This is a genomic window from Prosthecobacter sp. (genome assembly GCF_044222565.1).
Classification (GTDB): Bacteria; Verrucomicrobiota; Verrucomicrobiia; order Verrucomicrobiales; family Verrucomicrobiaceae; genus Prosthecobacter.
In genome coordinates, this window is sequence record NZ_JBGANA010000016.1 from 57672 (window position 1) to 115342 (window position 57671).

30 protein-coding genes (2 of these 30 cut by a window edge) are annotated in these 57671 nt (G+C 61.3%); 20 read left to right on the forward strand and 10 right to left on the reverse strand.

The window, feature by feature from the left end:
- A protein-coding gene (locus tag ACILSR_RS21745; protein ID WP_395751902.1) for a hypothetical protein crosses the window boundary here: on the forward strand, positions 1 to 487 show its 3' end. The gene continues 506 nt to the left of window position 1, outside the view; the window shows 487 of its 993 coding nt (coding positions 507-993); the start codon falls outside the window, past its left edge; its stop codon occupies positions 485 to 487.
- A 9-nt stretch (positions 488 to 496) separates the two neighbouring features.
- Here the strand turns inward: ACILSR_RS21745 and ACILSR_RS21750 are convergent, their stop codons facing one another.
- On the reverse strand, positions 497 to 1561 hold the full coding sequence (locus tag ACILSR_RS21750) for a substrate-binding domain-containing protein (protein WP_395751903.1): 1065 nt from the start codon (positions 1559 to 1561) through the stop codon (positions 497 to 499).
- Between the two features lie 93 nt (positions 1562 to 1654).
- Between ACILSR_RS21750 and ACILSR_RS21755 the strand changes: the two genes are divergently transcribed.
- From ACILSR_RS21755 to ACILSR_RS21820, 14 genes are all read left to right on the forward strand, one after another.
- Positions 1655 to 2398 carry an RraA family protein gene (locus ACILSR_RS21755; RefSeq protein ID WP_395751904.1) on the forward strand — a complete coding sequence of 248 codons (744 nt, stop codon included), beginning with the start codon at positions 1655 to 1657 and terminating at the stop codon, positions 2396 to 2398.
- 2 nt (positions 2399 to 2400) lie between these two features.
- On the forward strand, positions 2401 to 3582 hold the full coding sequence (locus ACILSR_RS21760) for an exo-alpha-sialidase (protein WP_395751905.1): 1182 nt from the start codon (positions 2401 to 2403) through the stop codon (positions 3580 to 3582).
- Entirely contained in the window at positions 3579 to 4721 is a 1143-nt protein-coding gene (locus ACILSR_RS21765; RefSeq protein WP_395751906.1) for a sialidase family protein, read from the forward strand. The genes ACILSR_RS21760 and ACILSR_RS21765 overlap by 4 nt, the downstream gene beginning before the upstream one ends.
- Positions 4718 to 5530 carry an HpcH/HpaI aldolase/citrate lyase family protein gene (locus ACILSR_RS21770; protein WP_395751907.1) on the forward strand — a complete coding sequence of 271 codons (813 nt, stop codon included), beginning with the start codon at positions 4718 to 4720 and terminating at the stop codon, positions 5528 to 5530. Before ACILSR_RS21765 ends, ACILSR_RS21770 begins: the two co-directional genes overlap by 4 nt.
- A gap of 5 nt (positions 5531 to 5535) precedes the next feature.
- Positions 5536 to 6984, forward strand: coding sequence for a right-handed parallel beta-helix repeat-containing protein (locus ACILSR_RS21775; protein ID WP_395751908.1), 1449 nt, complete (start codon positions 5536 to 5538; stop codon positions 6982 to 6984).
- 25 nt (positions 6985 to 7009) lie between these two features.
- On the forward strand, positions 7010 to 8212 hold the full coding sequence (locus ACILSR_RS21780) for an exo-alpha-sialidase (RefSeq protein ID WP_395751909.1): 1203 nt from the start codon (positions 7010 to 7012) through the stop codon (positions 8210 to 8212).
- A gap of 45 nt (positions 8213 to 8257) precedes the next feature.
- A complete protein-coding gene (locus tag ACILSR_RS21785) occupies positions 8258 to 10078 on the forward strand; it encodes a hypothetical protein (RefSeq protein WP_395751910.1) in 1821 nt (606 codons plus the stop codon).
- A 13-nt stretch (positions 10079 to 10091) separates the two neighbouring features.
- Complete coding sequence (locus tag ACILSR_RS21790) at positions 10092 to 12146, forward strand: serine hydrolase (protein ID WP_395751911.1); 2055 nt, start codon at positions 10092 to 10094, stop codon at positions 12144 to 12146.
- Between the two features lie 38 nt (positions 12147 to 12184).
- A complete protein-coding gene (locus tag ACILSR_RS21795) occupies positions 12185 to 13381 on the forward strand; it encodes an exo-alpha-sialidase (RefSeq protein WP_395751912.1) in 1197 nt (398 codons plus the stop codon).
- The gene (locus tag ACILSR_RS21800) at positions 13378 to 15627 is read left to right on the forward strand and encodes an FAD-dependent oxidoreductase (protein ID WP_395751913.1); all 2250 of its coding nucleotides are present in this window, start codon (positions 13378 to 13380) and stop codon (positions 15625 to 15627) included. Before ACILSR_RS21795 ends, ACILSR_RS21800 begins: the two co-directional genes overlap by 4 nt.
- Positions 15624 to 16568 carry a glycerophosphodiester phosphodiesterase family protein gene (locus tag ACILSR_RS21805; protein ID WP_395751914.1) on the forward strand — a complete coding sequence of 315 codons (945 nt, stop codon included), beginning with the start codon at positions 15624 to 15626 and terminating at the stop codon, positions 16566 to 16568. Before ACILSR_RS21800 ends, ACILSR_RS21805 begins: the two co-directional genes overlap by 4 nt.
- Before the next feature lie 27 nt (positions 16569 to 16595).
- Positions 16596 to 17417 carry a glycerophosphodiester phosphodiesterase gene (locus tag ACILSR_RS21810; protein ID WP_395751915.1) on the forward strand — a complete coding sequence of 274 codons (822 nt, stop codon included), beginning with the start codon at positions 16596 to 16598 and terminating at the stop codon, positions 17415 to 17417.
- The gene (locus ACILSR_RS21815) at positions 17414 to 19456 is read left to right on the forward strand and encodes an FAD-dependent oxidoreductase (protein ID WP_395751916.1); all 2043 of its coding nucleotides are present in this window, start codon (positions 17414 to 17416) and stop codon (positions 19454 to 19456) included. The genes ACILSR_RS21810 and ACILSR_RS21815 overlap by 4 nt, the downstream gene beginning before the upstream one ends.
- 64 nt (positions 19457 to 19520) lie before the next feature.
- Entirely contained in the window at positions 19521 to 21623 is a 2103-nt protein-coding gene (locus ACILSR_RS21820; protein WP_395751917.1) for an exo-alpha-sialidase, read from the forward strand.
- A 1-nt stretch (position 21624) separates the two neighbouring features.
- Here ACILSR_RS21820 and ACILSR_RS21825 read toward each other — a convergent pair whose 3' ends face one another.
- A complete protein-coding gene (locus ACILSR_RS21825; RefSeq protein WP_395751918.1) occupies positions 21625 to 24432 on the reverse strand; it encodes a PSD1 and planctomycete cytochrome C domain-containing protein in 2808 nt (935 codons plus the stop codon).
- A 68-nt stretch (positions 24433 to 24500) separates the two neighbouring features.
- Here ACILSR_RS21825 and ACILSR_RS21830 point away from each other — a divergent pair, with 68 nt between their 5' ends.
- A complete protein-coding gene (locus ACILSR_RS21830; RefSeq protein ID WP_395751919.1) occupies positions 24501 to 25637 on the forward strand; it encodes a M20 family metallopeptidase in 1137 nt (378 codons plus the stop codon).
- Between the two features lie 39 nt (positions 25638 to 25676).
- Here the strand turns inward: ACILSR_RS21830 and ACILSR_RS21835 are convergent, their stop codons facing one another.
- The 4 genes from ACILSR_RS21835 to ACILSR_RS21850 form a co-directional block, all read right to left on the reverse strand.
- Positions 25677 to 27170 (reverse strand): sulfatase, encoded by a 1494-nt coding sequence (locus tag ACILSR_RS21835; RefSeq protein WP_395751920.1) that lies wholly within the window; start codon positions 27168 to 27170, stop codon positions 25677 to 25679.
- Between the two features lie 237 nt (positions 27171 to 27407).
- Positions 27408 to 28826: an RNA polymerase factor sigma-54 gene (rpoN, locus tag ACILSR_RS21840; protein WP_395751921.1), complete on the reverse strand. Its 1419-nt coding sequence runs from the start codon at positions 28824 to 28826 to the stop codon at positions 27408 to 27410.
- A gap of 167 nt (positions 28827 to 28993) precedes the next feature.
- Positions 28994 to 30004: a hypothetical protein gene (locus tag ACILSR_RS21845; protein ID WP_395751922.1), complete on the reverse strand. Its 1011-nt coding sequence runs from the start codon at positions 30002 to 30004 to the stop codon at positions 28994 to 28996.
- Between the two features lie 154 nt (positions 30005 to 30158).
- A complete protein-coding gene (locus ACILSR_RS21850) occupies positions 30159 to 32126 on the reverse strand; it encodes a phospho-sugar mutase (RefSeq protein WP_395751923.1) in 1968 nt (655 codons plus the stop codon).
- A 385-nt stretch (positions 32127 to 32511) separates the two neighbouring features.
- Between ACILSR_RS21850 and ACILSR_RS21855 the strand changes: the two genes are divergently transcribed.
- The 3 genes from ACILSR_RS21855 (at position 32512) to ACILSR_RS21865 (ending at position 35568) form a co-directional block, all read left to right on the forward strand.
- Entirely contained in the window at positions 32512 to 33582 is a 1071-nt protein-coding gene (locus ACILSR_RS21855; RefSeq protein ID WP_395751924.1) for an SPFH domain-containing protein, read from the forward strand.
- Between the two features lie 47 nt (positions 33583 to 33629).
- Positions 33630 to 34058 carry a hypothetical protein gene (locus ACILSR_RS21860; protein WP_395751925.1) on the forward strand — a complete coding sequence of 143 codons (429 nt, stop codon included), beginning with the start codon at positions 33630 to 33632 and terminating at the stop codon, positions 34056 to 34058.
- A gap of 469 nt (positions 34059 to 34527) precedes the next feature.
- Entirely contained in the window at positions 34528 to 35568 is a 1041-nt protein-coding gene (locus ACILSR_RS21865; protein ID WP_395751926.1) for a hypothetical protein, read from the forward strand.
- A 47-nt stretch (positions 35569 to 35615) separates the two neighbouring features.
- Here ACILSR_RS21865 and ACILSR_RS21870 read toward each other — a convergent pair whose 3' ends face one another.
- The 3 genes from ACILSR_RS21870 to ACILSR_RS21880 form a co-directional block, all read right to left on the reverse strand.
- Complete coding sequence (locus tag ACILSR_RS21870; protein ID WP_395751927.1) at positions 35616 to 36134, reverse strand: hypothetical protein; 519 nt, start codon at positions 36132 to 36134, stop codon at positions 35616 to 35618.
- Positions 36135 to 36723: 589 nt separating this feature from the next.
- The gene (locus tag ACILSR_RS21875; protein ID WP_395751928.1) at positions 36724 to 55233 is read right to left on the reverse strand and encodes a putative Ig domain-containing protein; all 18510 of its coding nucleotides are present in this window, start codon (positions 55231 to 55233) and stop codon (positions 36724 to 36726) included.
- 78 nt (positions 55234 to 55311) lie between these two features.
- Positions 55312 to 56022, reverse strand: a complete 711-nt coding sequence (locus tag ACILSR_RS21880; protein ID WP_395751929.1) for a PEP-CTERM sorting domain-containing protein — start codon at positions 56020 to 56022, stop codon at positions 55312 to 55314.
- A gap of 349 nt (positions 56023 to 56371) precedes the next feature.
- On the opposite strand from ACILSR_RS21880, the gene ACILSR_RS21885 reads away from it, so the two are divergent.
- The gene (locus ACILSR_RS21885; RefSeq protein ID WP_395751930.1) at positions 56372 to 57031 is read left to right on the forward strand and encodes a hypothetical protein; all 660 of its coding nucleotides are present in this window, start codon (positions 56372 to 56374) and stop codon (positions 57029 to 57031) included.
- Between the two features lie 15 nt (positions 57032 to 57046).
- Here the strand turns inward: ACILSR_RS21885 and ACILSR_RS21890 are convergent, their stop codons facing one another.
- Positions 57047 to 57671, reverse strand: the 3' portion of a protein-coding gene (locus tag ACILSR_RS21890) for an SAM-dependent methyltransferase (protein ID WP_395751931.1). It continues 458 nt past the right edge of the window; the window shows 625 of its 1083 coding nt (coding positions 459-1083); the start codon falls outside the window, past its right edge; its stop codon occupies positions 57047 to 57049.

Sequence of the window (57671 nt, forward strand, 5' to 3'; positions counted from 1 at the left end):
TGAGGGCAAGCTGCTCTATGTGCTCAAGCAGATGGCCAAAAAAGACAGCGGCAGCATCTCCACGGCGCTCTCATTGAAAAAAGACTTCGAAGAAATCCTCGAAGCCATGCATGAGGCCATCAAAAAAGAGCAGGAGGCCGACTTCGAACGCGAGCAGGACCATTACGCGAAGACCACGGACGGTGCCTGGCTCAAGCAGCGCGAAGAGCAGGTGGAGGCCCAGATCGAGGCCGACTACCTTCAGCAGCGCACCTCGCTCATGGAGCTTCTCCTCTCCTGGATGGGAGATGTCGCCCGCCAGCAGGCCGGTGCCCAGCATCTCGATCTGCCCAAGTTTCAAGAAGCCACCGCGGCACTGGCTGCGAGGTGGGAGTCTGGAGACGTCGCCAAACGCATTCGCGTCCTGCGCCAGCTCGAAAGTCATCTGCACACCAACGTCAACGAAGGCCTCGCACTCGAGGTGTGCTTCATTGAGGCATTCGCGTAACAAATCCGGTCACACTGTTTCTCCGCGGTGCAGGTCTGGCATCAGGCGCACCGGCTTCGTGCTGGTGTGGCCGGTTTGCGCCAGCTCCAGCACCAGACGCGCGAGGCGTTTGGCAAACTTCGCCGCATCCGCGGAGTAGCGGGTAACCTTCGGGACCACATGGTCAAGAAACGCATCGTCATCGCGTGACACGACGGCGAAATCGCGCGGCAGCTTGTGGCCCAGCCGCAGAAGATGAGTCACCACGGTCAGCGTATGAATCGAGCGTGCGACCACAAACGCGGTCGGGGCAGGCTTGCGCTTCAGCGCTTCATTCAGGCTCTCGATCACCTGCTCGGCCGTTTCATGGTGCGGCAGCACGCATGGCTGCGCATCGCTGGTGGCAAAGGCTTCGCGAAAGCCCATGGCGCTGACGGCATCGCCGCCGTGCGCCAAATCAGGCAGCAGCAGGGCGATTCTCCGGTGGCCCTTCTGCATCAGCATGGTGGCGGCATGGCGGCAGGTGGCGCGGTAGTCCAAATCCACGGAGGGAAGCTCCACGTCCTCCGCACATGATCCGGCCACGATTGCGGGCAGCTTTTGTTCGCTGAACCAGCGCTGCATCACCGGCGTGGAGCGAAACATCACCCAAGCGGCGGCGGGCACACGCTGCGTGAGCTTTTTCAATCCGCCCGCGGGTTTGGTGCTGAAGCAATGCGGGCTCACATGCACTTCCATGGGATACCCGGCCTCTGCCAGCAGCTCGCGCAGCGCATCCATCCAGAACAGCACAAACGGCGGCATGGCCTGCTGCGGCACGGGCGTGAGGAGTGCGATCATGCGTGAGGTGGCCGGCCTGCCGCCTGCCTGAGACACTGCCAGGATTTGCCGGCGTTTGTTTACCACCGCGCCGATCACTCCTTCGCTCTCCAGCTGCGTCAGCACCGCCCGCAGCGTGGGCCTGCTGATGCGCATGCGCGTGCACAGCGTGCGCTCTGAAGGCAGAGCCCCCTCCCATTCTCCGCTTCGCAGGGCCTCGCGTAAAAAGTCGGCGCTGTGCGTGATGAGCGAAGGGCGTGGGGGAACGGCGTGCATGGTCGGAAGACCGGCAACATGCCGTGGTAAGCAGAAATGACCACAGAGAAATCAAGTGTCCTGCCGTTCTTGATGCCCCATCCTTCGCATCTCATGCTTCCTCATTCCGACCTTCTTCAACTCAAACGCTGGAACACCCCCACCATCTACAATGGCTGGGAGCAGATCACCAAACGCGATCCCGCCGCCGACGGCTTCAACCTCGAAGAGGTGCGCGACTTCATGCCGCAGATGGGGCCCATGGTCGGGTATGCCATCACCGTGGTGGTGGAGCCGAGCAACAAGGCGCATCGTGAATCCAACCCGGATGCTTGGAATGAATACCGCCAGTATGTCGCCAGCATCCCCGGACCTAAAATCGTCTGCGTACAAGATCTCGACAAACCGCGCACGATCGGGGCATTCTGGGGGGAGGTGAACAGCAACATGCATCGCGCCCTGGGCTGCGTGGGCACCATCATCGATGGCGCGATTCGTGATGTCGATGAGATGACCAATGCTGGCTTTAAAGCCCTCGCCCGTCGCTTCTGCGTGGGCCATGCGCACGTGCATCCGGTGCGCTGGAACTGCGAGGTGGAAGTCTTTGGCAGCAAGATCTCCCCCGGCGATCTCATTCACGCCGACAAACACGGATTCCTCGTCATCGAGCCCGAAGCACAGCCGCAGATTCTCGAAGCCTCCCGCTTCATGGACTCCAATGAGTGCCAGACCGTCATCCCTGCCGCGCGTGGCAGTGCGGGGCTGAGCAGTGCTGAGGTGCTGGCCAATCTAGCCGCCGCAGGTGCGCAGTTTGGCAGGAATGCCAAGGCGAAATTCCAACGCGGAGGGGAGTGGTGATCGTGAAGGCTTTGTTTCTGCTTCTTGCGACCGCTGGCCTCTGCTGCGGTGCCGACTTCCGCATCGAAAACAGCACCGTGCTCACCAGCACAGGCGCATATCATTGGTCCCAGTCCCGTGCGGCGCTCATTCCAGGAAATCCCGCGCGGGTGATGGTGACCACACAGGAGTTTGAGAAGCAGGGTTCTCACGGCTACCGCGACATCTTTTCCCTCGAAACCACGGATGGTGCCAAGACCTGGACCACGCCGAAGCGCATCGACAGCCTGACCCGCAAAATGAGTCCGCTCGGCGTTGAGATGGTCATGGGAGATCTGTGCCCGCAATGGCATGCCGCCACGCGCAAGGTGCTCGTCACGGGGAAAACCTTTGGCTTTCGCAAAGACGCCAAGCCCAGCGAGGCCAAGGACGACCGCGCTTATGAGCGCGTGGCCTACGCCATCTATTCGCCTGAAAAGAACGAATGGAGCGACCTCAAGATCATGGCCATGCCGGAGAAGGATCACGCCGGTCATCCGATCATCGAGCCGAACGCAGGGTGCAATCAGCGCTTCGATCTTCCCAGTGGCGAGGTGCTGCTGCCCGTGCGCTACCGTACCGATCCCAAGCTGCGTACCTACACCACCATCGTCGCACGTTGCACCTTTGACGGTGAAACGCTCACCTACCACGAACACGGTTCCGAACTCACCACCGCCGTGCCGCGTGGCCTTTACGAGCCGTCCGTCATCGGATTCAAAGGCCGCTACTTCCTCACCATGCGCGCGGAGAAAACTGGCTATGTGGCCCGCGGCACCGATGGAATCAATTACGAGCCTGTGGTGGAGTGGAAGTTCGATGACGGCAAGCCGGTCGGCACCTACTGCACCCAGCAGCACTGGATTGCGCACAGAGATGGCCTTTATCTCATCTACACCCGCAAGGGCGCGAACAACGACCACGTGTTCCGCCATCGTGCGCCCATTTTCATCGCCCGGGTCGATCCGGACAAACTGCACGTCATCCGCGCCACGGAACAGATCCTCATGCCGGAGACCGGTGTCGATCTAGGCGGCGGTTACGCACCCGTGAATGTGAGCGAAAAGGAAACCTGGGTCATCAGCACCGAGATGGCCTTTCCCAAGAATCGTCAGGGAGAGAACAACCGCATCCTGCTCGCCAAGATCCTCTGGAACCAACCATGAAAACGAACCTGCTTACCCTCGCCGCCATCTTTGCGGCCAGTCTCGCCATTGCCCAGGATTACCGAGGCGATGTCAAAGACGTTCGCGTCATCCGCCATATGGACCAGCACCTGGGCGCGGCTTTGGTTTGGGAACCCTACATCGCCCTGTGGAAGCCCAAGCACCTCGTAACTGCCTATGGCGTGGGCATTCCCGGTAAAACAGATATGGGCAGCATCTACGCCAGCGTCTCCACCAATGATGGCGACACCTGGAGCGAGGCTGTTCCCGTCTTTGATCACAATCACTGGCAGGGTTCCATCCACTATGCCTACGCCAATGCGATTTTGTTCAAGCCCTCCAAGCAGGATGTGATGTGGTGCTTCGCCATGCGCTGCCCCATGAATTTCAAACATAGCGAAGACTCTCAACTCGTGGCCGCCTACAGCGCCGACGGCGGCCGCTCATGGACGCCTGTGGAGCTGGCCATGCAGTACACCGGACCGCTCATCGTCGTTGCCGGCATCTTGGAAACGGAGGTGAAAGGGCAGAAGCGCTATCTGCTTCCCGCGCACCGCAATACTCTACGTAATGATCCGCTCGGCTCGCGCGATCAGTTCATGCTCAGCAGCACCAGCCTGCTGGAGTGGAAGTTTGAGGGCTACATTCCCCAGCCGGAGACCGGCAAGGTCTTCCTGCATGAGGGCGGCATCGCCGTGGGCGATGCGCCGGATGAACTTAAGCTCGTCATGCGCACCGCGAACTGGGAGGAAAAGGGCGCTCTCGATCCTCCCCGCGCCTTTTCCAGCTTCAGCAAAGACGGCGGCAGCACCTGGTCGCCTGCCAGGCAGGAGCCGGACCTCTGGAATGCGCGCTCCAAAGGCTTCTTCAGCCGCAATGCCGATGGCAGTCATCTCTACGTCTATAACGATGGTCCTGCCATGCCAGCCAAAGCCGCGCGTTCCTCGCTGCGCTACAAAGTGCAGCCGGCGGGCGGCCAGTGGAGCGAGGAGAAGACCTTCTATGAGGCTGGCATCAAGAACTCCTATCCCACGCTGATCGAGGTGGCCCCCGGAGACTTCCGCGCCGTGTGGGACAGCGGCACCGCCGACAAGACACGCACGCAGATCAAATTCGGTAAAATTAAAATCAAGCCATGACCGCTGCTGAACTCGCCCAGGCGCTGCGCCAGGGCAGACCCGTCTTCGGGACGCTCATTGTTTCGCCCTCGCCACGCTGGCCGGAGGTCGTGCGTGGCAGTGGCCTCGATTTTGTGTTCATCGACACCGAGCACATTGCCCTGGACCGCGCCGAGCTGAGCTGGATGTGCCAGACCTACGCGGCACTTGGCCTGCCCGCGCTGGTGCGCATCCCTTCTCCAGATCCGTATGCTGCCACGATGGTGCTGGATGGCGGCGCGGCCGGCGTCATCGCCCCCTATGTGGAATCCGTGGAGCAGGTCCGGGCCCTGCGCGGTGCCGTAAAGCTGCGCCCCATCAAAGGCCAGCGGCTGCAGCGCATGCTGAACGGGGCCGCGCCTGAGCCGGAGCTCGCTGCTTATATGGAAAAGGGCGCGGCAAACCGCCTCCTCATCGTCAACATCGAAAGCGTGCCCGCCATTGAGGCGCTGGATGAGATTCTCACGGTGCCAGGCCTCGATGCTGTGCTCATCGGTCCGCACGATCTGTCCTGCAGCCTTGGGATTCCTGAACAGTGGGATCATCCTCAATTCCTCGCCGCATGCGAAACGATCTTCCGCAAGGCACGCGCGGCGGGCATTGGCGCGGGGATTCATTTCTGGGGAGACGTGGCGCAGCAGGTGCGCTTCCTGAACCTCGGAGCCAACATGCTCATTCACAGCGCGGACATCTCGCTGTTTCAAAAACACCTCCGCCTTGAGCTTGAGTCGATCCGCCAGACGGCAGGCATCGCGGCGGACGCCTCTGCTGCCAGCACCGCACTCATTTGATCCCTATGAAACGTCTTTTGATTTCAGCACTCCTTTGCCTGCTCGCAACGCAAGTCGGAGCAATGGCGCAGGGCTTGGAAACCCAGGTTCCTGCGCCTGGTGCGGATGTTCATGCCGACGATGTATTGCAGCAGGCCATCGACAAGGTGTCAGCTGCCGGTGGTGGCACTGTGGTCCTTGGCGTTGGTGATTTCAAACTCTCCCGTAAAGAGGGCGATGAAACCGTGATCATCAAAAGCAATGTGACCCTCCGCGGCCAGGGCCATGCCACGCACATCTATCTGGATCCCAAGACGCCGCCGAATCCCCTGCGATATTTCCCAATGCGTATCGGCTCCGCCAAAGTGCCAGCGAACAATGTGGTGATCGAAAACCTGCGCTACACAGGCAACGACAAACTCATCGGAGGTGGTTCCATCATGGGCTTCAATGCACGCCTCGACGAGCCCGAATCCATGCTGCTCTCCTGCGACAACATCACCGTGCGCAACTGCTGGATCTACGACGCCAAGCAGGCCGCAGGCTGCACCAAGCCCGCCTCCAATCTTTATAATGCCAAGTATGTCATTCCCGCCGCCGAAGCCGCTGCAGCCAGCAAAGAGGGTGCAGGCGCGAAATTCTACGGCCAGCCGGAGCGTCAAGCCTCGCAGTTTAAGAACTGGCAGGTCCACCACAACTTCATCGACACCTGCGGTAACAAGGCGGTCGAACTCGCGGAATGCAACGGCGGCCTCATTGCGGACAATTACATCATCAACTGCGAAGACGGCCCGCAGGTGATCTTTGGCTCTCGCAACGTGCGCATCTGCGACAACCAGGTCTTTTTCATCCGCACCGGCATCAACATCACGGAAGGCTCGCACCACATCACCGTCAGTGGCAACATCGTCGAACCCGCCTCCGGGGCGAAGCTGAAAAACTGGGGCGCCTGCCTTGTGTTTCGCACTGAGCCGCTGCCTCTGGCCACCACCGTCTCTCATGTGGCAGTGACGGGGAATGTCTTCCGCAACCAGACCACAGACGCGAAGGTCACGCTCCGCTTTGAGACGCGCAAGGAATCGCTGGGCTGCTGCTATCAGGCCATCACGCTCACGGGCAATGTCTTCGATGGAGACCTCCAGTTTTATGACCGCGTCAATCCCGCGATGACGACGATGCAGGAAATCGTGTTTGCTGACAACATCTGTGAAGGCAGCTTCGTGAATGCACCGGTGGCTGAAGTGGCATCTTCCCGCATCACCGTTCGCGGCAACACCTTCCGCCTCCCCGGCAATCAGGTGCTGAAAGCGAGCCGATGGATCTGGTCGGACAACACTCACACCGCCGGCACGCTGGAGCTCGACGCCGCCGCCAAAAGCAACATCGTGCGCAACAACGTGACGACCTCGGCCATCCGTGATCAAGGCGTCAAAACCAGCCTCAATGGCAACGAAGTGCTCACGAACGATCCGTAATCTGCAATCCCCGACCAAGCCAACCATGAAAATCCTCGCATCCTTCCTGCTGCTCTGCGGAACCCTCTCCGCCGCCGAACCCTTCATTGAGAAACAAGACCTCTTTATCGTGGGCGATGATCCCGCGTATCAGCTTTACCACATCCCCGGCATCGTGGTGACGGCGAAGGGCAGCGTGCTGGCCTGGTGTGAGGCGCGCAAACGTGCCGCTGGTGTCAGCGACTGGGATGACATCCGCATTCTTCTCCGCCGCAGCACGGATGAGGGCAAGACCTGGAGCGCCCCGCAGAGCATCGCCGATGTGGAGGGACCCAAGACGAAAAACCCCTTCGCCATGCGAATGAAGAACGTCGATCCCAACGACGTCACTTACAACAACCCCGTGCTCATCGCGGACAAAGACGGCACCGTGCACATGCTCTTCTGCCTGGAGTATGAGCGCTGCTTCTACCAGCGCAGCACGGACGATGGAGTGACCTGGAGCAAGCCGGCCGAGATCACCGCCACGTTTGGTGCCTTCAAAAAGGACTACGACTGGAAGGTGCTGGCCACTGGACCGGACCATAGCATCCAGCTCAAGAACGGCCGCCTCGTCGTTCCCGTCTGGCTCTCCACCGGCACCGGTGGCAATGCCCACCGCCCCAGCGTAACCGCCACCATCTACAGCGATGACCAGGGCAAAACGTGGAAGGCTGGCGACATCGCTGTGCCATGCACCGAGGAATGGATCAACCCCAACGAGACCGTGGCCATCGAGCTCAATGACGGCAGCGTCATGCTCAATGTGCGCAGTGAATCGAAGGCCCACCGCCGCCTCGTCACCGTGAGCAAAGACGGCGCCACCGGCTGGAGCACGCCGCGGTTTGACGAAGCCCTGCTCGAACCGATCTGCATGGGCGGCATCGTGCGCTACAGTCACAACGGCCAGAACCTCATCCTGTTCTCGAATCCGCACAATCTGGAAAAGGAGAAGGGCAAAGCCGAGCCGGGCAAAAACCGCGACCGCAAAAACGTCAGCGTGAAGCTCAGCCGCGATGAAGGCAAAACATGGCCGGTGAGCAAACCCATCGAGCCCGGACCGAGCATGTACTCGGACATCGCCGTGACAAAAAGCGGCACCATCCTCTGCTTCTACGGGCGCAGCGGCGATGGCTCCGCGCTGGCCCATTTTGCCGGTGGTCGCCTCACGCTGGCGCGTTTCAATCTGGAGTGGCTCACGACTCCCTGAGCAAGTTCGCGCCAGAACCAGATGGCGGAGGGCGTTCAGGTGGCGATGAAGAACGTCACCACCGCCATGCTCGCTTTGAGCTATTGTCTGGCCCAGGCTGCCGAGCCACGCACGCTTGCATTCCCCGGTGCCGATGGCGCGGGAATGCATGCCAGTGGCGGGCGCGGTGGTTCCGTGGTCGTTGTGACCAATCTCAACGCGGATGGTCCCGGCTCGCTTGCGGACGCGGTAAGCCAGCCGAACCGCACTGTGGTCTTCGCCGTCTCGGGCATCATCGATCTCTCCAAGGTGGGCAAGCCCGGCAAAGAAAAGCCGGGCAAGATCTCCATCTCCCAGCCCAACATCACCATCGCAGGCCAAACCGCCCCCGGCGAAGGCATCTGCATCAAAGGCGGTCCGCTGCAAATTCACGCCAGCAACGTGATCGTGCGTTATCTCCGCTCCCGTCGCGGATGGAACTTCGAAGGTGACACCGGCGACTCCATCGAGTTCAAAGCACCCAGCACCGGTGAGGCCCAGGCTGCGCCAGGGCAGAGCGATGAGGCCTTCAAGAAGCGGAAGGAGAAGAAGGAGGAGCGCGGCAAGATCGTGCATGATTTTGCCGGCATGACCGATGTCATCGTGGACCACTGCTCCGCCTCCTGGGCCACGGATGAAAACCTGACCTGCACGCATGTGGACCGCGCCACGCTTTCCTGGAACATTGCATCCGAAGGACTGGATTACACGAACCCAAAACAGACGCCGCCCAACCACTCCGAAGGCGGTCTCTGGGGCAGCGGCGCACCCGATGGCCGCGCCACCATGCACCACATGCTCTACGCGCACAATCGCCTGCGCAACCCGCGTCTCACCGGCGGCGATGACGTGCCCGCCGTGCTCACGATGTACAACTCCATCGTTTACGACTGGCTGGAGTACGCCACCCACACCGGCAGCGAGCGCGTGCATTTCAACTGGGTGAACAACTACTACAAGCCAGGGCCATCGACACCGGCGGAGATCGCCACGCATGCCTTCGAGTTTCACGGCGATCCCGAGGCACGCGTTTACGCCCACGGAAATCACATCGCTGCCTCCGCGGAAGCCACGGCCAACAACAAGCTGGCGGTGTTTCACAATCAAAAGTTCAAAAAGGTGTCTGCTGCGGAAAAAGAGGCCATGAAGGTGGATGCTCCCTTCGGCGGAGCCCTTCCCGCGATGCAGCCAGCGCAGGCCGCCTATGAATCCTTGCTGGCCGATGCCGGCGCCACACTGCCAGCGCGAGATGCAGTGGACCTGCGCATCGTCGAAGCGGTGCGCGAGGGCAGGGGAGGTGTGATTCAGAAGGAAACAGATCTGCCGGAGCATCAGCGCTGGCCGGATTATCGTTCGCTGCCTGCACCCACTGACACAGACAAAGACGGTCTCCCAGATATGTGGGAAGTCCATGCTGGGTTGAATCCGCAAGATGCCAGCGACAGCGCCCGCATCGCCGCCGGGGGCTATGCCAATATCGAGCATTACTTCAACAACACCGATCCGCGTGGCGGCACGATGTCCTATGTCCGAATCTCCTCTTCCGTCTCACGTGCGCTGACCGGTCAGCCGGGCGAATGGATTGTGACGAGAAGCGGCCCCCTGCAAGCACCTCTGACCGTTCGCTATGCTGTGAGTGGTACTGCGAAAAGTGGTGCCGACTTCATCCCCCTGAGTGGCAGCGTGATCATTCCTGCCGGTGAGACTTCCGCGAAAATTGAAACTAAGTCCCTGGCAGGTGCTGCGGATGACAAGACAATTGTCCTGACGATCGAGGGATGCGCCCCAGACTATCTTGTCGGCTGCCCATCCTCTTCGCTGGTCGTCATTCGCAACGCGGGAAAGTGAAGGCATCTGCACCATGAAGCATTGGGTCCATTACATCGTCCTTTTTTCCTGCTGCCCCATGGTGGTCGCTGCAGACATCTTTCCCGGCGCTGAATGGGAGCGAGCGACACCTGCAGAGGCACATTTGGACGAAGCCAAACTCTCGGCCGCGCGTGACTACGCCCTGACGGGTGGCGGCTCCGGTTGCATCATCCAGGGTGGCAGGCTTGTGATGTCCTGGGGTGATTTCAAACAGCGCTACGATTTGAAATCGACCGCAAAGTCCTTCGGCGCTGCTGCGCTCGGGCTCGCCATTGCCGACGGCAAGATGAAGCTTCATGACAAGGCTCGTCTGCACCATCCCACCTTCGGCGTGCCTCCGGAGAGCAATGCGCAGACAGGCTGGATCGATGAGATCACCCTCTGGCACCTCGCCACTCAGACGGCGGGTTTTGACAAGGCGGGCGGATATGTCCCGCTGCTCTTCAAGCCGGGCACTCAATGGAGCTACAGCGACTCAGGACCGAACTGGCTGGCGGAGTGTGTGACGCTCGCGTACCGGCGGGACCTGGATGAGCTCATGTTTGAGCGCCTCTTCACTCCCCTGGGCATCCAGCGCGCCGACCTCGTCTGGCGGAAGAATGCGTATCGCCCTGATTTGATCGACGGCATCAAACGCCGTGAATTCGGCTCCGGCATCAGCGCCAATGTGGATGCCATGGCGCGCTTTGGCCTGCTGTGGCTGCGCGAGGGACAGTGGAAAGGGCATCCCATTCTGCCGCGCGATTTTGTGAAGCAGGTCCGCTCAGCCCAGCCGGGTGTTCCGGGCCTGAAAGTGCGCAATCCGGAGCACTACGGCCATGCCTCCCATCATTACGGCCTCCTCTGGTGGAACAATGCGGATGAGACCATCGAAGGACTCCCGCTGGACACCTTCTGGACCTGGGGTCTTTACGACAGCCTCATCGTTGTGATACCCACACTCGACATCGTGATCGCACGTGCGGGGCAGTCGTGGAAGCGTACAGAGGGCGCGGATCACTACGAGGTTTTGAAGCCTTTCCTCCTGCCGGTCGTCGCTGCGGCGAGGAGCTCTGGCGCCGCATTCGTCGAAACGAAATCAGTCGTCGCTCAGAGCCCCGTGATCGCAGGCATCGAATGGGAATCTGCGGGCAAAATCATCCGGCAGGCCAAAGGCAGCGACAACTGGCCTCTGACCTGGGCGGATGACGATGCGCTCTACTCCGCCTATGGCGATGGCAAGGGCTTCGCGCCCTTCGTTGAAAAGAAGCTCAGCCTCGGACTGGTCAAGATTACCGGCACACCTCCTGACGTCACTGGAGTCAACCTGCGCTCCTCCACCGCGGAGGCTCTCGGCGATGGCAAAAACGGCCGAAAGGCCAGCGGCATGCTGTGTGTGGATGGCGTGCTCTACATGCTCGTGCGCAATGCCGCGAACTCCCAGATCGGCTGGTCGCTGGATCACGGCGCGAGCTGGACATGGGCGGACTGGAAATTCACTGAGAGTTTCGGCTGCCCCGGGTTTGTGAATTTCGGCAAGGATTACGCCGGCGCGCGGGATGGCTATGTTTACCTGTATTCACACGATTCCAGCAGCGCGTATGAGCGCGCGGATAGGTTTGTCATGGCTCGTGTGCCCAAAGACAGAATACGGGAGAGGGCGGCCTATGAGTTCTTTGTTCAAACCGGCAAAGATGGAGTGGCACAGTGGTCGTCTGACATCGCGAAACGCGGCGCCGTCTTCGAAGATCCGGGCGCGTGCTACCGCTCCAGCATCTCCTTCAATCCCGCGCTCAAGCGCTATCTCTGGTGCCAGACCGGACGTGGCGAGGACACACGCTATCGCGGTGGTTTTGCCATTTACGATGCTCCAGAACCCTGGGGGCCGTGGACTCTGGCTTATCAGACGAAGGAGTGGGATGTAGGGCCGGGCGAAACGCTGCATCTCCCTGTGAAATGGATGAGCGCTGACGGTCTCACCGTTCACCTCGTCTTTTCTGGGGATGACTGTTTCTCGGTGCGGCGCGGCACTCTCCGCCTGCGCCAGCCTTCTGGTCATCCCCGTTGACCAGTGAGAGGCACGAGGCCATCACGTTACAGCCCTTCATGAAATTTGCCGTCCTACTAGCCTGCGCCCTGATCAGTTGCCTCCATGCCGCGGAGCCGCTGTTTGAAACCACGCGCCTGTTTGCGCTGACACCAAAGAACAAGCCTAACTACCGCATCCCCTCCATCATCCAGGCGCCCAATGGCGACATTCTTGTGATCTGCGAGCGGCGCAATGACGGCCCGGGGGACATCGGTAATCACGACATCGTGATGAAGCGCAGCTCCGACAAAGGTAAAACCTGGAGCGACGAAATCACCGTTCTGGATGACGAAAACAACGTGTGCACCGACCTGACCGTAGGACTGGACCGCGATACCAAAAAGCTCTGGCTCTTCTTCCTGCAGGACAAAAAGCAATACGCCCATCTCACCAGCACTGACAACGGCTTAACCTGGCAGGGCCCCGTCGTTATTCACGATCAAGTCATCAAGCCGGAGTGGCAGACACTCCAGGGAAAGGGCGAAGAGGATGAGCCGAAGGGAAACCCCAAAAGCCACGCCGTGCAGTGGGAGAAAGGCTGGGTCCAGCGCTACGGCTGCGGTCCGGGCAATGCCATGATCCAGCTCAAGTCTGGCCGCCTCCTCGTGCCGGGGCGGCATCGCGAGGATGTCGGCAAAGGCCGCCTGCGCAGCTTTGCCCACTGCTTTTACAGCGATGATCACGGCGCCACCTGGCATCTCGGCGGCACCATCGGCATCCACACCAGCGAGTGCCAGTTCGTCGAACTATGCAGTGGCGATGTGCGTGTGATCTCACGCAACGAAAGCAGCGAGGACTCTCCAGACAATCTTCGCCACCTCACCGCCATCAGCAAAGATGGCGGCGTGACGTGGGGAGATCTGCGTCGCCTTGAAGAACTCATCACGCCCCGCTGCCATGGGCCCGTGGAGCGCTACGATGAAAAAACTCTTCTCTTCTCCAGTCCCGCCTCCCCCTTCCGCCAGAAGGAGCATCCCTACGGCCGCTACAATCTGACTATCCGCCTCAGCCGCGACGAAGGCGAAACCTGGACGGCCGGAAGAACCATCTGGCCGCACCCCGGATCATACTCAGACATCGTCGTGCTCGATGACAAAACCATCGCCTTCATTTACGAACGCGCTGACAAAGGCAGCACGCACTACTGGGATGAGTTGCATTTCGCCCGTTTTAATCTGGAATGGCTCACCAACGGCAAAGCGCTCCCACCATGATGCATCGTCTCCTCCCTCTCCTCCTGCTCTTAGGCACCGCCCATGCTGAAGAAGCCATCCACCGCGAGGTCGTCGTTTATGGGGGGACACCGGCGGGAATCATGGCCGCGATCGCCGCGGCGCGTCAGGGGCATGACGTGGCGCTGGTGGAAATGAATGCCCACGTCGGCGGCATGGTCAGCGGCGGCCTGGTGGCCACGGACATGGGGGATCGCGCCACCGTGGGCGGTCTGGCGGACGATTTTTTCAAGCGCATCGTCAAATACTACAGCGACAAATACGGTGCGGACTCGAAGGTACTCAAGGCCGCAAGCAATGGCGCCACCTTCGAGCCCCACGTCGCCGAGCTCATCTTTGAGCAAATGCTGTCTGAACACCCGCGGATCAAGGTCTGGAAAAAGCATCGCTACAATTCCACGCGGATCGATGCCGATCGTTCGAAAGCTGGCACTCGCGTCACCGCGCTCATTGTGGATGACCTCGCCACGAAAACAACACGCACCTTCACCGGCGATGTCTTCATCGATGCCAGCTACGAGGGGGATCTGATGGCCGGCGCGAAGGTGCCCTATCGGGTGGGCCGTGAAGGTCGCGGTGAATACGGCGAGCAGCTTGCCGGAGTGAGCATGGGGCCGAAGGAACAGATCGGCCTGGGAGATCATCGCACACAGTCCTACAACTACCGCGTCTCCATCACCTCAAACACCGCCAATCGCGTACTCTTCCCCAAGCCCGAGCACTACGATCCCACGCCCTTCATCCCGACGGATGGCAAACGCATCAAGGAAGGCAAGGCCACCGGCTTCGGCAGCTTCTTTACCACCATCGACAAAGCGCATCCTGGTGCCAAGTATGATGCCAACTGGGGAGACTTCGCCGGCAACAGTGAAGGCTACGCAGAGGGCAGTTGGGAGACACGGGAGCGCATCGCTGCGCGCATCCGCGACGGCTTCATGAGCCGCCTGTACTACTTCCAGAACGACCCCGAACTCCCCGAAGCCTTTCGCAACGAAGCACGCACGTGGGGCCTGCCGAAAGATGAATTCACAGACAGCGGCCACTGGCCCTTCCAGCTCTACGTGCGCGAGGGGCGTCGCATGGTGGGTGCTTATGTGCTGCGCGAAAATGATCTGACCCAGGACCGTTGGAAGCCCGATGGCATCGCCACCGGCAGCTATGGCATCGACTGCCACGTGGTGCAGTACCTGCGTGAAAATGGCAAGCTGGTGCCCGAGCACACGCGGCATGTGGCGGTGAACAATTACGACATCCCCTATCGCAGTCTCGTGCCGCCCGATGTCGAAAATCTGCTCGTGCCCGTGTGCGCTTCTGCCACTCACGTCGCATATTGCTCGCTGCGCATGGAGCCTGTTTATATGATGCTCGGCCAGGCTGCGGGAACAGCCGCAGGCATTTCGCTGGCCGACAAAAAGCCTGTGCAGATGGTGGACACGAAAAAGCTGCGCGGCCTGCTCACGGAGCAAGGTGCCGTGCTGGATGCGGGCTATCAGCCGCAGCTCAAACTCACCTGGACGCCTGCGCACCCAAAGCCAGGAGACAAAGTCATCTTCAAAGCCATCCCAAGCGGCCACAACAAAGACGCTCTGAAGCAGATCCAGTGGGACTTCATCGGCAATGGCGCTGTCACAGGTGAGGGAGAGCGTGTTGTGCATGTCTTTGAGATCGAAAAAGTCCATCACGTGAGTCTGCTCGTCACGGATGTCGCTGGGCGTCGTCGCCTGCTCACGGCGGAGGTGCCTGTGGGCATCGCCGAGCGGCTGGATGTCACACTCGATGACTTTGAAGGAGAGCTCGCGGGGCGCTGGAACGGCACCTTTCCCGACTACATCGCCGGCTTGCCCCTTCGCTACTCGGATGTCTTCCATGGTCCCGGCATCCATCGCGATCAGGTGGTGCGTGGCAAGGTGGCCCCTGCGCGTGCGCATTTCCAACCCACACTGACACGTGAGGGACGGTACCAGGTCTGCCTGGGATTCCGCCCATCAAAATCCCAGGCCACCAATACTCCCGTCGTCATCAAACATGCGGACGGCAGTTCGAAGCTCACCGTGAATCAGCGCGAACAGACCACGTCATTCATTTGGGTGCCGTTGGGGGAATTCAATTTCAAGGCTGGCGATGGCAGCTTTCTTGAACTCCGCAATGCCGATACGGATGGGCGTATTGCCGTGGATGGCGTGCGCTGGGTCTGGCTCGGTGAAACTCAATCTGCCAAGCGTCCATGAAAACCGCCGTTTATCTGACGTCACTACTGCTGCTCGCATCTGCGATGGCAGACGCGCAGGATGCGGCAACCGCGCCACTCCATCGCATTCACCCGCAGACGGCGCAGGACCTGCAGGCAGTGCTCGCCTTCAAAGGACATCACCTGCCCTTTGTCAGCGCCCACCGTGGCGGTCCCGACAAGGGCTTTCCGGAGAACTGCATACCCACTTTCGAGCACACACTTCAGCACACCTTCTCCATGCTGGAGATCGACCCCCGCCGCACCAAGGACGGTGCCATCGTCGTCCTGCACGATGCCACTCTTGAGCGTACCACCACGGGTACAGGAAAGCTGGCGGATTTCACCCTCGCGGAGCTGAAGAAGCTGCACCTCAAAGACACCGGAGGCCAGGCAACCGCCTTCCGGATGCCGACGCTGGATGAAGTGATCGAATGGGCGCGTGGAAAGACAATTCTGGTGCTGGATCAGAAAGACGTGACGCCAATCGAGCGCGCCGAGATCGTCACGCGGCACAAAGCCGAGGCTTATGTCATGTTGATCGTGTCCAGCTTCAAGGATGCCGTCGCTGTTCACAAGCTGAACCCGGACATCTTGATGGAAGTCATGATCCCCACCGTGGCCAAGGCAGAGGAGTTTGACCGCCTCGGCATTCCCTGGAGAAACGTCATCGCCTTCGTCGGCCACACCCCGCCTCAGGAGGTGGCGCTGTATGACTTCATTCACCGCAAAGGCGCCTGCTGCATGGCCGGCACCTCGCGTCATCTCGACCTCAAGGTCATCCGGGGCGAGGTCGCAGACATCCAGGAGATCGAAGAAGGCTATCGCAGCTTTCTCAGCCTCGGCGCGGACATTTTCGAGACGGATATTCCGGTCCGCCTGGGACCCATGCTGCACAAAGACGAAATCGCATTGAAGCAGCCTTTTTTCGAACTGAAATGAGCAGCCGGGCTCCGTTGGTCTTCATCTATGAATCGCCGCCACTGCTTCCTCGCCATTCTGACGTTCGCCACGCTGGCTCAAGGTCATGCTGAAGACGTGACCATGCCCTCGCGGGGCCTATGCGCTCATCGCGGGGCCATGAGCACGCATCCTGAAAACACGGTTCCCGCCTTTTTGGAGGCTGTGCGCCTCGGTGCGCACATGATCGAGTTTGATGTGCAGCTTACCAAGGACGGGGCGCTTGTGCTGATGCATGACGGCACCGTGGACCGCACCACCGATGGCAAAGGCAAGGTGTCCGATCTGACGCTGGCGGAGATCAAGGCGCTGGATGCGGGGGCAAAAATGGACGCCCGCTTCGCCGGCACACGCATCCCCACCTTTGAAGAGGCGCTGGCGGTGTTTCCGAATAACGTCTGGCTCAACTGCCACCTCAAAGGCGGGGCCGCTCTCGGCGAGGCCACGGCGAAGGTGATTGCCAAAACTGGACGCAAACACCAGGCGTTTCTGGCTGCGACCGCCGATGCAGCAAAGGCCGCCCGTGCAGTGGTGCCGGACATTCTCATCTGCAACATGGAGCGGCAGAATGAATCGATCGCCTATGCTCGGGAGACCATCGCCATGAAGGCGCAGTTCATCCAGCTTCTAGGCAAGGGCGAAGTTCCGCTGGACGCCGTCAAGCTGCTCCATGCCGCCGGAGTGCGCGTGAACTATTACCACGATGAAACCCCTGAAGGATTGCGCCGCCAGTGGAATGCCGGTGTGAATTTTCCCCTGGTGAACGATCTCGCCAAGGCCATATCCGTGGCGCATGAGTTCGGCATCAAACCTCTTGTGCCTCAGCCATGAGATCCACCATCGTTCTTCTCTTTCTCTGCTGCCTGCCGTCCTTCGCGGCCGAGCTGACGACCGCTGATGTCTGCGTGTATGGCGGCACGTCGGGTGGCGTCATCGCTGCCGTCGAAGCCGCACGACTTGGCAAGAAAACCGTGCTCATTGAGTCCACCCAGCGCCTCGGCGGCATGAGCAGCGGGGGGCTCGGCATGACGGACAATGGTTCCACCGAAACCATCGGCGGCCTGTCGCGCGAGTTCTATCAGCGCGTGTATCAGTTCTACCGCAGGCCCGAAAACTGGCGCTTTCAGAAGCGCGAAGACTATCTCTCATGGCTGCCGAAGATCTGGGGTGTGGACGGTCCGCGCATGGAGGAAATCCAGGCGCAGTTCCTCTTTGAACCGCGTGCCGCCAAGGCTGTGTACGATGACATGGTCCGCGAGGCAGGCGTGCAGGTCGTCTTCGGTGAACGGCTTGATTTGAAAAACGGTGTGGTGAAAGACGGGGTGAAAATCAAAAGCATTCGGATGGAGAGCGGGCGTGAATTCGCCGCGAAAGTCTTTATCGATGCCAGCTACGAAGGCGATCTCATGGCGAAGGCCGGTGTGAAGTACATCGTGGGGCGTGAATCAAACGCCCAGTATAATGAAACACTCAACGGCACCTTTCCCTTCACGCCCGCACCCTTTCCCAAGATCAGCCCCTACGTTGTCCCCGGCGATCCTAAAAGCGGCCTGCTGCCGCGGGTGGAGCCGAAGCCACCCGCTCCGAAAGGCAGCGCCGATCACCGAGTGCAGGCCTACAATTTCCGTGTCTGTCTCACCGACATCGAAGACAACCGCGTGCCCATCGAAAAGCCATCGGCCTACAACCCACTCGACTACGAACTGCTCGCCCGTCACATCGCCACCATGAAGAACGTGAAGCCCGGCCCGCGAAAGCACGCCGCCATCGGCCTGCGCGGCAATGGCGGCGACCTCGGTCTCAACTTTGAACTCGTGCCCAACCGCAAGACCGACTCCAACAGCGGCAGCGAGTTCGGCACGGACATGTTTGGCGCCAGCTACGGCTGGCCTGAAGGCGATTACGCCACACGCGATAGGCTGTTCCAGCTGCACAAGGACTACACCCTCGGCCTTCTCTGGTTTTTGGGCCACGATGAACGCCTCCCCGCAGAAGTGCGCGCCGAGATGCAGCGCTGGGGCCTGCCCAAGGATGAGTTTGCAGACACCGGCCACTTCCCGCATCAGATCTACGTGCGCGAAGCGCGGCGCATGATCAGCGACTACGTCGTCACCGAGCACGACGCCAAAGGCGGGCCGCATGCGCAAGACAGCGTGGCTTTGGCCTCTTATCCGCTCGATTCCCATGGCGTCACGCTTTATGTGGATGAAACCGGTCTGCTGCATCGCGAGCGTGGCTTCTTTGTGGGCGGCTTCTCCGCCTTCCCCATCAGCTACCGTTCGCTGCGTCCCAGGGCAGGGGAATGCAGCAATCTCCTCGTTGTAAGCTGCCTTTCCGCCTCACATGCGGCCTACGGGTCCGTGCGCATGGAGCCTGTTTTCATGATGGTGGGACACGCCGCAGGGGCTGCTGCCAGCATCGCGGTGGATCAAAGTCTCACCGTCCAGGACGTTCCCTATCCCATGTTGAGCGAGCGCTTGCTGGCTGAGAAACAGATTCTTGAAGGCAAGGCTCGCCCAACGGCTACAGTGCCCACCCCGGCAGCATCCATGCCGCCGAATGACCAGCTCAAAGCCGATGTGGCTGCGCTCGTGGCTAACAAGATCGTCGATTCGGGAGACTACTGGCTGTCCCATGCGCAAAAGGGCCAAAGCTGTGACGGATCCCAGGTGGCCTCCCTCCTGCTCAAGATGGCAAAAAGCTTCGCTCCCTCCGTTCAGAGCACCGATGAAGCTTTGAAAGTGCTTACCACTCACAAAGTTCTGTCATCAGCCACCTACTGGAGTGAGCGCGCCACGCCAGGCCGCACCTGCGGCGGCGACAACGTTCGCGCCATCATCCGGAACTTCGCACGTCTGGCTCCGAAGTAGTGGTCAGGTGGCTTGACCAGCAACAAAGCCCCCGGCAGCTCGTCTTGGAGGCATGTTTTCAGCCATGAGACCCCTTACGCTGCTCCTTCTCGCCTCGACTTCTCTCCATGCGCTGGAGCCGCTGCCTCTCATGGAAACGGTGACGGTCAATGGCATCGATGTGAATGCCAAATCTCCGCCGAAGGGGCTCATGCTGGATCAAGACACCGGCCTCCTCATGGTCTCGGCCATGAAAGGGCAGGTGGTGCACCGCACGCAGACGCGCATTCTCGAGACCCGCGCCACCCTCACGCCAAAGGGCGACTTCCTGCTGATGTTTCCCGAAGGCGACCACTACGCCAAGAGCAAGGGGGAGAAGATCAATTCCATGATGGCCTGCCGTTCCTCAGATCATGGTAAAACCTGGAGCAAGCCCGCCGTGGCCTATGACATCCCGTATGGGCAGCACGGCTTCATTCCGCTGATCCCACGCGGCACGCAGCGCATCTACGCCTTCGGCACCCAGCCAGTTCCTGGCAAATGGACCTGGGAGAACGGCCAGCGTGAGAATGCACCCATCGGCTGGCGCACTTCCGATGACGACGGCCACACCTGGTCCGAAGTGAACCTCATCTCTCCGGTGAACGATCCCGATTTCAAAGGCATGTCCGTCATGCGCATGACAGAGACGGATGCCGGCACCTGGCTCCTCGGCTCGCATCTTGCCGACTGGTCCGTGAAGCCCTTCACCACCCAGCAGTACCTGCTGCGCAGCGAAGATCAGGGCAAAACTTGGGCCCTGCTCCCCGGCGCGCGCCCCAAGGGCTGGACTGCCGAAGGCTTCAACCGCATGGACGAAGGCCGCCCGCTCAGTCTCGGTGGCGGCCGCGTGCTCTTCATGTCCCGCACGCCGCAGGGCCACCTCTTCACCGCCTGGAGCAAAGACGATGGCAAAACATGGACGCAGCCCGCGCCGAGCATCCTCGTTCATCCCGACGCACCGCCCATGCTCTTTCCTCTCTCCGATGGCAAAACGCTCGTGGCCTTTCACCACAACAAAGTCCCCGTCACCGGCAATGGCGAACTCAGCGACAAAGCCGAACTCATGAAGATGCGCAGCGAAGTCTGGGCCTCCGTCTCCACCGACGAAGGCCACACCTGGAGCGAGCCGCGCTTTGTCTGTGCCAATGCCGTCGCACCGGTGCATGCCGTGTCCGGTTTCAATTCCCAGTGCTCCTATCTCGATGCCTTCACGGAAAACGGCCTCATGCACCTCTTCATGCCCCACCGCTGGCAGCAGGTGCTGCATCTCACGATTCCAGAAAGCTCATTCGAAAAGCTGCCCACCAAAGCCCAGCTGGGCAAGCTGGCCGCGGCTGCGAAACCTCCGGTTTACACCGCACAACTGACCCGGGGAATGAAGCCTACACGCCGGGTGATCTATAAAAAAGTGGGCGACCGGGAATTGCATCTCGAGCTCTTCACTCCTGCCGGAATGAAGGCCGGTGACAAACGCGCCTGCTTTGTGGCCATTCACGGCGGCGGCTGGACCAGCGGCGCCCCCGGCTCCATGTATGCCTTCACGGATCACTGCGCAAAGCAAGGCATGGTGGCCATCAGTGTGGAATACCGGCTCTACAAAGCGAAGACACCCGTGAGCGTCTTAGAATGCGTGAAGGATGCCCGTGCCGCCCTGCGCTATGTTCGCGCCCACGCGGCAGAGCTGGGCATCGATCCGCACAAGATCATAGCGAATGGGGCCTCCGCAGGCGGCCATCTCGCGGCAGCCACCGCCATGTTTGACGGCGTGGATCACGCCAATGAGGATCTGTCCGTTTCATGCCACCCTGATGCGCTCGTGCTCTTTTCTCCCGTGATCGACACATCCCTGGAAGGCTACGGCAATGCCAAGATCGGCGAGCGCTGGCAGGAGCTTTCTCCAGCACATCAGGTCCGCGCGGGCCTGCCGCCCACACTGCTCTTTCACGGCACCGGAGACACCACCACGCCCTTCAAAGGAGCCCAGATCTTCACGGATGCGATGCAGAGGGCTGGCAACCGTATCGAACTAGTCGCGCCGAAGGATGCCATCCACACCTACATGTTCAAAGACGCGGTCTCTTATGCAGAGACGCTGAAACGGATGGACGCCTTTTTCGCGGACCTTGGCCTGTTGCCTTCCAAATGACTCAGCGCAGGTAGATGAATTCGTTGCTCATCATGAGTGCCTGGCAGAGCAGCGCCCAGGCCTGCTGCTCGCGTTTGGTGGAGTCTTGCTGGCTGGAGTTGAGCGCGGCATCCGCGGCAGTCAGATAGTTTTCAGCACGGCGGATCTCACCGGCCGTGGCCTCCCTGGCGAAGGCCAGAAGATACGCGGTGCGGAGGCGCTGCTCCTTGTCCGGTGAGGCTTTGAAAAGGCGTGCAGCAAAAGCTCGCGCAGCATCTCCGGCAAGGTCGCTGTTCATCAGCAGCAGTGCCTGTGGCGAGACGACAGTGCTGTTTCGCAGGCCGGTGCTTGTCGAAGGATCCGGATAGTCAAACTGCTGGAAGAGATCGTAGAGATTGTTGCGGATGATCGGCATGTACAGCGCGCGGCGCGTGCTGCCATAGCTGGTGAAGTCCTTCGAAGTGTGATTGAAGACAAACTCGCGGTTGCGACGAGGGATCGTCTTGCCGCCGATGGTACTGTCGAGGTTGCCTGCCACATCGAGCAAGGCATCGCGGATTTCCTCCGCTTCGAGGCGGCGCACCGGGAAGTGATTGAGAAGACGGTTTTCAGGATCGCTCAGCGCGGCGGCGGCTGGCACCTCGGAGCTTTGCTGATAGGTGCGCGAGCTCATGATCAGGCGGTGCATGTCCTTGAGGCTCCAGCCATTGCTGGTGAACCAGTGAGCGAGCCAGTCCAGCAGTTCAGGATGCGAAGGCTTCTGGCCGAGCAGGCCGAAGTTGTCCGTGGAAGAGACAATGCCCTGCGCGAAATGCCATGACCACACACGGTTGGCAATGACGCGTGAGGTGAGCGGATGCTCAGGGCTGGCAAGCCAGCGGGCGAGTTCAAGACGGCCGCTCTGACTGGCTGGGAACTGCGGCTTCGTGTTGAGCGAGGCCTGCACCACCTGGATGACACCTCGCGCCACCGGTTTGCCAAGCGCAAGGTGGCTGCCGCGAATGTGCACGGGCAGTTCTTTGAGGATTTTCGGCGCGTCGGAAACGGCGAGCGTCGTGGGCAGGTCGGGGAGATTGCTCTCCGTGGCCATCATCGTGTCCTTCAGGCTGCGGACCTTTTCAGCCACCTCCTTCGGAAAGAGGATGATGGGTTCCGGAGGCAGCGCCAGAAATCCTGCAGGTGCATCCAGGGCAGCTCGGGCCTGATGCAGCAGCGAACCTTCGTCGGAGTCGCTGCTTGCTGCTTTTCCTTTTGCCTTGGGTTTGGCTTTGGGAGCAGGGGAGATCTTTTCCGCTGCGGCAAAGATGGCGGCATAGTAGCCGCGCAGTGCGGTGACATCGGCGTGTTTTTCCACCGCATCCTGCCAGGGCTTGAAGAAGGGCAGGGTCTCATTCGCGGCGAGATAGACGCGGCAGTTCAGCAGCACGTGGGCGCGCAGGCCATGGGCTTTGGCAATCGGTTGCACCTGGCTCATCACCGGAGTCTCTGGCAACGCGGCGGCGGCCATGAGGTAGTCCACTGCATGCTCACGCACTTCTTTGCGCAGATCGGCGATCGCTGCGGCTTCGGCCTTGGAAACGGCCGCGCGCTGATCTTTGAGGATTCGCTCGGAAGATTTGACCGCCGCGAAATCATCGAGCGAGCCCATGGGCGCCTCATACGCCGTGCTCAGCGCGCCAATGCGGTCCACGCTGAAGCTCTGCGTGCTCTTGAAGATGGCGGCCAGCGCGTAGTAGTCGTCCTGCGGAATGGGGTCAAACTTGTGATCATGGCAGCGCACGCAGCCGAGCGTGAGCCCCATGAAGGCGCGGCCCATGACGTCGATCTGCTCATCCACGACGTCCATGGTCAGCTTCTCCTTGTCCGGCTCCGCCAGCACTTTGGCCCCGAGATTGAGAAACGCGGTGGCGGTTACATGTTCTTTGCGCGTTGGGAGGTCTTTCGCCTCCAGGAGGTCGCCGGCGATCTGCTCGGTCAGGAACTGGTCGAATGGTTTGTCTGCGTTGATCGCCTGAACCACATAGTCTCGGTATTTCCAGGCAGTGCCGAGCGCGATGTTTTCATCCAGGCCGTTGGAGTCTGAGTAGCGCGCCACATCCAGCCAGTGGCGGCCCCATTTTTCACCGTATTGCGGCGAGCGGAGCAGCCGATCCACCACTTTGGCAAAGGAGTCCGGAGACTTGTCTGCGAGAAAGGCATCCACCTCCTGCGGGCTGGGCGGCAGACCGGTGAGGTCAAAGGTGGCACGGCGGATGAGTGTGCGTTTGTCCGCAGGTGCCGCAAGAGTGAGACCTTTTTCGGCGAGCTTCGTGGTGATGAAGGCATCGATGGGATTGGCCACATCAGCCTTGGGCACGGGGGGCTGCGAGATGGGACGGAAAGCCCAGTGCTTGGCGCCCTCCTTGAGGTCGATGATGCGTGGCGCGCTGGGTTTGCCGGAGATGACGGCCTCACGCGGATCTGGCGCCCCCATTTTGATCCATTCTTCCAGCGCCTTCACTTCCGCGGCAGGCATGGCTCCCTTGGGCGGCATTTGCAGGTCTTGGTTCTGGTAGCGGACGGACTCGATGATGTGGCTCTTGTCGGGATCACCTGCGACGAGGGCAGGACCGCTGTCTCCGCCCTTGAGGATGGAGTCTCGAGAGTCGATGAGGAGGCCGCCCTTGCTCTTGCCTGCCTCCACGGAGTGGCACTCGTAGCAGCGCTTGACCAGAATGGGGCGGACGGTCTTTTCAAAGAAGGCGATCCTGGCATCGTCCGCAGGCGCGGCGGCCATGGCGCTGCGTACGAGCAGAGCAAAGGCGAGGGCGATGGAAAAAGAGGGCTTCATATGACAGCAAAAGTACGGCCAGAAAACAGCGCTTCTTGCCGAGGGAGCAGCCCCGCTTAGGCTGTGGGATGTCTCCCGTCCTTCAGACCCTGGCCGACCTCGTCCGCATCAACAGCGTGAACAGCTCCTATGAAGGCGGGCCGGGAGAGGCGGCGGCTGCGGCTTACGTCCGGCGTTTTTTTGAGCAGCGCGGCATCGAAACCTGGGAGCAGGAGGTGTTTCCGGGACGCAACAACGTCATCGCCCGTGTGCCGGGGCGAGATGCATCGCGGCGCATCGTGTTTGAGGCACACATGGACACCGTTTCCATCAAGGGCATGACGATTGATCCCTTTGACCCCGTGATCCGCGACGGGAAACTGCATGGCCGTGGCTCGGTGGATGACAAGGCGGGGCTGGCGGCCATGATGCATGCGGTGGCTGACATTCATGCCAGCGGCGAGGCGCCACCCTGTGAGGTATGGCTGGCCGCCGTGGTGGACGAGGAGTTTTCCTTTCGCGGTGTAGTCAAACTTTGCGAAGGACTCAAGGCGGACGCCGCCGTGGTGGCAGAACCGACGGAGTTCAAATGTGTGATCGCCAGCAAAGGCGTGCTGCGCTGGCGCATCCGCACCAAGGGCAAGGCGGCGCACAGTTCCAAGCCGCATCTCGGCATCAATGCCATCACCGCGATGTCACGCGTTGTGCTGGCATTGAATGAAGACCACGAGCGCATGCAGGTGGAGAAACACCCGCTGCTCGGTCCAGGCACCTGCAATGTGGGCGTGATCCACGGCGGCGTGCAGGTGAACTTTGTGCCGGACGAGGCGGTGATCGAGATCGACCGCCGCTTGCTGCCGGGCGAGGAGGTGCCGGAGGTGCTGGCGCATTATCAGGTGCTGCTGGATGCACTCATGAAACAGCACCCGGAGGTGCTGGCGGAAATGGATGAGCCGATGCTGCAGGACTGGCCGTTTCAGACGGATGCGGACGCGCCACTGGTGAAGCTCGCGCAAACCCTGCTGGGCGAAATGGGACGCGATGTTGGCGTGTGCGGCGTGCCCTTTGGCAGCGATGCCAGCAAGTTCTCACGGATGGGCATTCCGACGATTTTGTTTGGCCCTGGCAGCATCGATCAGGCTCACGCTGCGGTAGAGTATGTCGAATGCGCGGAGGTGGAAAAGGCGCTGGTGTTTTACACGCAGATTGCGCGGCAGTTTGTGTGACGGCGCATTTGGAAACGGGCCGCCCGGATTTTGAACTGCTCACTTTGGCGCTTTCCGGGCAGGCGCGGGGCCGTCGAAAAAGCGCGCTCCATTGCCCATGTGGTCGTAGTCACCAAGATCCATGCGTGCTTCGTGCGCTAGCTGACGGAGGCGGGCCAATATTTCTGGGTGCTCCGCTGCGACGTTCGTTGTCTCTCCAATGTCTTTCTCCAGATCGTAGAGTGACAGTTGATCCACGGCATTGCCTGCAAAGCGACCGCTGAAGCCGGTCCAGGGCGGATGTTCCGGTCGTTTACGAACGAACTTCCACTTCCCGCTGCGCACGGCCTGCAGGTGTGTGAAACAGTAGTAGTAAAAGGCTTCGTGAGGGTCTGCCGCCGTGTCTGGATTCAACATGAGAGAAGTCAAGTCATGACCATCGATGATGCGGTCAGCAGGTGTCCGGGCTCCTCCGAGAGATGCGAAAGTCGGCAGGAGATCGAGGGTGGAGGTGATTGCGCCGCTTGCAGTGGCGGCGGGTATTTTTCCGGGCCACCAAAAGATGCAGGGCACCCGCAGACCACCTTCCCAGGTGAGCATCTTGTAACCGCGTAGAGGATCGGAGTGGCCGGAGTGATCACGTGGGATAAACGGCTTGCCATTTGCTTTCATGCCCGCCGTGGTCTCGATCCACGGGCCATTGTCAGACGTGAAGATCACCAGGGTGTTTTCCGCGAGATTGAGTTCTCGTAGCGCCTTCAATATTTCACCGCAGCTCCAGTCGATCTCCTCCACCGCATCCCCAAACGGACCGGCGGCGCTTCTTCCTTTGAATTTCTCCGATGCTCCGAGCGGGATGTGGGGCATGTTGTGGGCCAGGTAGAGGAGGAACGGCTGTTCCCGAGTTCGGCGGATGAAATCCACCGCCTCGCGGGTGTAATCCTGTGTGATGTGGTCCCAGGACTCCACTGCGGAGGCCTCGACTTCCACATTGCGCAGAATGGTGCTGCGAAACTTCGAGTCGTCGACATGCACTGTCGCGCCGTTGTAAAGCGGTGTGCCATAAAAGTAGTCAAAGCCCTGCCCGTTCGGCATCGTGGCCGGATCAAATCCAGTGGGTGTGTTTTTCATGTGCTCCCCAAGGTGCCATTTGCCTATGCAGGCGGTGGCGTAGCCTGCCTCCCGAAGGACTTCCGCCATTGTGACTTCTTTCGTATGCAGCACCGTGTGCTGGTTCTTCTTGTTGCCAGGCTCGGCTACGCGAATCGGGTAGCAGCCCGTCATCAGTGCAGCCCGTGACGGGCCACACACCGCCTGCGCATAGAAACTTGTGAGCCGCAGGCCCTCTGCGGCCATCTTGTCGAGGTGAGGCGTCTTGATTTGAGTGGAGCCGAAGCAGCCGAGATCACCGTAGCCCAGATCATCCGCGAGAATAAGAATGATGTTTGGGCGGTCCGCTGCCAGGAGCGAAGTGCAGAGAGTGAACAGAAACAGCAGGGCGCGCATGATCGTGTACACGTTCGGCAGCCCGACTGCTGACAGGGCTGCATGCACGGACGCATGTCTAAAATGCACGGTCTTCGCCGTCAGCGCTGAGGGAGGAAAAGTGCTGGCATCGCTCCGCGATGCGAGGGAATTCGGGAGTGTGGGGATGCACTTACGAGGGGTGTCGCTTCGCTCAACCCCTCGCTACAAGCTGGGATGGCTCCGCCATCGGGAAGAGCGCGGAGTGCATGTCCTGTCAGGACAGCGGTGAAGCTCCCGAACTTGCCCCGTGTCTCGAACGTCAAATTACGAAAACGACTTCCGCAAATGGCTCGGCAGGATGTTCAGCGCTTCGCGGTACTTCGCCACGGTGCGGCGCGCGACTTTGATGCCTTGCCCATCCAGCAGCTTCGCGAGCTTGTCGTCGCTGAGGGGCTTGTGCTTGGGCTCGTTCTTGATGAGTTCGGCGATGGCGTTTTTGACGCTGGTGTTGCTCAAATCATCGCCTGACTCGGTCTTCACGCCGTGGGAGAAGAAGAACTTCATGTCGAACACGCCATGCGGGGTGGCGATGTATTTGCCGGCGATGGCGCGGCTGACGGTGGTCTCGTGCACGCCGACTTCATCGGCCACGGTGGCCATGTTGAGGGGGCGGAGGAAATTGGTGCCTTTCTCCAAAAACTCGCGCTGATACTTGAGGATCTGCGTGGCGATGCGGTGGATCGTCTGCTGGCGCTGATGGATCGAGCGGATCAGGAACTTGCCGCTGCGGATTTTGTCGCGCACGTAGTTGCGCACCTCGCCGTTGTTGCCGGGTGCGCTGAGCAGGTCTTTGTAGGTGTTGCTGATGCGCAGATGCGGCAGGTCGTCATTTGTCATCACGGCCACCCAGTCGCGGCCCTGACGCTCCACCACGACGTCTGGAGTGACGTAGTTGTTTGAGGAGACGGCGAAGCGCTGCGCTGGTCGCGGATCGAGCGTGCTGATGAAGTCCGCCGCGCGCGAGATCTGCTCCAGCGGCACGCCGAGCTTGCGGGCGAGGATGGGGTAGCGCTTGTTGGCGAGGTCGTCGATGTATTGATCCACCAGACGCCAGGCGAGGCTCTGCTTTTTACCGAGACGGTCCAGCTGCACCATCAGGCACTCGCGCAGATCTTCCGACCCGACACCCACGGGATCAAAACTCTGCAGCAGCTTTTTGGCGCTGATGAGAACATCAATCGGAATGCCGTGCTGCAGGCTGAGATCATCGATGCGGGTGTTGAGAAACCCGCGGTCGTCCAGATTTCCGATCAGGAACTCCACGTGCGGTGCCAGGCTCTCCTTGGCGTCAGAGGTGTGGAGCTGGGAGAGCAGATGTTCCTGCAGGGTGGTGGGCGCCACGATGGAGTCCATGAGGAACTGCCAGCGCTCCTGGTCATCGCTGCGGTGCGTGGCGGTCTGCTGCCGGCTCTGCTGCCAGTATTCGCGCCACTCGTCGTCCATCTGGGTCAGAGCGTCGATGTCGCTGTCATCCACGCTGCGGTCGTCCGGATCATCGGGAATAGCGTCCTGGATGGAGGTTTCAGGCGCTTCGAGCTCCAGCACGGGATTGATCTCGATCTCCTGCTGGATGATCTGTCTCAGCTCAAGCGTCGGAGCCTGCAGAATCTGCAAACTCTGTTGCATCTGCGGCCCAATGGCGAGCTTTTGCGTCTGTAACTGCTGGAGTCCGTGGTCGGCCATGAATGGTTGGGAAGACAGCCAAGCGCTGCCCCAACAGCTATGCAAGCAAACATCGGGCCAGAGGCTCGTTTATTTTAAATTTCGTCAAAAGAGCCGCTGCTGGCATAAAAGCAGAAATCCCGGCTGAGGCCGGGACTTCTGAGGTGACTTCGCTCGTGTCGAAGGCCTCACGGCACCTCGAAGACCTTCTGGGTCGTGGGATCGAGTGCCAGCGAGCCGCTTTCGAGCCCGGTGATGTCGAGTTCCTTGTAGGGCGGGTAGGGGCTGATCACACGCCCCGGCTTTGACGTTTTTTTGCCCTTCAAAAACGAACCCGATGAGCCGCTGGAAGAAGATGAGGTGGTGGGAAACTCCTTCGGAGCGGACTCTGAGCGCCGAGTGGTCGTCTGGGGCGGCGGCGGGGATTCCTTCACCGTTTCCTTCTTGGGCGTCACCGGAGCGGAAGTCTTGCTGCTGGTCCTCGGAGACGGGGGAGGCGAGTCCTCAATCTTCGGCGGGGTGTAAGTGCGCTTGCTGCTGCTGCTGGAGGACTTGGTCGATGAAGCCGGTGCAGGAGGGGTGCTCTTCGTGCGGGATGAGGTGGAGGGCTGCTGCGGAGGCACCGTCGATTGCTGCTGCTGAGGAGGGTAGCTGTAGCGTGGCTGATTCTGTGACTGCGCCTGCGGCTGCTGCTGCGGCGGATACTGATAGCCCGGCTGCTGCTGAGGTGTCTGGGAGTAGCCTGGAGGAAGCTGCTGCGGGCTGTAGCCGGACCCGGGCATGGGGTAACCCTGCGGAGATTGCTGGGGATAGCTGGGGACGGACTGCTGGCGTGGGCTGGCATCCAGACTGTAGCCGCCCTGGCCATAACCACCCTGCGGGGGATAATCATATCCCGTGGGGTTCTTGCCATAAAACAGGCGGCGCGCCATTTCGCTCAGGCGCTGGCCAAATTTTGGCAGAAACTGGATCGGGCTCTCATACTGCGAAGGCGGCTGAGAGTAGGGGTAGCTCTGCGGCTGTTGCTGCTGGTAATAGGGATTGGCAGGCTGGCTGTACGGCTGCTGCGGATATCCACCTTGGGGCTGCGGGTAGTAGCGCTGTTGCTGCGCCGTGGCCGTCGAAGCCAGCACAGTGACAGCACAGAAGCCCAATCCGAATGAGCTGATCAGCCCTCTGTGAGTGGATCGAAAGTTCATAATGGTTAATAGTTCTTAAATTCGAGAGAACTTCAAGCCACATTTATGGCGCTCCGTTCCCACGGATGAGATCGTATCTGGATAGACGAATGCGGCTGAAGTTTGTTCAGCCGCATCGTCAAATGCCTCAAATATCATTGAACGGCGCGTGTCCTTACTGCGCCAGACGGGCGTCGATGTCCTTGTCCAGCCAGGCCCACATGGAAGCCAGTCCGTCGGAGACCTTGGTCTTGGCGGCGGCGAGTTCCTCGGCGCTGAGGCTCTTGCCTGCGGCGGGGACGCTGCGGCCAAACATGTAGTATTTGATCTTCGGCTCGGTGCCGGAGGGGCGCACGGCAAAGCTGCGGCCGTCAGCCAGATCCACAAAGAGCATCTTTTCCTTCAGCACCACATCGCCTTCTTCATCGGTGATCTCGTCCTTGCGGAAGTCGCGCACCTTGATCACGGCGGAGCCATCCACTTCCTTTGGCGGATTGCTGCCGTAGCTATCTGCCAGCTTGGCGATCTGAGCGGCACCGGTGGCGCCTTCGAAGACCTTGCTCTCGTTTCTTTCCAGGAAGTAGCCGACTTCGCAATACACCTGGTCGAGCAGCCCGGCCACGGTGAGACCCAGGCTGGCGGCGTAGGCGGCCAGTTCGGCAAACATCACCACCGCACCGTTGCCGTCTTTGTCGCGGCTGAAGTCATCGCCCATGTAGCCGTAGCTTTCCTCACCGCCGAAGATGAGGAATTTGCTGTGCTTCAGGCGTGCGGCGCGGCTCTCCACATTGTTCAGGTCGCGGTAGCGGCTCTGGATGTCCGCAGGCAGCGCGGCCTCGTATTTGGCCAGCTTGGCGCTGATCCATTTGAACCCGGTGAGCGTGTTCACGCAGCCCACGCCAAATTTCGCGGCGATGGCGTCCTGGAGCGGGCTGGTGACAAAGGTCTTCAGCAGCACGGCATGGCTCTTGTTTTCAGGCGTGAGGATGCCCAGCTCAAACATGGTCTTGGTGCGGTACCAGGCCATGAGGGAGCCGACCTGGTTGCCGGTCAGGAGGACCATTTCTCCAGCGGCATTGCGCACGCCCACGCCCATGCGGTCGCAGTCGGGATCGGTGCCGATGATGATGTCCGCGCCTTCCTTGTTTGCCAGATCGACCGCCATTTTCAAAGCGGATGCGTTTTCCGGATTCGGCGACTTCACGGTGGGGAAGCGGCCGTCCCGCACGTCCTGCTCCGGCACGGTAAGGAAATTGAAGCCCAGCTTTTTCAGCAGCACTGGCACCAGCACACCACCGGTGCCATGCAGCGCGGTGAAGACGATCTTGAGCTTCTTGGCCTCCTCTTTCTGCAGCAGTTCGGGCTGCAGCATCATGGTTTCCACGCGGGCGAGGTATTTCTGGTCCATCTCATTGGCCAGCGTGGTGATCTTGCCGCGCTGGGCTTCGGGGAGGGCTTCGTATTCCTCGCCTTTGATGGCGTTCACTTCCTTGATGATGCCCGTGGCGTGCGGCTCCACGATGCCTGCACCGTCGTTGAAGTTCACCTTGTAGCCGTTGTCATGCGGCGGGTTGTGGGAGGCGGTCAGCATCACGCCCGCGTCCGCACGGAGCTGGCGCACGGCAAAGGACATCTCAGGCGTGGCGCGGCAGTAGTCGAAGAGGTAAACGTTGGCGCCGTGGTCCGTGGCGATCTTCGCGCAGAATTTCGCGAACTCCGGCGAGAAATGCCGTGTGTCGTGCGCGAAGACGATGCTCGGCTTGCCGCTCAGCTTGGCATTGGCGCGGTAGTTCTTGATGTAGGTCACCAGGCCGCGGGTGGCGCGGCTGACGTTGTAGAAATTCATCGCGTTCGTGCCCACGCAGGGGTGCTCCGGGCGCTGGTCCTCCGGGGCGCTTCCGCGTTCGGCCTTCGTCACATTTCGGCCCACCGTGCGTCCGCGCAGGCCGCCGGTGCCAAATTTGAGCGCCTGGAAGAAGCGGTCGTTCAGCTCATCCCACTGGCCCGCCGTGGCGAGTTCCTCGATGCTGGCTCGGTACAGCGGGCTGTCGCTGGCGGCGAGCAGGGCGCGGATGTTGTCATGACTGGCGGCGAGGAGTTGCCCGGAGGAGGCGGCGGCTTGGAGTTGATCGGCAAGGGACATATGAAATATCAATCTGAACCGGACCTTTAAGGAATCAAACGGCAAAGCGCTCAGCGCCGCCTGAGGGATGCTTTATCTGAATCCTGGGAGCGCGGCATTCCAATGCCGCAGCAACCCCGCAAGCAGGTGCACACTCCGCGCTGACCTCTAGCCCTGGGAGCGCGGCTCTCCGAAGCCGCAGCAACTCCGCAAGTAGCAAGGCGCTCCGCCTTCGCCGCAGGCTCATGCTTGCCACCCGCTGCGGACTCGGAGGTCCGCGCGCCTGGGGCGCCGTTGCGCTTACAAACTCCCGCGCAGAATTGCACTCGCCAAAAGCAAGCGCGCTCTCTAAACTCGCCTTCGTTCCCAGCCAAACCACAACGCTAACTCTCACCTCTCTACGATCATGGGCCTGATGGATTACCTCAAAGGACAGTTTCTGGAAATCATCCAGTGGACTGACGACTCGCGCGACACGCTCTCCTGGCGCTTTCCGGATGAGGACAAGGAAATCAAGCGCGGAGCGCAGCTCATCGTGCGCGAATCGCAGGTGGCGCAGTTTGTTTACCTCGGCGAATTCGGCGACACCTTCGGCCCCGGCAAGCACACGCTGAGCACGGAGAACATCCCCATCCTCTCCACGCTCAAGGGCTGGAAGTACGGCTTTGAGTCTCCCTTTAAAGCGGACGTGTACTACGTCACCACCCGACTCTTCACCGGCAACAAGTGGGGCACCAGCAACCCCATCATGATGCGCGATCAGGATTTCGGCATCGTGCGGGTGCGCGCTTTTGGCACCTTTGATTTCCGCATCAGCGAGCCCAAGCTCTTCCTCAAGGAAGTGGCTGGCACAGACAACCAGTTCCGCCTGGATGAATTTGCCGACACCATGCGCAGCCGCATCGTCAGCGTGTTCACTGACGCGCTTGCCACTGCCAAGGTGCCCGTGCTCGACCTCGCCACCCGCTACTCGGAGCTTGGCGAGGCGCTGCTGCCCATCATCAACCCTACTACGCAGGGCAAGTACGGCATTGAGATCACCAGCTTCATCCTGGAAAACGCCAGCGTGCCGCCAGAAGTCGAGGCCGCCATCGACAAACGCAGCAGCATGGGCGCGATCGGGAATCTTAACGACTACGTCAAATTCCAGATGGCCGAAGGCATGGCCAAAGGTGGCGGTGGCGCAGCAGGTTCCGCCGCGGAAATCGCCATGGGTTTTGGCATGGCGCAGAACATGATGGCCCAGGGCGTCTTCAATCCCAATCAAGGCTCCAGCCCTCCGCCGCTGCCGGGTGCAGGGGCTCCGCCGCCTCTTCCTTCCGCAGACATCCTCACCCCTGCCCAGGTGGCGCAGACCCTCGGCGTCGCCGAGGCAGATGTCCTCGCCAGCATTGAAGCGGGCGACATCAAAGCCAAGAAGATCGGCACGCAGTTCCGCATCACCAAAGCGGCGCTGGACGAGTTTCTGGCGAAGTAAGCGCGCGGGCCATGACACCTCGTGTGAAATGCCGAAGGTGCTCCGCAATGATTTTGGAAATCACCGCGAGCACCAACGGCGGTTTCTGCGGTCAGTGTGTGAAGACGCAGCGCGCGGGTTATCGTCTACGACCGGTAACCTCATTCTTTAAGGATCTGGTGGGTCTGGTCGTGTTCCCTTTTGGCGTTCTAGCCTGGGTGCTTCGCACGGCATGGCTGCATTGGCGATTTCCATTCGACCGCTCCGCGCTGCGAACGGCAATCCGAGCAGGCATGGGTGATGAGGACTTCGTCTGGTCGTATTTGGATGGCGTGGTCGAAGGCTACTGGAAATCGACGCCCGCAAACCAGGCAATGTTTACATCAAACCGTGCACGGTTATACGGGGAAGAAGACGGCGGCCGACTGCGAAGGGGCGAAATCGCTGTTTCAGACATTCCCACCCGCAGGCCTCCGTGGATGAGCGAGGCGAATTAATCGAAGGTTTGATCAAGATGGAGTGCAATCAAGCACTCAAGTTAAAGGACAGTCTGTTGCCTCCGGACTCCGAGTTCTGTGGGGCTTTCAAGGCTTTCCATGCAGCGCGCTCCGCTGGTTGCCATGCATCTTTGTCCGATTGCCCATGGAAACCGCCTTCCGTGCTTCATTCTGCAACTTCGCTCCACTTGCTGCGCTTTCCTGCAACGTCTCTTTTCCCCTCGGTTTCCAGTTTCCCACCCTAAGCACAGCAGTTTGGAAACTGGCAACCATCGTCATGCGGAGAGGTTGCTTCGCTCCCAGAGTCCACCCATGGCAGCTCTCGGCTTGGCATGGAGGAAGAAAAAGAATGCAGGCAACGGCTTGCGCGACATCTGTCCGGCCAGCGACACCGACCGCTTGTCGTCGGCTGACATTGCAAAAGTTCGAAGGTTTTCTCCACTCGACAAGGCGCCAAGGCTCTCACTGCATGAAACTCAAACGCACCCTCATTCTCGCAGCGGCGGTGCTGCTCATCGGCTGGGCGGTTCTCGGCCGGCGTGCTGCGAGCATTGAGCCATTGCCGGAGTCTGAGGTGGAGCAGACGGTGACGGAGAAGGGGACGACCTACAAGCTGCACAAGGGCCGACTCTACCGCGTGCAGCCGCTGTCTGGCAGGTGGGAGCTGGTGCAGCAGTTTTATGATCCCGACTACTACGCGAAAAACTACGTCGAAAAGAATGGCACCCTCTTTCGCAAGGGCGCGGAGGGCGAACTCGTGCCGGTCAAACGAGCGTTTGCGGATGACTTTGAAGGGACTCAGCGGCTCGTGGATTTGATCAGCCTTCAGCGCGGTTGGACCACCTGCGAGCTGCAATCCCCCAAAACACCGGGTGTGAACGACTACGTGAAGCTGCGGAATCGCATTCTAAAGGGAGAAGGAGACTTCCTGGACAACCGCATCGAGCCCAGCGTGGAACTGGTGCACGGAGGAAAGACGGCGCTAAAGTGCGTGGCGGTGCCGCCAAGTGCTGGGATGGTCACCGCAAAAGCATCGCTTTCCACGGAGTTGATGCATTTTGTGAAGGGAGATGATGTGTGGATCTCCCTTTGGTGCCAAGTGCCCAAGGGCAGCGGCATGCCTTTCACGGTGCTGGACCTCGAAACTACGTGGCTGCACCAGCACCCGGGGATGCGCATCGTCATCTCGGGAGGCAAGCATGCCTGCTTTCAACTCAAGGGCTTTGACCAGCCCTACTATCGCCAGCCACAGGGCAGGGAGGTGATCTTCCCCACCGGTCAGTGGGTGCATTTGCGCGCACACCTGGGGCTCACCGAGAAAGACGATGGCGTGATCGAACTATGGCAGGATGAGCAGAAGATCATCGACACACGCGGGAAGACGCTGGTGCTGGCGCATGCCATCTACAACAGCATCGAGATCGGCATCAGTGCTTACAATGAGCAGGGAAAGACCGCAACGCTGTATGTCGATGATTTCTGCATCTCGGATCAGCCCATCAAGGACTGATCCAGTCTCAGTGCCTCAGGAATGGATCCCCATTCCTGCTCTGTTGCTTACCAGCGGAAACGCTCGCGCAGGGTAGGCTCATGGTGGTGGGACAAGCCCAGCAGAGCACCGAGGGTGAGACCGATGGCGAAGGCGCCGAGCACGGTAGGCACGGGGTTTTCACGCACATACTTCTTGGACTGGTCCAAGGTTTCTCCAGCGCGTGCAGCGGCGGTTTTATACAGATCTTCGGCGCGGTGAGCCGCGGTGTGGTAAACGTCTTCGGCACGACTCGCTGCGGTGTTATAGAGTTCCTTGGCGGTCTGGCCGGCGTGCTGGGCGGCATCCTTGACGACAGCATAGCCATGCTGAGTGGCGTCTTTGGCGGCGGCGAGACCATTTTGAGCCGCATCCTTGGCGGCAGAGATGCCGTTCTGAGCGGAGTTGGCGGCGTGCTGCGCCAGGTCTTTGGCGGCATAGCCGGCCTGCTGGGCGGCGTCTTTGGCGTTTTGCGCTGCCTGCTGGGCGGATTCCTTGGCGGCCTGGGAATGCTGGTCGTAGGCGAGGGTGTTGGTGTCAGTGCTCATGGGGATAATTGTTGTTCGAGCAGTCATCGTCTCTGCCCGCAAAGTCGAGTGTCTCAAAATTTACCAACTGTTCCCCTGAGGGTGAGATCAGGCGCTTTCACCTGGCGGAGCGTGCCACCCAAACGCCAGGTGCCGGTTTCGTAGGTTTCGTTGGTTTTGATGGTTCTTTTTTGAGGGGAGAGATTTTATCGGTGGGGGAACCGACCGAGAAACTTCAAGAACTTCAACCGATTCAACGTTGGGGTGTTTCTCCCAGACGACTGGCCCTGGCTGGCGAGAGCCTTCTGCGTAGGGGTTGGTGTGACATACCCCGTTGAAGTTGTTGATGTTCGTATTGGCAGCTCCTGGTCCCCGGTGGGCTCGGTTTCCAGTTTCCAACCCTATGTACTTAGGGTGGGAAACTGGAAACCAAGCGGAGGTCGCGTTTTCGGCGGATTCTCCGCCTTCACGGAAAAGTACCTCTCTGGAAAAGCACCAACAAAACCAACGAAACCACCAAAACCGGTCTCTGTGGTTCCTTTTGCCGGGACGACGAAGCTCTACCAGCGGTGGCATCTTCCTTATCTTTCCTACCTTTGCACACTCACCCTCACCACGGCGCACTCTGCTGCAACTGCAGCGGGGCGGTGCGGATGAGGAAGTAGCCGTGGAAGGGCTGCAAGGTGGCGGCGGGGGCTGGGGTGGTCTGCGGCACCCAGGCGGGTGGGGTGGTAGAGCCGTCGAGGTAGTAGCCGGTGTAGCTGCTGGCGCCGGCGGTGGTGTCACCATCCCAGAGGCGGAAGCGGTCGGCGGTTTCGGCGGTGAGGCCGGAGCTGAGACCGGTGACCGGGGCAGGGGAGATGACGGGCCAGCCAGGGGCCACGAGCTGCGTGCCAGAGACGAGCGGTGTCACGAAGCTGGTCACGCGCACTTCACCGGTGAACATGAGCGTGGTGCCGTTGCCGCGCACCTGCACCAGCGCGGCTTCATGTGCGGCCACGGGGCGGGCGCTCATGCTGAGCACACCGCTGAGCCAGGTGTCCGTGTCCTGCGTGAGAGTGGTGAAGTTGCTCGCGGCAGGATCAAAGAAGAGCACGCGGTCGTCGCTGCTGAATGCGGCCGGCGGCAGCAGTTCGGCCAGCGTGTGGTGCAGGCGGATGGCGATGCGTGCATTGGCGAGCCCGGCATATGACTGACTGGTATTTTGCAGCACCACGGTGTTTCCGGAGCTGGCGGCGCTGTCGATGTCAAAGCGCTGTCCGGCCAGCGTGCCATCGAGTGCTTCGAGGTAGAGCGATCCGGCTGGCAGCGTGAGAATCGCCGGCAGCATGATCTCATTGGAGCTGGCGGAGACGGCGCGGCCGGTGAAGAAGGCGGCATTGAGCAGCGGCATGCTGAAGGTGCGCGAACCGGTCGCGAAGCTCTGGCGGCCCCAGCCCTGAATGGCGGATGTTACAGTGGCTTCAGGCACGCCGTCGCGGTTGGCATCGAGATCCACGTGCAGGCGGACGAATCCGGTGTCGAGCCCCTTGAAGACGAGGAGTTTTTCCAGGCTCGCATACGCGCGGGTCAGGGTGCCGTCGGCGTTGATCGTCGTGGTGGCGGCCATGGAGAGCTTCTTCCATGCGGAGGCGTTGCCCGCCTGGGAGAGATCGGTGAGGGTTTCCAGGCTGATGCTGAGATCGTCATGCGTGCCGGAGGGCACCGTGAGCAGCGCGGTGAGGCTGCCAGTGGCGGCGTCATGCGTGAGGGTGAAGCGATTTGCCTGCAGCGGGTTGCCGGGGTCGGTGCCGAGCGCGTACTCCATCAGGTTGGCCAGTCCGTCTTCATCAGGGTCATCGGTGGCCTTGCCGATGTTGCTGTCCTGGCTCCACAGCGCAAAGGTGGTGGCTCCGGGCAGCACGCTGGCGGTGAAGCCGCCGGTGACGATGTAGCGGCGGATGGCCTCGCTGGCGGCAAAGCCGGTGCCCGCAGGAGCGACGATGCCGAGATCGCGTGTCAGATCCACCCGTGCGTCCATGCTGTCATCAATGCTGCCTTCAGCACCGGATTCAGCGGTGCCCGTTGGGCAGAATCCAGGGCGCAGGGTGAAGAGGCTCGTGCTGGCGCCGTTCACGGCGGGGTTGCTGTTGTAGATGAGGTCCTGGCCTGCGTCGTCATCGCCTGCCACCACGTTGGACATTGGCAGCAGTCCTTCCAGCGGAGCGCCCGAGGAGAATTGCGATGGCGGAATGTAGAGGAAGTAGGTGCCGGGGTTCAGGCCGTCGAGGAAGTAGCGGCCTTTGCAGGAGCAGCCGGAGGTGCCTGCGCTCACGGGATCATCCACGCCCGGTGTGGCGCCCTGGGCGTAGAGTTCCACGTAGATGTTGCCAAGGCTTTCACCTTCATTGCGGTGGCCGTCGCCGTTGATGTCCAGGAAGATCATGTTGCCCACGCCCACGCTGGACCAGAGGCCAAAGTCCACAGTGAGATTGGTGTCTGGGTCTGAATCGCCATCGGTGATGGATTCCGCGCCGCCGGAGAGCGTGACGATGGGGCTGAAGAGAGGCTTGCCGGAGCCGCCGGGCTGCGCGCCATCGTTGTTGTTGTCGATGTTGTCATCGCTCGTGTCCGCCGTGCCGCCGGTGAAGAGGTAGTCCGAGGGAGGCGTCACTTTGATGTAGTATTTGCCGGCGGGCAGGGAGTTGAAGAGGTAGGCGCCCGTGCCGTCTGTGGTGAGGCTGCTGCCCACCTGGGTGTCCGCCGCAGTGCCGCTGCCGCCGATGGCGTTGTCATCGCCGGGGGTGAAGAGCTGCACGGTGGCGCTGGCTACGCCGGGTTCGCTCGTATCCTTGACTCCGTTGTTGTTGGAATCTTCAAAGACGAGGTTGCCAATGGAGAGCGTGTGCACCTGCAGCGTGACGTTGAAGGACTGTGCGCAGGCATTTGCATCGGTCACGCGGATGGTCACAGGGAAGACGCCCTTGGCATTCGGAGTGCCGCTGAGCACGCCGTTGGAGGCCAGCAGCACGCCGCCGGGTAGGTCGCCGCTCAGGAGGGCAAAGGTGTAGGCAGAGGTGCCGCCGGAAGCCGTGAGAGTCTGCGTGTAGGGAGCACCCAGATACGCGGGCGGCAGCGTGCCATTCGGAGAAATGGCCAGCGTGGGGCAGACCGGTGTGAGCGTGTAGCTGGCGGTGCCCGCGCAGCCGTCCGCAGCTGTGGCTTTCACGGTAAAGGTGGCGGAGGTGGAGCTTGGTGTGGTGCCGCTGATCGTACCGCTGCTGCTCAGTGTCATGCCCGTGGGCAGGCTGCCGCTGGTCAGCGTGAAGGTGTAGGGAGAGACACCGCCCGCTGCGGTGATGACCTGCGTGTAAGCCGTGCCCACCGTCGGTGTGGCCAGCGTGGCTGGCGTTTGCGTGATGACGGGGCAGATCTTGATGGAGACCACGGAACTGCCCGTGCAGCCATTCGCATCCGTGGTGCGGATGGTCACGCTGACTCCGGTGCCATTGGCAGTGGTGGGTGTGCCGCTGATCACACCGCTGCTCGGATTGAGCGAGAGACCCGCTGGCAGCGCGCCGCTGGTAACCGTCCACGCGGAGTAAGGCGCGATACCGCCCGCACCGGCTAGCGTCTGGGTGTAGGCCACTCCGACATTGCCTGTCGTGAGTGTGGCAGGACCCACGGTGACCGTGGGGCACGCAGGTGTCACCGTGTAGCTCGTGCTGCCCGTGCAACCATTGGAGTCCGTGGCACGCACTGTGAAGGTGGCCGCCAGAGTGCTTGTCGGTGTGCCCGAGATCACTCCCGTGCTGGCGTTCAAACTCAGGCCCGCAGGCAGGGTGCCGCTGCTGACCGCAAAGGTCACAGTGCCGATGCCGCTGGTGGAGGTGACGGTCTGTGAGTAGGCGCTGTTCACGGTGCCGTTGATCAGCGTGGCAGGACCGACGGTGATGGTCTGGCAGGCAGGTGTCAGCGAGTAGCTGCGTGAGCCCGAGCAGCCGTTCGCGTCGGTGGCGCTGATTGTGAAGTTTGCAGCCGTGGTGGTGGTGGGCGTTCCGGAGATCACACCGGTGCTGCTATTGATCGTCAAACCGGTCGGCAGACTGCCGCTGGCCAAGGCATACACATACGGCGTAGCTCCGCCGGATGCGCTGATGGTCTGCGAGTAGCTGCTGCCCGCTGTGGCCGCAGCCAATGTGGTGGGGCTGACCGAGACGACCGGGCAGATCTTGAGCGAGATCACTCCGGAGACGCTGCAACCCCGTGCATCGGTGGTACGCACCGTGAAGCTCACGCCGGCACCGTTGGAGGCCGTCGGCGTGCCGGAGATGACGCCAGCAAGGCTGAGCGAGAGGCCTGAGGGCAACGTGCCGCTGGTGACCACCCACGAGCCATACGGGGCCGTGCCGCCATTGCCGCTGAGCGTTTGAGAATAGAGGGAGCCCACTGTGCCAGCGGCTGCTGTCGTCGGCGTGATGGACATCGTCGGGCATGCCGGAGTGATGGTGTAGCTCTGCGTGCCGCTGCAGCCGTTCGCATCCGTGGCCTTGATCGTGAAGGTGGCGCTGTTCGGACTGTCCGGCATGCCGCTCAGCGTTCCCGAAGTGCTCAGCGTGGCCCAGGTGGGCAGTGCTCCACCGGCCACTGAGAAGGTGTAGGAGCCAGTGCTGCCGGAAGCCGTGAAGGTCTGGGAGTAAGCTGTGCTCACCGTCGGCGTCGCAGGCGTGGTGGGCGCCAGCGTGATGACCGGGCAGACCTGCAGCGTGAAGGCCTGCGTGCCCTGGCAGCCATAGGTGTCCGTCACGCGGATGGAAACGCTCACGCCTGCGCCATTGGTGGCGGTGGGAGTGCCGCTGATCACACCCGTGCTCGCATTGAGCGTGAGTCCCGCCGGCAGCGTGCCGCTGGTCACGGTGAATCCGCTGTAAGGTGCGGTGCCGCCGGATGGCGTGAGTGTCTGCGAATACAGAGCGCCCACGATGCTCTGTGCGGGCACGGCAGGCGCAAGGCTGATGGCCGGACACCCCGGCGTAACCGTGTAGCTCTGCGTGCCGGCGCAGCCATTGGCATCCGTGGCCTTCACCGCGAAAGTGGCGGCGGTGGTCGTCGTCGGCGTGCCGCTCAGCACTCCCGCGGAACTCAGCGTTGCCCAGGCGGGCAGCGTGCCGCTGGCAAGCGTGAAGGTATAAGGGACAGTGCCGTTGGCAGCGGAGAGTGACTGCGAATACGCCGTGCCCACCACCGGAGCTGGCAGAGTCGCTGGCGAGAGCGTCACGACCGGGCAGATCTGCAGGATGATGGAGCGCGAGCCCTGGCAGCCATTGGCGTCATTCACACGCACGGTGATCGTCGTCGCAGGGCTGACGACGGCCGTCGGCGTGCCGCTGATCACACCGCTGCTCGCATTGAGAGAGAGACCTGCCGGAAGCGTGCCGCTGGTGAGCGTCCATGCGCTGTAAGGCGCGGTGCCGCCGCTGGCGGTCAGCGTCTGCGAATATGCCGTGCCCACCGTGCCTTGTGCCAGCGCTGACTGGGTGATGGTTATCGTCGGGCAAACCGGTGCCACTGTATAACTCAGCGTGCCCGTGCAGCCGTTCGCATCGGTGGCTTTCACCGTGAAGGTGGCGGAGGTGGTCGTCGTCGGTGTGCCGCTCAGCACCCCGGCGGAGGAAAGCGTGGCCCAGGTGGGCAGCGCACCGCCCGCAAGCGTGTAGGTGTAGGCAGCAGAGCTGCCGCTCGCGGTGATGCTCTGCGAGTAGGCAGTGCCCACTATCGGTGTGGGCAGCGTGGCCGGCGCGAGCGTGATGACCGGGCAGATGATCAGATTGATCGTGCGTGTGCCACTGCAACCGTTCGCATCCGTGGCGCGGAAGGTGAGCAAGACGCCGCTGGCATTGCTGGTGGTCGGTGTGCCGCTGAGGACTCCCGTTCCTGCATTGAGCGTGAGGCCCGCTGGCAGCGTGCCGCTGCTCACGGCAAAGGTGTAGCCTGCCGTGCCACCGCTGGCGGTGAGCGTCTGCGAGTAGGCCGTGCCGACGAGACCGCTCGGAAGCGTGGTCGGATTCACCGTGACCGTCGGACACACCGGCGTGATCGTGTAGCTGGTGCTGCCGGTGCAGCCATAGGAGTCCGTGGCCAGAATGCTGAAGGTCGCGCTGCTGCTGCTCGTCGGCGTGCCGGAGATGACACCCGCGCTGCTCAACGTGAGGCCTGCCGGCAGGGCGCCGCTGCCGACGCTGAAGGTGTAAGGCGCCAGACCGCCGCTCGAAGTCACCGTCTGCGAATAAGCCGTGCCCACCGTCGGCGTAGCTATCGTGGACGGCGTCACCGCGATGGGCAGACAGGTGATGGTGACGAGGTAGTCTTCCACTTCGCCCGTTCCGCTCGCTCCGATGGAGGTCGGATTTTGAGTGCTTGTCAGGCGGAAGCGCGCGCCCCGCTGGCCGGGCACTGCACCCACCGGCACGACGAAGTTCACCGTCTGCGTCACACCATTGGTGCCCGTGGCGATGCTCGTGTTCGTGGCGATCTGCTCGCCTGCATCGGCAAACGAGCCGTTGTTGTTGAAGTCGATCCACGCATTCAGGTAGCCCGCCGCGCCGCTGTTGTTCGTCACCACGACGCTGGCGCTGCCTGCGGTGCCGGGCGTCTGGCTTCCCAGAGTCACTCCATCTTCGTCATCGCTGCCGGTGATGTCATCGCCCGTTGCCGTGCCATTGAGAGTGGAGAGGTATTCTGTGTCTGCCAGCGCACCCATGCGCAGATTGGAACTTGCGATGCTGGAGGCGTCCGCCGCTCCGTTCCAGTCGCCAAAGTCAGTCGTCGGCACAGCGATCGGCGTCACATAGTCCTCCACTTCGCCATTGCCCGCGGTGCCGGTCACGCCCGGAGAGGCGACATCCGTCAGACGCACGCGCAGGCCCAGGTTGGACCCAGTCACTGCATTCGCCGGGACGGTGATGTTGATGTTCTGTGTGCCGCCATTGACGCCGTTGGCAATGACCACATTGGTGGCGATCTGTTCTCCCGCATCCGTGAGCACGCCGTTGTTGTTGTAGTCGATCCAGATGTTCAGATACGCATTCGCTCCACTGGTGTTGGTCACCACCACCGGGATCGTTGCGGGAGCGCCGGCGGTGAAGGAAGGCAGCGTCACGCCGTCTTCATCGTCCGTGCCGGTGATGTCATCTCCCGTGGCGCCGACGTTGCGGGTGGAGACATATTCGGTGTCCACCAGCGCACCGAGGCGCAGGGTTCCATTGGCGGTGGAGGCCGCGTCCGCCAGTCCGCTCCAGTCGCCGTAATCCAGCTGCGGACGTGCGATGTTGACCAGATAATCCTCCACCTCACCAAGACCAGCAGCGCCCGTGGAGCCTGGGGATGAAACCGAGGTGAGACGCACGCGCACGGCCAGATTGGTGCCCGTCAGCGCGGTCGCGGGAACGGTGATGCTGAGATTCTGTGTGGCGTTTGCGGTGCCGGTGGGGATGCTGACATTTGTAGCGACCTGTTCGCCCGCATCCGTGAGGATGCTGTTGTTGTTGTAGTCGATCCACACGTTCAGGAATGCAGCGGCGCCAGTGTTGTTGGTCACGACGACAGGCAGCGTCGCGGGAGCGCCCGCTGTCAGCGTCGGCAGTGTCAGGCCGTCTTCGTCCGCCTGACCGGTGATGTCGTCGCCAGTGGCTGTCAGGTTCGTGGTGGCCACGTATTCCACATCCGTCAGCAGGCCGAGTTTCAAATTCGAATTGGCAGTGCTGCTTGCGTTTGCCAGCGCAGAGTTGTCGCCGAAATCCGTTGTAGGCAGCGCGATGGTCACAGTGTAATCTTCCACCTCGCCCAGGCTGGCGAGCGCGCCGCTGGCTCCGGGCGAACTGACTGCCGTGAGGCGGAAGCGCACGCCCAGCGCCGTCCCCGTCACCGCGCTCGCAGGCACCGTGATGCTTGGGTTCATCGTCACGCCATTGCTGCCGGTGGCGACGCTCAAGTTGGTGATGATCTGCTCACCGCTGTCCGTCGGCACGCCATTGTTGTTGAAATCGATCCACGCATTGAGGAAGGCCGCTGACCCGGTGGTGTTGGTCACCACGACCGGGATGGTCAGAGTCTGTCCTGCGGTCATGGCGGGCAGCACCACACCGTCTTCGTCCGCCTGGCCGGTGATGTCATCGCCCGTTGCCGTGGCATTCGATGTGCCGGTATACTCCGCGTCCACCAGCGCCCCCAGGCGCAGGCCGGTGCCGGCGGCGTTGCTGGCGCTGGAGAAGCCGCTGAAGTCGCCGAAATCTGTCGTTGGGGAGGCGATGTTGACCAGATAGTCCTCCACTTCACCATTGCCGCTCTGGCCCGTGGAGCCGGGCGTGCTGGTGGAGGTGAGGCGCACGCGCACGCCGAGATTGGTGCCCACCGTCGCGGTGGCCGGCACGGTGATGTTCAGGTTTTGCACCGCGTTGCTCGTGCCGTTGGCAACGACCGTGTTGCTGGCGATCTGCTCGCCCGCATCCGTGAGCACGCCGTTGTTGTTGTAGTCGATCCAGGCATTGATGAAGGCGGTCGCTCCGCTGGTGTTGGTCACGGTGACCGGAATGACGGCCGGTCCTCCCGCGGTCATGGATGGCAGCGTCACTCCGTCTTCGTCGTCCGTGCCGGTGATGTCGTCTCCCGTGGCGGTGGTGTTTGTGGTCTGCGCATATTCAGTGTCGGTCAGCGCACCGATTTTCATCGTGCTGATCTGTGTGCTGCTGGCGCTGCCAAAGCCGGAGAAGTCGCCGAAGTCCGTTGTCGGCGCGGCGATGTTCACCACATAGTCTTCCACTTCACCAGCCAGACCGTTTGCCCCGGTGGGGCCGAGGCCGCTGGGGGCGGAAAGGCGGAAGCGCAGGCCCACGTTCGTGCCGGTCACGGCATTGGCTGGCACGGCTACAGTGAGGTTGGTCACCCCATTGTTCGTTCCCGTGGCGATATTGAGATTGGTCGCAATCTGCTCTCCGCTGTCAGTGAGCACGCCATTGTTGTTGAAATCGATCCACGCATTCAGGTAGCCGATCGCGCCGGTGGTGTTCGTGATGGTCACGGGGATCGTCACCGTCTGGCCAGCGATCATCGAAGGCACGGTCACACCGTCTTCATCGTCCGTGCCGGTCGTGTCATCACCCGTGGCGGTGGCATTGCGGGTGGAGGCAAATTCCGTGTCGATCAGCGCGCCGATGTGCAGAGCGGGGTTGGCGCCTTGGGAGGCGTCCGCAAAGCCGCTGAAGTCGCCAAAGTCCGTCGTCGGCGCGGAGATGTTCACGATGTAATCCTCCACCTCTCCATTGCCCGCTGCTCCCGTGGAAAGTGCTCCACTCGTGCTGGTGAGGCGGAAGCGTGCTCCCAGGTTCACGCCCGTCAAAGCCGTCGCCGGAATGTTGATGTTCAGGTTTTGTGCCACATTGCTGGTGCCCGTGGAGACAGCCAAGTTCGTGGCGATCTGTTCGCCCGAGTCCGTCAGCACGCCGTTGTTGTTGTAGTCGATCCAGGCGTTGAGGTACACCGTCGCACCGCTGGTGTTCGTGGCCAGCACTGGAAGGGTCACCGGCGCTCCGGCCGTCAGGGCAGGGAAGGTCACCGCGTCTTCGTCATCCAGGGCCGTGATGTCGTCCCCGGTGGCGGTGGCATTCGTTGTCTGCACATATTCGGTGTCGGTCAGCAGGCCCAGCTTGATCGTGCTGTTCTGCACGCTGCTGGCGCTGCCAAAGCTGGCGAAGTCGCCGAAGTCCGTCGTCGCCGGTGCGATGTTCACCACATAGTCTTCCACTTCGCCCACGCCGCCCGCGCCGGTGGAGCCTGGGGAGATGTCCGTGCTGATGCGGAACCGCGCGCCCACGTTGGTGCCCGTCTGCGCCGCCGCCGGCACGGTGATGTTGAGGTTCTGCGTGGCATTGCTCGTGCCTGTGACGATGGAAACATTGCTGGCGATCTGCTCGCCCGCATCGGTGAAGACGCCGTTGTTGTTGTAGTCTATCCATGCGTTCAGATAACCCACGCTGCCCGAGGTGTTGGTCACGACGACCGGAATGGTGGCCGGTGCGCCCGCCATCAGAGAGGGCAGCGTTACGCCGTCTTCGTCATCACTGCCGATCACATCATCCCCCGTGGCCGTGGCGTTCCGGGTCGAGCTGTATTCCGTGTCCACCAGCGTGCCCAGGCGTACATTGGTGCTGGCTGTGTTGGACACGTCCGGCGCTCCGCTGAAGTCACCGAAATCTGTCAGCGGTGCCAGGATCACGATGGTGTGGTCTTCCACTTCGCCATTGCCGGCGCCGCCGGTGGGGCCGGGGCTGGCCACACTGGTCAGGCGCAAACGTGTGCCCAGGCTGGTGGCGGCCGTCACGGCGTTCGTCGGCACCGTAAAGTTCACCACCTGGCTGTCGCCGTCGGTTCCATCCGCGATGAGAATGTCACTGGCAATCTGTTCTCCCGCATCCAGCAGCGAGCCATTGTTGTTGAAGTCGATCCAGGCGTTCAAGTAAGCCGGAGCGCCGCTGGTGTTCGTCAGGATGACGGAGACAGAACCTGGCTGGCCCGCCGTCATGGACGGGAAGACCACGCTGTCCTCGTCATCGCTGCCGGTGGTGTCATCCCCTGTGGCCGCAGTGTTCTTGGTGGCGCTGCCTTCCGCATCCACCAGGGCGCCGAGCATCAGGCTGCTGTTCACGGTGCTGAAGGCGTCTGCAAAGCCCGAGTAGTCTCCAAAGTCCGTGGTCGGCACCACGATCGTAGTCACGTAGTCCTCCACTTCGCCGTTGCCGCTCAAACCGGTGGAGCCTGGAGAGCTGGTGCTGGTCAGGCGCACGCGCACACCTGCCGTGCCGAGGCTGGCACCTACGGGTGCGGTGAAGTTGATGACCTGTGTTCCATTGGACGTGCCGGTCGTGATGGCGGTGTTCACCGCGATCTGCTCTCCTGAGTCCGTAAGCAAGCCGTTGCGGTTGAAGTCGATCCACGCATTCAGGTAGCTCGCGCTGCCGGAGGTGTTGGTGACTCTTGCCGTGAGGCTGCCTGCCGCTCCCTGCGCAATGTTGAGCGGCACCGTCACTCCGTCTTCGTCATCCGTGCCGTCTAGGTCGTCTCCTGTCGCTGTGCTGTCAGGCATGTTGCTGCCTTCCGCATCCACCAGCAGCCCCAGTTTCAGAGTGTTGTTCGACTTGCTGCTCGCACTGCCAAAGCTGGCATAGTCTCCAAAGTCTGACGTCGCCACGATCGTGGTGGTGTAGTCCTCCACCTCGCCGGTGCCGATGGTGCCGGTCGGGCCCGGGCTGCTGACGGAGGTCAGGCGCACGCGCACTCCAGTGGTGCCCGTTTTCACTGCGGCGGGCACTGTGAAGCTGATCGTTTTGTTGGAGTTGGAGGTGCCTGTCGCGATCACCGTGTTGGTGGCGATCTGCTCTCCGGAGTCCGTCAGCACGCCGTTGCCATTGTAGTCGATCCAGGCGTTCAGGTAGGCGCTTGCGCCCGAGGTGTTGCTCACGTTCACCGTCATTGAGCTGGCGACGTTTTGAGTGATGGTCGCGGGCACAGTCACACCGTCTTCATCATCGCTTCCCGTTGTGTCATCACCCGTGGCCGTGGCGCTCATCGTGGATTGCCCTTCCACGTCCGTCAGTGCGCCGATCTTCAGCGTCGAGTTCAGGGTGCTGCCAGCCGGGCCGAAGGAGCTGTAGTCGCCGTAATCGATGGTCGGCGCTCCAATCGTCACGATGTAGTCTTCCGTCTCTCCCACGCCACCCGTTCCGGTGGAGCCTGGAGTCGCCGCGCCTGTGAGACGAACTCGTACTCCGCGTGAGGCACCCACGGATGCCCCCACAGGGACGGTGAAGGTCACATTCACCGTGGCCGCACTGGTGCCAGCCGTCACGGGAGTGTCCACGGCGATCTGTTCACCCGAATCCGTCAGCACGCCGTTGTTGTTGAAATCAATCCACGCATTCAGGTAAGCCGTCGTGCTGCCGCTGTTGGTCACCACCACCGGAATGGTCACAGTTGACCCTGCGGTGATCGAGCCGGGCAAGGTTGCACCATCTTCATCATCGCTTCCCGTGGTGTCATCGCCCGTGGCGCTGGCATTGCTGGTGCCGGTGACTTCCATGTCAATCAGCGAGCCGATTTTCAAAGTGCCGTTGCTTGTGTTGCTGGTGCTGGCAAAGCCGCTGAAGTCTCCGAAGTCCGTGTTTGGCGCGGGAGTGATCGTGTAGCTGATCGAGCCTGCGCATCCGTTCGCATCCGTGGCGGAGATCGTGAAGTTCGCGGTGGTCGGAGTCGTGGGCGTGCCAGAGATGACACCCGAGGACGTGTTCAGGCTCAGGCCCGCGGGCAGAGTGCCGGTGCTGACCGCAAACACATACGGCGTGGTGCCGTTGCTGGCGGTGACGGTCTGCGAATAGGCCGTTCCCACCGTGCTCGATGCGGGTGTGGACGGAGTAAGAGTGATCACCGGACAGATTCGCATGCTGTAGGCACGCGTGGCACTGCATGCAGACGGGATGGGGGGCGAGACCTTGGCTGAATTCACCAGACTGGTGCTGCTGGCGTCCACCCGTATTTCCATGTGGTCGTCATAGGTGGTCTGGCCGTTGCGGACGATGTAGATGCGGAACTGGCCCGTTCCACTGTTTCCTCCCGCCGTGGCGTCTGCATTGGTGGTCGTCACTGGCAGTCCCGCATTGAAGCTGGTGAGATTCCAGTCCGCAGGGCTGGTCGGATCATTTGCTCCTGCGCCTGTGTAGGTGAATTGGACCTGGCTCCAGTCGATGGGGCTGTTGGATCCGTCTTTGGGCAGCACGTAATCGCGAATGTTAAAGGTGTCGCCGGGGTTCAGGTCCAGGTTGTATGTGGAGAACGTGAGCTGGGGAACTGTGGCGGGTCCGGTGCCAGCTTTGACTGTGAACGAGTAGGCCCCTGCTGCCGATGGTGTGCCGCCAAGCGCGCCTGTGCTGGCGTTCAGGGTCAACCCCGTCGGCAGTGTTCCGCTGGCCACCGTCCAGGTGTAGCTCGCCGTAGGGGTGGCGCTCAAAGCAGCAGAGTACGCTGTGCCTTGCCGTCCCGGGTTGAGTGTGGTCGGTGTGATGGCAATGGCCGCGCAGGCGGGCGCGAGGGTGTAGGCACTGGTGGTGGAGCACCCGTTTGCATCCATCGCCCTGATGGTAAAGGTGGTGGAGGCCGTGCTTGTGGGGGTGCCGCTGATGACCCCCGTGCTGCTCAGGCTCAATCCTGCTGGCAATGTGCCGCTGCTCAAAGTGAAGGTGCATGCCGTCGCACTGCCGGATGCTGTGATGGTTTGAGAATACGCCGTGCCTGCCGTCGGTACGGAAAGAGTGGCTGGGGACAGAATCATCGACGGACACACCTGCAGGGAATAGGTCCTGCTGCTGGCGCAGCCGAAGCTGTTGGTGGCGGTGATGGTGATGCTGGTGCCAGCAGCGTTGCTGGTGGTGGGAGTGCCGCTGATGAGGCCGGTGCTGGCATTCAGCGTCAAGCCTGCCGGAAGCGTGCCGCTGGTCACGGTGAAGCTAAAAGCGGCCGAACCGCCGCTGGCGGTGATGGTCTGCGAGTAGGCCGTCCCGACGCTGCTGACGGCGAGAGTGCTCGGCGCAAGGGTGATCACAGGACAGGACTTGAGTGTGCGAACGAAGCTCGCCTGACATCCGTTGGCGTCGGTGACGAGGAAAGTAAGATTGGCGTCCGCGCCATTGCTTGCCGTGGGTGTGCCGGAGATGACACCTGCGCTGCTCAGCGTCAGACCGGCTGGCAGCGTTCCGCTGGAGAGGGAGTACGTGTAAGCGGCCGTCCCCCCTGTGGTGGTGAGGCTCTGGCTGTAGGCGGATCCTTGAATGGCAGTCGTCAGCGTGGCCGGACTCATGGACAGCACCGGGCAGACTTGCAGCGTGGCCGTCAGCGTCCCCTGGCAGCCGTTGGCATCTGTGGCGCGGAAGGTCAGGCTCACGCCCGCTCCGTTGGCAGTGGTCGGTGTGCCGCTGATCACACCGGTGCTTGCATTGAGCGTAAGTCCTGCGGGCAGAGTGCCGCTGCTCACCGCCCATGTGTATGAGGCCGTGCCACCGGTGGCGTTCAGTGTCTGACTGTAAGCCGTGCCAATGGCCGCATCTGGCAGCGTGGTGGGGGAAATGGTCACCACCGGGCAGGTCTGCAGGACGAGGGGCTTGGTGGCCGCACAGCTTTTCGCATCCGTGACGGCGAAGGTCACGCTAACACCGGCACCGTTCGCCGTGGTCGCTGTACCACTGATGACCCCGCTGCTGCTGAGGCTGAGGCCTGTGGGCAGCGTGCCTGAGCTCACCGTCCACGTATAAGGCGTTGTCCCGCCTGACGCAGCCAGCGTCTGGCTGTACGCGGTCCCCAGGAAGGCATCCGGTAGCGTGCTGGTGGTCACCGAAACGGTCGTGCAGGTCGGTGTGACGGTGTAGGAACGTGTGCCGGTGCATCCTCCCGCGTCGGTTGCACGGAGGGTGAAGCTGGCTGCCGCACCGCTCGTCGGTGTGCCGCTGACCACACCGGTGCTGGTGTTCAGGCTGAGTCCCGCTGGCAGCGTGCCGCTGCTCACCGCCCAGGTGTAGGGGGAGATGCCTCCCGATGCCGTGAATGTCTGCGTGTAGGCTGTCCCGAATGTCATCGCCGCAGGCGTCGTCGGAGCCACCGTGACCGATGCACATCCCAGGAATCCGAAGTCGATGCTCAGGTTGGTGTTGGAGTCGGTGTCGCCATCGGTGATTGATTCCGTGCCACCCGCGAGCCCGATCAGCGGACTCTGCACCGGCAGTCCTTGAGAGGTCTGGATGCCGTTGTCATCATTGTCCACGTCGTTATCGCTGCTGACCGTGGTGGTGCTGCTCAGCGGGAAAGACGCGGGCGGCGTCGGTATGTAGATGAAATACTGGCCCGGGGAGAGATTGCTGAAGGAATACAATCCGCCACCGGCGGTGGTGACGGTCGCAGCGGGAGTCGCCGTGACCGGATTCTGCCCGCCGAGGAAGAGCTGCAGGGTCACACCGTCGATGCCTGCTTCTCCCGTGTCTTTGATGCCGTTGTTGTTCACATCATTCCAGACCAAGCTGCCCAGCTTCATGGAAGGTGGTGCGCCGGGGCATGCCGCGCCATCCGAGTTTGTCACCGTCGGTCCGGAACCCACGATGGTGACTGATCCGTTCAAAACTCCGCTGGTGCGGTTGAACACGTAGAGAGTGTCCTGAGCGTTGGAAAGGTTCGAACTGCCGTAACCGTAGGCGAGGCCGTTGGCATCGATTGTCAGGGATCCAAAGGTCGAAAGAACCGCGGAGCCGATACGCGTGCACATACCAGTCGTGGTGTTGATTTCATGCAGACCGAGATTGGTGGTGTCATTGGTGTTGTATCCGTAGATTTTGCTCGTCAGCGGGTCCCAGACGATGTCTCCAAAGTTGCCGGTCGTGTTGGCTCCGGTTGAGGCATATTTGGTGATCACGGGACTGCCAACGACGGTGGCCGAGTTCAGGTCGATGGTGTAGAGGGCCGTCTGCGCATTGGAGAACGTATAGCGGTTGATGATCATCAAACCCGAGGTCAGCGCCGTTCCGCCGCCCCATTGGCCATCGGTCGGTGAGTTGGGAATTCCGGCGATCAGCCCCATGTCCACCAGGACGCCGAGAGAATTGATGCGGTACAGGTTTCCGCCGTTCTGATCCACGCAGTAGAGGTAGCCGCCGTAAGCAACAAGGCCGTTGAGCTTCTTGCCGTCGAACACGAAAATGGGCACCAAGGTCTGGTTGGTGTCGATGTAGTAGAGCGTGGTGTCCCAGTCGCCGGCCCCCGGAGTTCCTTCAACGTTTTGGATGATGTAGAAACGGTTGTCGCAAACAAAGGGGGAGCCGATGTTTGCCGCGAATCCGAAGTCAACGGTGTTGTCGATGTTGCCCGTGCCGGTGGAGCCTGGCTCGGTGCCTGGAACAAGCTGGATCACCGGGCTGTAGGCCGCAGTGCCGGAGCCGCCCGGCTGGCTGGCGTTGTTGTCGCCGTCCTGGCCGTTGTCGGTGGAATCTACAACGATGCTCGTGCGTGAAAGAGGCGGTGTGGGCACCTTGACATAATAATAACCACTGGTGAGACCGGAGAAATTGTACAAGCCGCCGCCTGAGCTCGTCATTGAGGTGACCTTCGTATCCGCACTGGTGCCGGTTCCGCCAATGGCATTGTCAACACCCGTCGACCATAGCTCGACGAGCACGCCATCGATGCCGCTTTCTCCGGGATCGAAGAGGCCGTTCTCATCGGAGTCATTCCAGATCATGTTGCCGATGCCGAGGCTGGGGGCGATCACAACGGTGTAGTCTTCGACCTCGCCATTGCCACTCGCGCCGGTGGATCCCGGACTGCTGGTGGAGGTCAGGCGCACACGCACGCCTGTGGTGCCGATTGACGCGCCGCTTGGAACGGTGAAGCTGATGGTCTTGTTGGAGTTCGACGTGCCGGTGGCGATGACTGTATTGGTCGCGATCTGCTCGCCGCTGTCGGTCAGGACCCCGTTTCGATTGTAGTCGATCCACGCGTTGAGATAAGCCGTGGCCCCGCTGGTGTTGGAGACGTTGACCGTGATCGTGCCCGCCGAGCCGAGCATGAGAGAGGCGGGAACGGTGACCCCGTCTTCGTCGTCACTGCCTGTGATGTCATCGCCCGTGGCTGTGGCATTCGTGGTCGCGCTCGCCTCAACGTCGATGGTTGCGCCTATCTTGAGGGTGGCGTTCATCGTGCTGCTGACGCTGCCAAAGCCGGAATAGTCACCGTAGTCTGCGGAGGTGGCCGGAGTGACCGTGTAGCTGCGTGTCGCGAGGCAGGCATTCGCATCCGTGGCACGAATTGTAAACGTGGCCGCCGTCCCGCTCGTGGGTGTGCCGGAAATCACACCCGTGCTCGTATTCAAACTCAAACCCGATGGCAGGCTGCCGCTGCTGACTGCATAGGTATAGGAGGAAACCCCGCCCGTGGCGCTCACAGTCTGGCTGTATGCCGCTCCCACGGAGCCGTTGGAAAGGGATGTGGGACTGATGGTGATGGTCGGGCAGGCTGTGGTGATCGAGAGGGATTGAGTTCCGTAGCCGCCATCAGCATCCAGGGCTTGAAGAACAAAACTGGCCGTTCCTCCCGTGCCGGTCGGCGTGCCGCTGATCACACCGGTGCTCGTGTTCAAAGTGAGGCCGCCCGGCAATGTCCCGCTGGCGATGCTCCATGTGTAAGTCGGGGACGAACGCACGACACTGAGGCCGCCGCTGCCTCCGACAAGTTTGAAGGAGGTGCTGAAGGCGCTCAGCGTGCCTGACGCCGCGAAGAGCTCGACGGCTTCACCACCGCCGAGTTCAAAGAACACGAGCTCGATGCTGTGCGTGCCCGCGGTGAGGGTGACCGTCCCGAACTTGTCGGTCGTCGCGTGCTGCGTGTCGTCGTTGATGACATTGACACCATCGATCCTCACGCGCACTCCGTCGTCGGAAGCCGTGGCGAAGGTCCATGCCCCAGCCGTCGGTATGGTGATAATACCTGAGGCTTTCAAGGCAAAATTATCCCCGGGTCCTCCTGGAAAGTCGGAGTCGGTGAAGTGGCCCCCACCCGCGCCGCTGCTGTTGAAAGAGACTGTCGCAGCCGCGCCGGTCCAGTTGCTCGTCCGGTTTGTGCCCGCCAGAACGGCGTCCGCGTTGGCGAGTGTTGCGATCGAAGTCGACGAAAAGGCTTGTTGAATGTCAAAGCCCGCCTCTTTGGCAGTCATCGTTTGCGAATACGCGGTGCCGCTGGTGCCATTCGGCATCGTGGTCGGAGTGATCGTGATGAGCGGACTGGTGGTGAATGACACCGTTTGATTTTTGGAACAGCCATACGCGTCCGTAGCTGTGATCGTGATCGAGTAAGTGTCGGAAAAAAGCGGCGTGCCGGTGATCACCTTGTTCGTCGCGTCAAAATCCATGCCTGCGGGCAGTCCCGTGGCGCTGAAGGTGTAAGGGGCCGTCCCCCCGGAAGCGCTGAAAGCGGTGGTTTGACTGTAGGCGCTGCCGATGATGCCCTGAGCGAGGGAAGTGGGCGCGATGCTGATGGCGGGACAGACCGGCGTGAGCGAGTAGTTGCGCGTGGTGGCCGGCGTGGTGCTGGTGGCCGTGCCGGATATCACCCCCGTGCTTGTATTGAGGCTCAGGCCCGAAGGCAGGCTGCCGGTGGAGATGGCATACGTGTAGGCGCTGGACCCGCCTGAAGCGGTGATCGTCTGGCTGTAGGCCACGCCCACTGTGCTGCCGGCCACCGTCGTGGGGCTGAGACTGATCGTGGGGCAGACCTGGACGTTGTAAGCCAGGCTGACCTGGCAGCCGGTGGAATCAGTGGCGCGGATGGTGACGCTGCTGCCGGAGCCGTTGCTGCCGGTGGGAGTACCGCTGATTACCCCCGAAGTGCTGAGCGAGAGGCCTGAGGGCATGGAACCCGAAGTGACCGCATAGGTGTAGGACCCTGTGCCGCCGGATGCGCTGATCGTCTGGCTGAAGGCTGTCCCCACATAGGCGTCTGGAATCGCCGTGGCCCCAGGACTCAGGCTGAGCGTGGGGCAGGCCAGCGTCATAACATAGTCTTCCACTTCTCCATTGCCGACGAGGCCGGTGGAGCCCGGTGTGCTTGTGGAAGTCAGGCGCACGCGCACACCTGCGGTGCCGACGCTCGCCGTGGCCGGCACCGTGAAGTTCACGGTCTTGTTGACCCCCGAAGTGCCGGTGGCGATCGTGGTGTTCGTAGCGACCTGTTCGCCGCTGTCGGTCAGCACGCCATTGCGGTTGAAGTCGATCCACACATTGAGATACACCGTGCTGCCGCTGGTGTTGGTGACATTCACCGTCATCGAGCTGGAGGCCCCAAGAGCCACGCTGCCCGGCACGGTCACGCCGTCTTCGTCATCGGAGCCGGTGGTGTCGTCCCCCGTCGCAGTGCTGTTGGACGTGATGGCGGTTTCGCTGTCCGTCGTGGCGCCGATTTTGATGGTGCTCACCGTAGTGCTGCTCGCGCTGGCAAACACCGAGTAATCGCTGAAATCCGTCGCCGCGCTGGCGGCCGATGCCCCGGCAAAGAATGCGCAGCACATGGAAACGATGAGACGCACCGCTTTCAGGCGGCACGTCAGGCTCGTTGAACGTGATGCTTTTTCCCTCATGGGGTGGCTTCAGAACTGGGACATGCGGCTCAGGCGACGTGCGCGGCGGGTCAGGTGGGCGGCGGCGGCCGCCATCAGCAGCAGCACGGATCCAGGCTCCGGCACCACGGCGGTTTGCAGGCTGAAAACTCCGGGGGTGGCCGTGTAAGTGCCGGGTCCCTGGACATTGTTGGCCCCACCGATCACGGCCGTGCTGGCATCGCTCAGGTTCCAATTGTAGGATCCCAGGGTGTCGGCTGGGTCAGGGATGATCCATGGATCGCCGCTGTTTCCCAAGGTAGTGCCATCAGTCAGCAGCGCCCATTCACTGCTGGGCACGATGGATTTCGAATTGTAAGCCCACAGATAAACAACCTCGCCCTGCGTAAACACATCCACTGGATTGGCGTCCGGGGAATCCGAGGTGCCGTCCGTGTTGAACCCCACCGTGCCCACAAAAAACTGATCCGTTGAGTTCCAGCCATTGGAGTCGGGGTCAAACGCACGGTCAATCACGTGCCAGTTGGCCTGCCATTGATCGACGTTCTGGTAGGTCGGAGTGAAGGCCCCAAACGTGCCGATTTCGAAGGAGTAGGTGGGGTCAAGTGCGTTGCCGGAGCTGTCAAAAAGGTTGTCCTGGAACACGCTGCTCCAAAAGACCGTGCTGGCCTGGGCTCCTTGGGTCCATGCCAGCACAAAGGCGAGGCAGAGGAGTCTGCGTAGGTAGGAGGTCGTTTTCATGGGAGCGTGGGGTTTTAAGGCTTCGGGGGAGGAAAGGGGGCGGTGCGGATCAGGCTGCTTGGCTCGGAGGGCTTCGTGGAAAGGTGGGGGCAAAGTGAAGAAACTCCGCCTTATATATCACATATACTATAATTATAATAATAACAAATCCAGCAAACAAGCGTGAATTGAAGTTTATTTTGGAATTCCTGATTGTTTGATTTCGGCCCCCATTTGTGGGCTGCCTGGCCGGTCCTTCCCCCCAAATGGGGGGGCTCCCCCACTCAATTTCCTCCTCTCCGAGGCCCGCCTGGGTCCATTCACTGCAAAAAGATCATGGCGCAGTCGGCATCCACGGCTACAGGATCCGATGAAGTTGGAACAAGGGCAGATCTGGAAAAAGGGAGACGAGTACCTCCGCATCGTCGAATGGGCGCGCCTGTCCATTGAGTACAAGCAGATGAAAGACCCCGCGACCAAGCTGGGGACCCTGCACAAAGTGACGAAGAAGGAATTCTGCCGCCTCCTCAAGGGTGCGGTGCTGCTCAAACAGGAAGATCTGCCCGCTCCTCAGGGGCCCGCGGAACCCGAGGAAGATTTCTCCCCTGAGCTGGAAAGCGCGATCACCGAAAGCATTGCCGCCGACCTCCGGCTCATCCTTGCTGGCAGCAAGGATGGAGAGGCAGACGAAGTGCTGGAAGCTCAAGCACGGCTCAAAGCTGCTGTCTGCGCCGACGATCTCCCAGTGCTTCTGGACGCTCTGAAGTCGCCTGAGAACACTTTCTGGTCCCGCGAACTCATTGCTGAACTCGTGGCCAAAACCGGTGGCGTGGACTGCCTGGAAGATTTGCTCGACGCTCTTGAAGCAGGAGCTGCCCAGGGCCATGACAACGACGGCCTGCAGGGCTCCCTGATCGAACTGGCCAGGCGCGATCCGGAAGAATGCCGGAGCAAACTACTCGAACTCAAGACCGGTCAAAAATCAAAAAACCAGGAGTCCATCGAGTGGCTGCTGGACTTCGTCTCCTGACTGCACGGTACTCCCTCAGACAGTTTCAAAGAACAGCGTGAACTCATGCCGGTTGTAGGTCAGATGCGTCTGCGCAAAAAGTCGCAGACCCGCCCCCTTGCCCATCGAGACAATGAGCCGAAACAGTTCATTCGGTTCGTCCAGGGAATCAATGCGCGGCACTTTCAGTGTAAACACCACGAGGCCCCCCGGCCGTAGAAAACGCGAAAGCCGGATCACCTGCTCGATCGACTCCTCGGGCGGACCGTTCATGTCGCACAGCAGCGCATCATAAGTCGTGCCGGCCTTTGGCTGAAACACCGCCACATCCTCGAGGAAAAACTTCAGTCCCGGCCTGCCATCCAGGCGCGTGTCCAGCGGCGCACGATCAATCGCAGTCACGCGTTGCTTGCGCGCCAGCAGCTCTGACGTCATGCCTCCCGGGCAGGCCCCGAGCTCGATCCAGTGGCTTCCTTCTTTCATGGCCGGGCGGTACAGCAGCAGGTAGTGCAGCGCCTCGGCGATCTTGGCCCCCGCCCGGCTGATTGTGTCCGGTGCATCCTGGTCAATGTACTTGCTGCCTCCGGCGTACAGGCCGTTGGCGGCACGCGGACTCTGCATCCCGCAAAACAGGCCCTCTTTCCCCACCAGGCAGAACAGG

Coding starts and splice junctions, on each gene's coding strand:
- ACILSR_RS21750 (WP_395751903.1), bottom strand. CDS start 1,561: ATGCACGCCGTTCCCCCACGCCCTTCGCTCATCACGCACAGCGCCGAC.
- ACILSR_RS21755 (WP_395751904.1), top strand. CDS start 1,655: ATGCTTCCTCATTCCGACCTTCTTCAACTCAAACGCTGGAACACCCCC.
- ACILSR_RS21765 (WP_395751906.1), top strand. CDS start 3,579: ATGAAAACGAACCTGCTTACCCTCGCCGCCATCTTTGCGGCCAGTCTC.
- ACILSR_RS21770 (WP_395751907.1), top strand. CDS start 4,718: ATGACCGCTGCTGAACTCGCCCAGGCGCTGCGCCAGGGCAGACCCGTC.
- ACILSR_RS21775 (WP_395751908.1), top strand. CDS start 5,536: ATGAAACGTCTTTTGATTTCAGCACTCCTTTGCCTGCTCGCAACGCAA.
- ACILSR_RS21780 (WP_395751909.1), top strand. CDS start 7,010: ATGAAAATCCTCGCATCCTTCCTGCTGCTCTGCGGAACCCTCTCCGCC.
- ACILSR_RS21785 (WP_395751910.1), top strand. CDS start 8,258: ATGAAGAACGTCACCACCGCCATGCTCGCTTTGAGCTATTGTCTGGCC.
- ACILSR_RS21790 (WP_395751911.1), top strand. CDS start 10,092: ATGAAGCATTGGGTCCATTACATCGTCCTTTTTTCCTGCTGCCCCATG.
- ACILSR_RS21795 (WP_395751912.1), top strand. CDS start 12,185: ATGAAATTTGCCGTCCTACTAGCCTGCGCCCTGATCAGTTGCCTCCAT.
- ACILSR_RS21800 (WP_395751913.1), top strand. CDS start 13,378: ATGATGCATCGTCTCCTCCCTCTCCTCCTGCTCTTAGGCACCGCCCAT.
- ACILSR_RS21805 (WP_395751914.1), top strand. CDS start 15,624: ATGAAAACCGCCGTTTATCTGACGTCACTACTGCTGCTCGCATCTGCG.
- ACILSR_RS21810 (WP_395751915.1), top strand. CDS start 16,596: ATGAATCGCCGCCACTGCTTCCTCGCCATTCTGACGTTCGCCACGCTG.
- ACILSR_RS21815 (WP_395751916.1), top strand. CDS start 17,414: ATGAGATCCACCATCGTTCTTCTCTTTCTCTGCTGCCTGCCGTCCTTC.
- ACILSR_RS21820 (WP_395751917.1), top strand. CDS start 19,521: ATGAGACCCCTTACGCTGCTCCTTCTCGCCTCGACTTCTCTCCATGCG.
- ACILSR_RS21825 (WP_395751918.1), bottom strand. CDS start 24,432: ATGAAGCCCTCTTTTTCCATCGCCCTCGCCTTTGCTCTGCTCGTACGC.
- ACILSR_RS21830 (WP_395751919.1), top strand. CDS start 24,501: ATGTCTCCCGTCCTTCAGACCCTGGCCGACCTCGTCCGCATCAACAGC.
- rpoN (WP_395751921.1), bottom strand. CDS start 28,826: ATGGCCGACCACGGACTCCAGCAGTTACAGACGCAAAAGCTCGCCATT.
- ACILSR_RS21845 (WP_395751922.1), bottom strand. CDS start 30,004: ATGAACTTTCGATCCACTCACAGAGGGCTGATCAGCTCATTCGGATTG.
- ACILSR_RS21850 (WP_395751923.1), bottom strand. CDS start 32,126: ATGTCCCTTGCCGATCAACTCCAAGCCGCCGCCTCCTCCGGGCAACTC.
- ACILSR_RS21855 (WP_395751924.1), top strand. CDS start 32,512: ATGGGCCTGATGGATTACCTCAAAGGACAGTTTCTGGAAATCATCCAG.
- ACILSR_RS21860 (WP_395751925.1), top strand. CDS start 33,630: ATGATTTTGGAAATCACCGCGAGCACCAACGGCGGTTTCTGCGGTCAG.
- ACILSR_RS21865 (WP_395751926.1), top strand. CDS start 34,528: ATGAAACTCAAACGCACCCTCATTCTCGCAGCGGCGGTGCTGCTCATC.
- ACILSR_RS21870 (WP_395751927.1), bottom strand. CDS start 36,134: ATGAGCACTGACACCAACACCCTCGCCTACGACCAGCATTCCCAGGCC.
- ACILSR_RS21875 (WP_395751928.1), bottom strand. CDS start 55,233: ATGTGCTGCGCATTCTTTGCCGGGGCATCGGCCGCCAGCGCGGCGACG.
- ACILSR_RS21880 (WP_395751929.1), bottom strand. CDS start 56,022: ATGAAAACGACCTCCTACCTACGCAGACTCCTCTGCCTCGCCTTTGTG.
- ACILSR_RS21885 (WP_395751930.1), top strand. CDS start 56,372: ATGAAGTTGGAACAAGGGCAGATCTGGAAAAAGGGAGACGAGTACCTC.